Origin of the sequence: Virgibacillus senegalensis, assembly GCF_000821245.2 — a bacterium.
GTDB classification, from domain to species: Bacteria; Bacillota; Bacilli; order Bacillales; family Amphibacillaceae; genus Sediminibacillus; species Sediminibacillus senegalensis.
Genome location: NZ_LN611423.1, coordinates 381,583 through 437,053 on the forward strand (window position 1 = coordinate 381,583; position 55,471 = coordinate 437,053).

Annotated in this window: 68 protein-coding genes and 1 riboswitch (2 of these 69 running past the window's edge); of the genes, 28 read left to right on the forward strand and 40 right to left on the reverse strand. The window is 44.1% G+C overall.

Features of this window, described 5'->3' with window-relative positions:
• From thiM to lepB, 6 genes are all read right to left on the reverse strand, one after another.
• On the reverse strand, positions 1–561 hold the 5' portion of the coding sequence (gene thiM / locus BN1067_RS03340) for a hydroxyethylthiazole kinase (RefSeq protein ID WP_053217489.1). 237 nt of this gene lie to the left of the window's left edge; only the first 561 of its 798 coding nucleotides appear in the window; its start codon is at positions 559–561; its stop codon lies beyond the left edge, outside the window.
• Positions 554–1,387, reverse strand: a complete 834-nt coding sequence (gene thiD / locus BN1067_RS03345) for a bifunctional hydroxymethylpyrimidine kinase/phosphomethylpyrimidine kinase (protein ID WP_053217490.1) — start codon at positions 1,385–1,387, stop codon at positions 554–556. The genes thiM and thiD overlap by 8 nt, the downstream gene beginning before the upstream one ends.
• Before the next feature lie 22 nt (positions 1,388–1,409).
• Positions 1,410–2,114, reverse strand: a complete 705-nt coding sequence (gene tenA / locus BN1067_RS03350) for a thiaminase II (RefSeq protein WP_053217491.1) — start codon at positions 2,112–2,114, stop codon at positions 1,410–1,412.
• A 173-nt stretch (positions 2,115–2,287) separates the two neighbouring features.
• A riboswitch (TPP riboswitch) is annotated at positions 2,288–2,391 on the reverse strand.
• Between the two features lie 68 nt (positions 2,392–2,459).
• Positions 2,460–3,488, reverse strand: coding sequence for a spore photoproduct lyase (gene splB / locus BN1067_RS03355; RefSeq protein WP_053217492.1), 1,029 nt, complete (start codon positions 3,486–3,488; stop codon positions 2,460–2,462).
• A complete protein-coding gene (locus tag BN1067_RS03360) occupies positions 3,481–3,738 on the reverse strand; it encodes a transcriptional regulator SplA domain-containing protein (RefSeq protein WP_053217662.1) in 258 nt (85 codons plus the stop codon). Before BN1067_RS03360 ends, splB begins: the two co-directional genes overlap by 8 nt.
• Positions 3,739–4,157: 419 nt before the next feature.
• Positions 4,158–4,709: a signal peptidase I gene (gene lepB, locus BN1067_RS03365; RefSeq protein WP_053217493.1), complete on the reverse strand. Its 552-nt coding sequence runs from the start codon at positions 4,707–4,709 to the stop codon at positions 4,158–4,160.
• A gap of 356 nt (positions 4,710–5,065) precedes the next feature.
• On the opposite strand from lepB, the gene BN1067_RS03370 reads away from it, so the two are divergent.
• Entirely contained in the window at positions 5,066–5,902 is an 837-nt protein-coding gene (locus BN1067_RS03370; protein ID WP_053217494.1) for a D-alanyl-D-alanine carboxypeptidase family protein, read from the forward strand.
• A 132-nt stretch (positions 5,903–6,034) separates the two neighbouring features.
• The gene (locus BN1067_RS03375; protein ID WP_110943282.1) at positions 6,035–7,231 is read left to right on the forward strand and encodes a CynX/NimT family MFS transporter; all 1,197 of its coding nucleotides are present in this window, start codon (positions 6,035–6,037) and stop codon (positions 7,229–7,231) included.
• A 50-nt stretch (positions 7,232–7,281) separates the two neighbouring features.
• On the opposite strand, the gene BN1067_RS03380 is transcribed toward BN1067_RS03375, so the two are convergent.
• Entirely contained in the window at positions 7,282–7,707 is a 426-nt protein-coding gene (locus BN1067_RS03380; protein WP_053217495.1) for a hypothetical protein, read from the reverse strand.
• Between the two features lie 355 nt (positions 7,708–8,062).
• On the opposite strand from BN1067_RS03380, the gene BN1067_RS03385 reads away from it, so the two are divergent.
• Positions 8,063–8,488, forward strand: coding sequence for an NfeD family protein (locus BN1067_RS03385; RefSeq protein ID WP_053217496.1), 426 nt, complete (start codon positions 8,063–8,065; stop codon positions 8,486–8,488).
• 20 nt (positions 8,489–8,508) lie between these two features.
• Positions 8,509–9,954, forward strand: coding sequence for a flotillin family protein (locus BN1067_RS03390; protein WP_053217497.1), 1,446 nt, complete (start codon positions 8,509–8,511; stop codon positions 9,952–9,954).
• 184 nt (positions 9,955–10,138) lie between these two features.
• Here BN1067_RS03390 and proC read toward each other — a convergent pair whose 3' ends face one another.
• Both proC and BN1067_RS03400 read right to left on the reverse strand, forming a co-directional pair.
• Positions 10,139–10,939 (reverse strand): pyrroline-5-carboxylate reductase, encoded by an 801-nt coding sequence (gene proC, locus BN1067_RS03395; RefSeq protein ID WP_053217498.1) that lies wholly within the window; start codon positions 10,937–10,939, stop codon positions 10,139–10,141.
• A 1-nt stretch (position 10,940) separates the two neighbouring features.
• Positions 10,941–11,432, reverse strand: coding sequence for a GNAT family N-acetyltransferase (locus BN1067_RS03400; RefSeq protein WP_053217499.1), 492 nt, complete (start codon positions 11,430–11,432; stop codon positions 10,941–10,943).
• Between the two features lie 452 nt (positions 11,433–11,884).
• On the opposite strand from BN1067_RS03400, the gene BN1067_RS03405 reads away from it, so the two are divergent.
• Complete coding sequence (locus tag BN1067_RS03405; RefSeq protein WP_053217500.1) at positions 11,885–12,358, forward strand: spore coat protein; 474 nt, start codon at positions 11,885–11,887, stop codon at positions 12,356–12,358.
• A gap of 85 nt (positions 12,359–12,443) precedes the next feature.
• Here the strand turns inward: BN1067_RS03405 and BN1067_RS03410 are convergent, their stop codons facing one another.
• The gene (locus BN1067_RS03410) at positions 12,444–12,863 is read right to left on the reverse strand and encodes an organic hydroperoxide resistance protein (RefSeq protein WP_053217501.1); all 420 of its coding nucleotides are present in this window, start codon (positions 12,861–12,863) and stop codon (positions 12,444–12,446) included.
• Positions 12,864–12,997: 134 nt separating this feature from the next.
• Between BN1067_RS03410 and BN1067_RS03415 the strand changes: the two genes are divergently transcribed.
• Positions 12,998–13,258, forward strand: coding sequence for a hypothetical protein (locus BN1067_RS03415; protein ID WP_053217502.1), 261 nt, complete (start codon positions 12,998–13,000; stop codon positions 13,256–13,258).
• 19 nt (positions 13,259–13,277) lie between these two features.
• A complete protein-coding gene (locus BN1067_RS03420; RefSeq protein WP_053217503.1) occupies positions 13,278–13,529 on the forward strand; it encodes a hypothetical protein in 252 nt (83 codons plus the stop codon).
• A gap of 459 nt (positions 13,530–13,988) precedes the next feature.
• Here BN1067_RS03420 and eutH read toward each other — a convergent pair whose 3' ends face one another.
• A complete protein-coding gene (gene eutH / locus BN1067_RS03425) occupies positions 13,989–15,086 on the reverse strand; it encodes an ethanolamine utilization protein EutH (protein ID WP_053217664.1) in 1,098 nt (365 codons plus the stop codon).
• Between the two features lie 150 nt (positions 15,087–15,236).
• On the opposite strand from eutH, the gene BN1067_RS03430 reads away from it, so the two are divergent.
• The gene (locus BN1067_RS03430) at positions 15,237–15,866 is read left to right on the forward strand and encodes a LysE family transporter (protein ID WP_053217504.1); all 630 of its coding nucleotides are present in this window, start codon (positions 15,237–15,239) and stop codon (positions 15,864–15,866) included.
• A gap of 66 nt (positions 15,867–15,932) precedes the next feature.
• On the forward strand, positions 15,933–16,655 hold the full coding sequence (locus tag BN1067_RS03435; protein WP_053217505.1) for a YqcI/YcgG family protein: 723 nt from the start codon (positions 15,933–15,935) through the stop codon (positions 16,653–16,655).
• A gap of 66 nt (positions 16,656–16,721) precedes the next feature.
• On the opposite strand, the gene BN1067_RS03440 is transcribed toward BN1067_RS03435, so the two are convergent.
• Complete coding sequence (locus tag BN1067_RS03440; RefSeq protein WP_053217506.1) at positions 16,722–18,047, reverse strand: amino acid permease; 1,326 nt, start codon at positions 18,045–18,047, stop codon at positions 16,722–16,724.
• Positions 18,048–18,263: 216 nt separating this feature from the next.
• Between BN1067_RS03440 and BN1067_RS03445 the strand changes: the two genes are divergently transcribed.
• Together BN1067_RS03445 and BN1067_RS03450 are read left to right on the forward strand one after the other, a co-directional pair.
• Positions 18,264–19,160 (forward strand): SDR family oxidoreductase, encoded by an 897-nt coding sequence (locus tag BN1067_RS03445; RefSeq protein WP_053217507.1) that lies wholly within the window; start codon positions 18,264–18,266, stop codon positions 19,158–19,160.
• Positions 19,161–19,253: 93 nt separating this feature from the next.
• Positions 19,254–20,420 (forward strand): iron-containing alcohol dehydrogenase, encoded by a 1,167-nt coding sequence (locus BN1067_RS03450; RefSeq protein ID WP_053217508.1) that lies wholly within the window; start codon positions 19,254–19,256, stop codon positions 20,418–20,420.
• Positions 20,421–20,500: 80 nt separating this feature from the next.
• On the opposite strand, the gene BN1067_RS03455 is transcribed toward BN1067_RS03450, so the two are convergent.
• Positions 20,501–21,223: a YqjF family protein gene (locus BN1067_RS03455; protein ID WP_053217509.1), complete on the reverse strand. Its 723-nt coding sequence runs from the start codon at positions 21,221–21,223 to the stop codon at positions 20,501–20,503.
• A gap of 162 nt (positions 21,224–21,385) precedes the next feature.
• Positions 21,386–21,559, reverse strand: coding sequence for a YtzI protein (gene ytzI / locus BN1067_RS03460; protein WP_110943284.1), 174 nt, complete (start codon positions 21,557–21,559; stop codon positions 21,386–21,388).
• A gap of 162 nt (positions 21,560–21,721) precedes the next feature.
• Here ytzI and BN1067_RS03465 point away from each other — a divergent pair, with 162 nt between their 5' ends.
• Entirely contained in the window at positions 21,722–22,144 is a 423-nt protein-coding gene (locus tag BN1067_RS03465) for a pyridoxamine 5'-phosphate oxidase family protein (RefSeq protein WP_053217510.1), read from the forward strand.
• A gap of 84 nt (positions 22,145–22,228) precedes the next feature.
• Here the strand turns inward: BN1067_RS03465 and BN1067_RS03470 are convergent, their stop codons facing one another.
• Positions 22,229–23,362 (reverse strand): zinc-dependent alcohol dehydrogenase, encoded by a 1,134-nt coding sequence (locus BN1067_RS03470; protein ID WP_053217511.1) that lies wholly within the window; start codon positions 23,360–23,362, stop codon positions 22,229–22,231.
• A gap of 370 nt (positions 23,363–23,732) precedes the next feature.
• On the opposite strand from BN1067_RS03470, the gene BN1067_RS03475 reads away from it, so the two are divergent.
• Entirely contained in the window at positions 23,733–24,599 is an 867-nt protein-coding gene (locus BN1067_RS03475; protein WP_324777794.1) for an SDR family NAD(P)-dependent oxidoreductase, read from the forward strand.
• 287 nt (positions 24,600–24,886) lie between these two features.
• Here the strand turns inward: BN1067_RS03475 and BN1067_RS20085 are convergent, their stop codons facing one another.
• The 7 genes from BN1067_RS20085 to BN1067_RS03510 all read right to left on the reverse strand — a co-directional run bounded on the left by BN1067_RS20085 (position 24,887) and on the right by BN1067_RS03510 (position 29,339).
• Complete coding sequence (locus tag BN1067_RS20085; RefSeq protein ID WP_234400610.1) at positions 24,887–25,048, reverse strand: hypothetical protein; 162 nt, start codon at positions 25,046–25,048, stop codon at positions 24,887–24,889.
• Positions 25,049–25,304: 256 nt separating this feature from the next.
• A complete protein-coding gene (locus BN1067_RS03485; protein ID WP_053217513.1) occupies positions 25,305–26,240 on the reverse strand; it encodes a nucleoside hydrolase in 936 nt (311 codons plus the stop codon).
• Between the two features lie 71 nt (positions 26,241–26,311).
• On the reverse strand, positions 26,312–27,517 hold the full coding sequence (locus BN1067_RS03490) for an MFS transporter (protein WP_053217514.1): 1,206 nt from the start codon (positions 27,515–27,517) through the stop codon (positions 26,312–26,314).
• 8 nt (positions 27,518–27,525) lie between these two features.
• A complete protein-coding gene (locus tag BN1067_RS03495; RefSeq protein WP_053217515.1) occupies positions 27,526–27,942 on the reverse strand; it encodes a MarR family winged helix-turn-helix transcriptional regulator in 417 nt (138 codons plus the stop codon).
• Between the two features lie 91 nt (positions 27,943–28,033).
• Complete coding sequence (locus BN1067_RS03500) at positions 28,034–28,726, reverse strand: lysozyme family protein (RefSeq protein ID WP_053217516.1); 693 nt, start codon at positions 28,724–28,726, stop codon at positions 28,034–28,036.
• 117 nt (positions 28,727–28,843) lie between these two features.
• On the reverse strand, positions 28,844–29,083 hold the full coding sequence (locus BN1067_RS03505) for a hypothetical protein (RefSeq protein WP_053217517.1): 240 nt from the start codon (positions 29,081–29,083) through the stop codon (positions 28,844–28,846).
• A gap of 46 nt (positions 29,084–29,129) precedes the next feature.
• On the reverse strand, positions 29,130–29,339 hold the full coding sequence (locus tag BN1067_RS03510; RefSeq protein ID WP_053217518.1) for a hypothetical protein: 210 nt from the start codon (positions 29,337–29,339) through the stop codon (positions 29,130–29,132).
• Positions 29,340–29,874: 535 nt separating this feature from the next.
• Here BN1067_RS03510 and BN1067_RS03515 point away from each other — a divergent pair.
• A complete protein-coding gene (locus BN1067_RS03515; RefSeq protein ID WP_053217519.1) occupies positions 29,875–30,297 on the forward strand; it encodes a Mov34/MPN/PAD-1 family protein in 423 nt (140 codons plus the stop codon).
• Between the two features lie 35 nt (positions 30,298–30,332).
• Complete coding sequence (locus BN1067_RS19750; protein ID WP_199868457.1) at positions 30,333–30,470, forward strand: hypothetical protein; 138 nt, start codon at positions 30,333–30,335, stop codon at positions 30,468–30,470.
• 416 nt (positions 30,471–30,886) lie between these two features.
• On the opposite strand, the gene BN1067_RS03520 is transcribed toward BN1067_RS19750, so the two are convergent.
• The 3 genes from BN1067_RS03520 to BN1067_RS03530 form a co-directional block, all read right to left on the reverse strand.
• Complete coding sequence (locus BN1067_RS03520; RefSeq protein ID WP_053217665.1) at positions 30,887–31,249, reverse strand: DUF1360 domain-containing protein; 363 nt, start codon at positions 31,247–31,249, stop codon at positions 30,887–30,889.
• 90 nt (positions 31,250–31,339) lie between these two features.
• Positions 31,340–31,795: a GNAT family N-acetyltransferase gene (locus tag BN1067_RS03525; RefSeq protein ID WP_053217521.1), complete on the reverse strand. Its 456-nt coding sequence runs from the start codon at positions 31,793–31,795 to the stop codon at positions 31,340–31,342.
• A gap of 27 nt (positions 31,796–31,822) precedes the next feature.
• Positions 31,823–32,794: a sodium:calcium antiporter gene (locus BN1067_RS03530; RefSeq protein ID WP_234400622.1), complete on the reverse strand. Its 972-nt coding sequence runs from the start codon at positions 32,792–32,794 to the stop codon at positions 31,823–31,825.
• Between the two features lie 168 nt (positions 32,795–32,962).
• Between BN1067_RS03530 and BN1067_RS03535 the strand changes: the two genes are divergently transcribed.
• The 3 genes from BN1067_RS03535 (at position 32,963) to BN1067_RS03545 (ending at position 36,243) form a co-directional block, all read left to right on the forward strand.
• Positions 32,963–33,304 carry a hypothetical protein gene (locus tag BN1067_RS03535; protein ID WP_053217523.1) on the forward strand — a complete coding sequence of 114 codons (342 nt, stop codon included), beginning with the start codon at positions 32,963–32,965 and terminating at the stop codon, positions 33,302–33,304.
• Positions 33,305–34,001: 697 nt separating this feature from the next.
• A complete protein-coding gene (gene katA, locus BN1067_RS03540; RefSeq protein WP_053217524.1) occupies positions 34,002–35,459 on the forward strand; it encodes a catalase KatA in 1,458 nt (485 codons plus the stop codon).
• 175 nt (positions 35,460–35,634) lie between these two features.
• A complete protein-coding gene (locus BN1067_RS03545) occupies positions 35,635–36,243 on the forward strand; it encodes a DNA-3-methyladenine glycosylase (RefSeq protein ID WP_053217525.1) in 609 nt (202 codons plus the stop codon).
• Positions 36,244–36,553: 310 nt separating this feature from the next.
• Here BN1067_RS03545 and BN1067_RS03550 read toward each other — a convergent pair whose 3' ends face one another.
• Positions 36,554–37,006 carry a DUF2188 domain-containing protein gene (locus tag BN1067_RS03550; protein ID WP_053217526.1) on the reverse strand — a complete coding sequence of 151 codons (453 nt, stop codon included), beginning with the start codon at positions 37,004–37,006 and terminating at the stop codon, positions 36,554–36,556.
• 335 nt (positions 37,007–37,341) lie between these two features.
• Between BN1067_RS03550 and ectA the strand changes: the two genes are divergently transcribed.
• From ectA to BN1067_RS03565, 3 genes are all read left to right on the forward strand, one after another.
• On the forward strand, positions 37,342–37,863 hold the full coding sequence (gene ectA / locus BN1067_RS03555) for a diaminobutyrate acetyltransferase (RefSeq protein ID WP_053217666.1): 522 nt from the start codon (positions 37,342–37,344) through the stop codon (positions 37,861–37,863).
• Between the two features lie 59 nt (positions 37,864–37,922).
• Positions 37,923–39,191: a diaminobutyrate--2-oxoglutarate transaminase gene (gene ectB, locus BN1067_RS03560; protein WP_053217527.1), complete on the forward strand. Its 1,269-nt coding sequence runs from the start codon at positions 37,923–37,925 to the stop codon at positions 39,189–39,191.
• 62 nt (positions 39,192–39,253) lie between these two features.
• Complete coding sequence (locus BN1067_RS03565; protein WP_053217528.1) at positions 39,254–39,640, forward strand: ectoine synthase; 387 nt, start codon at positions 39,254–39,256, stop codon at positions 39,638–39,640.
• Positions 39,641–39,689: 49 nt separating this feature from the next.
• Here the strand turns inward: BN1067_RS03565 and BN1067_RS03570 are convergent, their stop codons facing one another.
• Positions 39,690–40,313, reverse strand: a complete 624-nt coding sequence (locus tag BN1067_RS03570) for a flavodoxin family protein (protein ID WP_324777795.1) — start codon at positions 40,311–40,313, stop codon at positions 39,690–39,692.
• A 157-nt stretch (positions 40,314–40,470) separates the two neighbouring features.
• Here BN1067_RS03570 and BN1067_RS03575 point away from each other — a divergent pair, with 157 nt between their 5' ends.
• From BN1067_RS03575 to BN1067_RS03580, 3 genes are all read left to right on the forward strand, one after another.
• Positions 40,471–40,893: a CBS domain-containing protein gene (locus BN1067_RS03575; protein ID WP_053217529.1), complete on the forward strand. Its 423-nt coding sequence runs from the start codon at positions 40,471–40,473 to the stop codon at positions 40,891–40,893.
• Positions 40,894–40,907: 14 nt separating this feature from the next.
• Positions 40,908–41,069, forward strand: coding sequence for a hypothetical protein (locus BN1067_RS19755; protein WP_199868458.1), 162 nt, complete (start codon positions 40,908–40,910; stop codon positions 41,067–41,069).
• Between the two features lie 132 nt (positions 41,070–41,201).
• On the forward strand, positions 41,202–41,360 hold the full coding sequence (locus BN1067_RS03580; RefSeq protein ID WP_110943286.1) for a YfhD family protein: 159 nt from the start codon (positions 41,202–41,204) through the stop codon (positions 41,358–41,360).
• Between the two features lie 18 nt (positions 41,361–41,378).
• On the opposite strand, the gene mscL is transcribed toward BN1067_RS03580, so the two are convergent.
• Positions 41,379–41,939: a large conductance mechanosensitive channel protein MscL gene (gene mscL, locus BN1067_RS03585; RefSeq protein ID WP_324777809.1), complete on the reverse strand. Its 561-nt coding sequence runs from the start codon at positions 41,937–41,939 to the stop codon at positions 41,379–41,381.
• Between the two features lie 116 nt (positions 41,940–42,055).
• Here mscL and BN1067_RS03590 point away from each other — a divergent pair, with 116 nt between their 5' ends.
• Both BN1067_RS03590 and BN1067_RS03595 read left to right on the forward strand, forming a co-directional pair.
• Positions 42,056–42,502: a YueI family protein gene (locus BN1067_RS03590; protein WP_053217531.1), complete on the forward strand. Its 447-nt coding sequence runs from the start codon at positions 42,056–42,058 to the stop codon at positions 42,500–42,502.
• A 122-nt stretch (positions 42,503–42,624) separates the two neighbouring features.
• Complete coding sequence (locus BN1067_RS03595; protein ID WP_053217532.1) at positions 42,625–42,810, forward strand: YjzC family protein; 186 nt, start codon at positions 42,625–42,627, stop codon at positions 42,808–42,810.
• A 77-nt stretch (positions 42,811–42,887) separates the two neighbouring features.
• Here BN1067_RS03595 and BN1067_RS03600 read toward each other — a convergent pair whose 3' ends face one another.
• The 7 genes from BN1067_RS03600 to BN1067_RS03630 all read right to left on the reverse strand — a co-directional run bounded on the left by BN1067_RS03600 (position 42,888) and on the right by BN1067_RS03630 (position 47,619).
• Positions 42,888–43,778, reverse strand: coding sequence for a TetR/AcrR family transcriptional regulator (locus BN1067_RS03600; protein ID WP_053217533.1), 891 nt, complete (start codon positions 43,776–43,778; stop codon positions 42,888–42,890).
• Between the two features lie 143 nt (positions 43,779–43,921).
• Complete coding sequence (locus BN1067_RS03605; RefSeq protein ID WP_053217534.1) at positions 43,922–44,668, reverse strand: amino acid ABC transporter ATP-binding protein; 747 nt, start codon at positions 44,666–44,668, stop codon at positions 43,922–43,924.
• Between the two features lie 14 nt (positions 44,669–44,682).
• Positions 44,683–45,387, reverse strand: a complete 705-nt coding sequence (locus BN1067_RS03610) for an amino acid ABC transporter permease (RefSeq protein WP_053217535.1) — start codon at positions 45,385–45,387, stop codon at positions 44,683–44,685.
• Positions 45,371–46,210, reverse strand: a complete 840-nt coding sequence (locus BN1067_RS03615) for an amino acid ABC transporter substrate-binding protein (protein WP_053217536.1) — start codon at positions 46,208–46,210, stop codon at positions 45,371–45,373. The genes BN1067_RS03610 and BN1067_RS03615 overlap by 17 nt, the downstream gene beginning before the upstream one ends.
• 324 nt (positions 46,211–46,534) lie before the next feature.
• A complete protein-coding gene (locus BN1067_RS03620) occupies positions 46,535–47,146 on the reverse strand; it encodes a sigma-70 family RNA polymerase sigma factor (protein ID WP_053217537.1) in 612 nt (203 codons plus the stop codon).
• Positions 47,147–47,191: 45 nt separating this feature from the next.
• On the reverse strand, positions 47,192–47,347 hold the full coding sequence (locus tag BN1067_RS03625) for a YvrJ family protein (protein ID WP_110943289.1): 156 nt from the start codon (positions 47,345–47,347) through the stop codon (positions 47,192–47,194).
• A gap of 26 nt (positions 47,348–47,373) precedes the next feature.
• On the reverse strand, positions 47,374–47,619 hold the full coding sequence (locus BN1067_RS03630) for a helix-turn-helix domain-containing protein (RefSeq protein WP_053217538.1): 246 nt from the start codon (positions 47,617–47,619) through the stop codon (positions 47,374–47,376).
• A gap of 351 nt (positions 47,620–47,970) precedes the next feature.
• Between BN1067_RS03630 and BN1067_RS03635 the strand changes: the two genes are divergently transcribed.
• The gene (locus tag BN1067_RS03635; RefSeq protein WP_053217539.1) at positions 47,971–49,086 is read left to right on the forward strand and encodes an NAD(P)/FAD-dependent oxidoreductase; all 1,116 of its coding nucleotides are present in this window, start codon (positions 47,971–47,973) and stop codon (positions 49,084–49,086) included.
• Between the two features lie 66 nt (positions 49,087–49,152).
• On the opposite strand, the gene BN1067_RS03640 is transcribed toward BN1067_RS03635, so the two are convergent.
• The 4 genes from BN1067_RS03640 to BN1067_RS03655 form a co-directional block, all read right to left on the reverse strand.
• Positions 49,153–50,328: an aminotransferase gene (locus BN1067_RS03640; protein ID WP_053217540.1), complete on the reverse strand. Its 1,176-nt coding sequence runs from the start codon at positions 50,326–50,328 to the stop codon at positions 49,153–49,155.
• Positions 50,325–50,825 (reverse strand): Lrp/AsnC family transcriptional regulator, encoded by a 501-nt coding sequence (locus BN1067_RS03645; RefSeq protein WP_053217541.1) that lies wholly within the window; start codon positions 50,823–50,825, stop codon positions 50,325–50,327. Before BN1067_RS03645 ends, BN1067_RS03640 begins: the two co-directional genes overlap by 4 nt.
• 500 nt (positions 50,826–51,325) lie before the next feature.
• Positions 51,326–53,008, reverse strand: a complete 1,683-nt coding sequence (gene ilvD, locus BN1067_RS03650; RefSeq protein ID WP_053217542.1) for a dihydroxy-acid dehydratase — start codon at positions 53,006–53,008, stop codon at positions 51,326–51,328.
• 364 nt (positions 53,009–53,372) lie between these two features.
• Positions 53,373–54,149: a glucose 1-dehydrogenase gene (locus tag BN1067_RS03655; protein ID WP_053217543.1), complete on the reverse strand. Its 777-nt coding sequence runs from the start codon at positions 54,147–54,149 to the stop codon at positions 53,373–53,375.
• A 203-nt stretch (positions 54,150–54,352) separates the two neighbouring features.
• On the opposite strand from BN1067_RS03655, the gene BN1067_RS03660 reads away from it, so the two are divergent.
• The gene (locus BN1067_RS03660; protein ID WP_053217544.1) at positions 54,353–54,922 is read left to right on the forward strand and encodes a M15 family metallopeptidase; all 570 of its coding nucleotides are present in this window, start codon (positions 54,353–54,355) and stop codon (positions 54,920–54,922) included.
• Positions 54,923–55,110: 188 nt separating this feature from the next.
• Here BN1067_RS03660 and BN1067_RS03665 read toward each other — a convergent pair whose 3' ends face one another.
• Positions 55,111–55,471: the 3' portion of an NAD(P)/FAD-dependent oxidoreductase gene (locus BN1067_RS03665; RefSeq protein ID WP_053217545.1), read on the reverse strand. It continues 647 nt past the right edge of the window; only the last 361 of its 1,008 coding nucleotides appear in the window; its start codon lies beyond the right edge, outside the window — the gene reads right to left on this strand; the stop codon is at positions 55,111–55,113.

The following is a 55,471-nucleotide window of genomic DNA, read 5'->3' on the forward strand; positions in this document are numbered from 1 at the left end:
CGTCTGCAGCTGATGGCCATTCCCGCTTAGATAAACAGTATTCCCATCTGTTATCACATCTTCTTGCCCGGTAAGAGCCACCGCTGTTTTTAATTGCTTTGCTGCTTTCACAGCTATCCTTTGTCCATCCCCTTGAAATGCGGAATCGACTCCTTTCATCTCCGCATCTGCTCCGGCAAGAAAGGCGATCTCCCCTGCATTGGCACGGATCAAGGTTACGTCGATTTCTTCGAGAATCTTCAAGGCAATCATGTTTCGAAAAGGGGTTGCACCGACTCCTACCGGATCCAACACGACAGGAATACCTTTTTGATTTGCTGCCTTTCCTGCCTTGATCATCGCATTCACCTGCGGGCTAGTAAGTGTACCGATATTCAATACGAGCGCATCAGCCACCGCTGCCATGTCAGCTGCTTCTTCTTCCGCATTGGCCATGACCGGCGAAGCTCCCAATGCCAGCAGTCCGTTTGCTGTAAAATTAATCACCACTTGGTTGGTGATATTGTGAATTAATGGCTGATTATTTCTTACACTCCTTAGTAGACTGGTAATCTCATTCAATAGATTCAGCTCCTTTCGCCTCACCAGGCAGACCTCGGAGACGCATGCCCCAATGATTGGTCGGTCCGTTCCCTTTGCCGATTCCCAGCGTATAACGGATAGCTGCTGTGATGAATTCTTTTCCCGTCGCAACGGCTTCTGGTATTGTTTTTCCTTTTGCCAGCTCGGCTGTAATCACAGCTGAAAAAGTGCATCCAGTTCCATGAGTATGCCTTGTCTCTGTTCTTTCGGATCGAAACAGATGGAAGTCCTGCTTATCGTATAAGACATCAACAGCCTCGCCGGACAAATGTCCGCCTTTTACAATTGCCGAGCGAGCTCCGAGCTCTTCGACCATCATTTTCGCTGCACGTTTGGCATCTGATAGATCTTTTATCGGAGAACCGATCAGTATTTCTGCCTCCGGAATATTCGGTGTAACAATGGTCGCCAACGGAATCAGCTTTTCCCTTAGCGTTTGTCGTGATTTTTCTTCCATAAGGGTGTGACCGCTCTTGGCGACCATTACCGGGTCCATAACATATGGTCTATTCATTCCTTCTAATTTACCGGCAAGCAGCTCCATCATCTCCCTGGTAGCGATCATCCCGGTTTTTACCGCATCAGGGACGATATCCTGATAGACGGTATCCAGTTGTTGTTCTATCAACTCAAGCGGAAGATGTTGGATAGCTTTCACTCCTGTCGTGTTCTGTGCGACCACTGAAGTGACAACGCTCATCCCATATACCTCTCTTTCCTGAAAACTTTTCAAGTCGGCCTGAATACCGGCTCCACCGGTAGGATCCGTTCCGGCAATGGTTAGTGAACTGGCTATCGCAGACACGCTGGTGTCCCCCTTTCTATTTTTAATGTAATGGCTGTGTCTGTTGGTCGGCAGGCAGTGGAAACGGCCATTCTTCCTGTGTATAGGCCATTTGCCAAAAGCTATATTCCAATTGACAGCTTTTCAAAAAGGCTTCCGTCGCTTTTTGTTTATCCAGGTCACTTGCGGAAGCAGCCCAACGGTTTATTTTTCTACAAAGCTCATTGGTAACTTCCGCCATTGCTCCTCCGGCATAGAATGAAATCCATTCATGAAATGGATGAGAAGCATCCGGCTGTTTTTCTTCTGCCAATGCCAACCCAATTTCCAGATAGGTCCACGGGCATGGAAGCAATGCAGCCAACGTTTCGCCAATACTTCCGCTGTATGCGGCTTTGCTCATGTGAGCGACATAATGGTTTGCAGTCGGCGGCAACGGATTTCCTTGCAGGTCGTCATAATCCACCCCTGCTACCCGGCAAAAATTTTCATGCGGATGGATTTCACTGTTGAGGACAAAACCGATTTGTTCCTGGAAGAAGGCCATGTCGGATCGGTCTTCGCACTTGGAAATGGCCAGGCCGTAGATACGGTTGAAAGCAGACAAATATTCATAATCCGCCTTTACATAATGGATCAGGGCCTGCCTTGGTACGCTTCCTTCAGCTATCCCTCTGATAAAAGGATGCCGTAGAATTCCTTGAAAGACTTCATCTGCCAGGGTTCTTAATTGTTCGGAAAATGTCATGGTAGAAACTCCTCCCTTTGTTTGGAGGAAGTCCAGAAACTTCGGGGAAATGGAGAGGTATTGGACAGGATAAAAAGGCTTAACAGCCGTTCCGTTTCCCGGAACGCAAAAAACCGCTCCAGGAAACTGGAGCGGTTTGACGCAATTTTGGCAATGGTTTATCCCAAGATATACGTATCCCGTCTCCACTTTCCTACGCTGGTGCTAACCAGTTCAGGTTCAAAGGGACCAAGGTTTATTCCTTATCTCAGCCATAAAGGCGCCCCTAGTGGACTTCCAAAATATTTAACTACTTTTACTAAAACATGATTATCCACTGATGTCAAACGAGCAAAGAAATACCGGTTAAGTGAAATATTCAATCGTTGCCTTGGGAAACAGCTTGTGAATGGTTGATTTCAATACATCTTTGATTTCTTCCTGTTCTTCATCTTTATAGACATACTTGCCTATACCGTACCTGCCCCATTTCCATTTTCGTTTCGATTCGTCCAACTCGAGTTTCGTCATTGGGTAATTTTTTTCGATGACACGCTTGGCAGGTTGTGTAAATCGATGCTGGATCAATTCAAATGTCAGATCCTTTTTTGCAGACGATGGCAGTGCATCGGCCAATCTTTCCAACATTTCCGGATAACCTTCCTGCCAGCCTTCATGTAAATAAATCGGCGCGACGATAAAACCGAGTGGATAGCCTGCTTCTGCCACTTTGACTGCTGCCTCTATCCGTTCGGCAAGCCTGGATGTTCCAGGCTCAAAATACTTGATCACATAGTCGTCGTTAATACTGAACCGGAATCGGGTCCTGCCATTATGCTCGGCATCAAGCAGATGATCCACGTGGGCGAACTTTGTTACAAAACGCAGTTTTCCGTAGGTAGATTTTCCAAAGTACTCGATGGCCCGTTTCAATGTATGGGTCAGGTGGTCGATTCCGACAATATCTGAAGTACACGAAGCCTCGAAACGAGTGAATTCGGGGGCACGGTCACGCATGTATTTTTCAGCGGCGTCAAAAATTTCCTCGGTGTTGACATATGTCCTGATATACGGCTTGCTTCCCATTGTCGTTTGTAAGTAACAATAGTGGCAGTGCCCCATGCACCCTGTCGCAAAAGGGATGGCATACTCGGCAGAAGGCTTGGATGTATCGAACTTGAGCGTCTTTCTAATACCTACAACGAGCGTCGATTTTGCATTGCGGTATTTTTGAAAATCATTTTCCCCTGGCAAATTACGGACCTGATTATGGGAAGTTGTTTCCCGAATTTCAATTCCCATGCCTTGAAATTTATCGACAAGCTCGCGACCAAGCGGGTACTCCAATGCCCTCGGTTCTACATAAACCAGCTGTGGCACGAATGGTTTAACCATGTAATCCCTCCGAATCCTCTGTACCGAACGCGGCCTGGTATGCATGCTCTGCCTCCTGCTCTGAGCGGTAAACTGCCACCTCATCCGTCAGCGGATAGTATGTATCATACAAAAACAACGCAAGCTCATTACCATTGTCCGGATCGGCCACCACTGCAGCTTCCTGCACATTGGCCACCCCCTGCACATGCGGATTCCGGATGATCACATAAACCACTTCTCCCGGTTGATAGCCCTGATTATATTCCATCATCACACCCAACTCTCTATCAAGATAACCTTATTATCCCAATTCCCCCACAAATTATTACACGAGATGAGGGGTCGAAATGGGGGGTCAGTCCCCCAAACAAAATCCCAGCCCCGCTCCTTCTTCGGAGGGGACTGACCCCATTTAAACGTCCTCTGCTCCAGAAAGCACCGTATGTAGATGTCTTCGATACCAGAATACCCATATATCGATTTTCACATAAACAGGGACTGTCCCCCAGCGTCACTATTTTTCATTATTTCAAGCTTGGGGGACTGTCCCCGGAAGCTGTCCCCGGAAGCTGCTGTCCCCAGAAGTGTACCTCGGAGTGGTCCCCCGAAGTCCCGGAAAGTGTCATCGATGTTGGCTAATTATAAAAAAAGTCCAACCATGTTCGGTTGGACTTTTTTTATTCGGGATCATTCGGGAATACCAATGGCTTCCAATGGCCATATTCTCAGTTTTACGTCGCCAATCACTGCGTCGTCTTTTATGAAACCAAAGTACCTGCTGTCCTTGCTTACCAGGCGATTATCACCCAGGACAAACAAGCAGCCTTCGGGAACAGTGCTTTTGCCGGCCACTTCTTTCAGTGTAAAATTATTTGTGAGATACTGGCTTTGCGACAAGTCTTTTTTATACTCTTCCAAGTAAGGCTCTGCCACTTGCTTGTCATTGATATAAAGGACGTCTTCCTTCATTTCAACTTTGTCACCGGGCAGACCGATCACTCTTTTCACGTAGGCATCATCAGAGTCAGGTGCCTGAAAGGCAATTTCGTCGAACCGTTCAATCTTTCCTACTTTGCTAAGGATAATGCGATCACCATCATGCAAGGTAGGCATCATCGATTCGCCTTCGACAATCGATGGTGTAATTAAATAATGCCGGCAGACGATGACGATGGTCAGAGCCACGAATATCGTTTTCAGCCAGGACCAAACTTCATGCTTTAAGCTATTGTTATTCATTCTTCTCCCCAACCTTTTCCAAAAGGAAGCGCATCGAGCAGAATATGGCGCAATGGCTCCCATTCTTTTACTTGAAACGACCATGCAATATATCCGTTTTCATGACTGACAACGAACTGATTTGAAATACGATTTTAAAAGTGATCACGTTTTTTGTCGACTAATCGCCTTTTGTATCGTCTTTATTATGGAGGTAATGCATATGAAAACATTTAAGTACACGTTCATATTTCTTTTTTTTTCTATTGATTTCCTTTGTCGCAGTCTCCTTTTACACAAGCAGTCCAGAGGAACCGGAAAAAGAAAAGTCGAAAAAAATCCTATACCGGGACTCCTCTCACAGCGAAGAGGAAATCTTGCTTCCTGACCTTACAATTCATGCAGACGCTGCCATTTTGATTAACGCCAATACCCGCCAAATTCTATACGAAAAACAAATCAACCAATCGCTTCCGGTAGCCAGCATGTCAAAAATGATGACGGAATTCCTTGTACTCGAAGCCATTGAAAAAGGCACACTCACCTGGGAGCAACAAGTTTCCATCAGTGATTATGCATATATCATTTCTCAGACTCCCGGCTACTCTTCCATCCTGTTAAGGAAGGAGTTCACCTATTCCGTAAAAGAACTTTTCCACGCCACTGCCATCCATTCTGCCAATGGAGCGGCAATCGCGCTAGCTGAGGCAGTAGCCGGCAGCGAGCAGGAATTTGTCAGCACCATGAACCACACTGCTAAGGCGTTAGGTATGGAAGATACCGTTTTCGTAAACAGTACCGGGTTGAATAACCAAGACCTCGGTCCCTACCGCTACGACAATCTGGAGTATTCCGATAATACAATGTCTGTTAAAGATGTAGCGACATTGGCCTTGGCGCTTCTTAATAAGCATCCGGAAATAGTGGAAGTGTCTTCTCTAGCCAATGATACGATTTCTCATGGCAATCATGACTCTGCAACTTATTATAACACCAATGCCATGCTTCCTGAAATGGATATCGAAAATATCAGCTACCCTGGTGTCGACGGGCTGAAAACAGGATACACCGATGCCGCAGGCTATTGCTTTACCGGTACCATCAAACGGGATAATGCCCGATATATATCCGTAGTTATGGGTACAGACAGTGAAAATGCCCGCTTTTTGGAAACAAAAAAGCTTTATGAAGCGATACCAAAAACAGAACTATAATTGAAGCAAGTCATTTTTACATTGATGCGTCGATTCCCTTCTTCTATACTTTATAGGGATAGGTATATGCTTAAAAAGAACTTTTGGCCTGGAAATGTGGATTAGATTTATAGAAGGAGATCGATCTTACATATGATGACAAAATCAACGCATATGGCAAAACCCGTGGGGCATTTCCTGTTGATAAGCGGAATTATCCTGATAGCCTTTAATTTAAGGCCGGCAATAACCTCTGTCGGACCATTGCTTGGAAGAATCCGTGATGACATCGGCCTTGCTAATTGGGGAGCGGGAATGATTACGAGCCTCCCGCTTCTCGCATTTGCAATCATGTCACCCATTGCTCCCCGGCTAAGCAATCGCATCGGCAGCGGCCGTGCTTTACGACTAGGACTGATTTTATTGATTATCGGGATTGTCAGTCGCTCCATTTCCTTTACGCCGACTCTTTACTTTGGCACTACCCTTGTCGGCTTAGGGATAGCCATCTGTAACGTACTGCTCCCGGGATTAATCAAAGAAAAATTCCCTGAAAAGGTAGGACTGATGACCAGTGTCTATTCCACTTGTATGTCTTCTTTTGCTGCGCTTGCCTCCGGGTTGAGCATCCCTTTGGCTGATGGTTTAAATCTTGGCTGGGAGCTGGGACTTGGAAGCTGGGTGATTTTGGCTGTCATCGGACTGATTGTTTGGTCGATTTACTTGCAATCCCAAAAAAGCAAGCAGCCAAAACAACTATATTTCGAGCCATCGGCAGCACGACTTACAAAATCAGCACTGGCATGGCAAGTGACCTTGTTCATGGGAATGCAATCCTTTCTTTTTTATGTGACCATCTCCTGGCTGCCCGAGATTCTTCATGACGTTGGATTGACCATCGGAACGGCAGGCTGGCTTTTATCTTACATGCAATTTATCAGTCTTCCCGCTACATTCGTTGCCCCGATTTTGGCAGAAAAGGTTCACAACCAGCAGGGAATCATTTTACTGATCGGTTTCTTTGCTGTCGCCGGATATGGTGGTTTATTGGCAGAGGGGCCCCTTTGGCTAATGATTATCTCGATCACTTCGATTGGCTTCGCGCTTGGCGCAAGCATTAGCCTCGCACTCGCCTTTTTGAGTATGCGGGCTGTTGATGCCAAACAGGCTGCAGAACTATCAGGCATGGCCCAATCGTTTGGTTATTTGCTGGCTGCAGCAGGTCCGTTTGTTATCGGGCTGCTGGTAGATGCTACAGGGCAGTGGAAACTTCCTATTGCCGCTATCCTGGCTGTTTCGATTTTGATGGTTATCGCAGGACTCGGAGCCGGGCGCAATAAACTTGTATAATAAAAGCGACAGTATGTTGGCAGCCACCAATGATACTGTCGCTTTTGCTTTTAATGATTCAGCTCGTTGTAGATGACGACCTTCATTGCATCCATTTCTTGTTGGGAAAGCTTCCCTTCTATTTTTTCAAGTAGAGCCGTTTGTTCTTCTTGCGTCATCCCTTTGTTGACTGTCTCCCTTATTTCCTGGATTTCCCCCACACTGAATTTCTTGACGAGATTTTTTACCGCTCCTTCTTTCGTGGTAAAAGGCAATTGACTTTGATCAATTTGCGGAGCATCTGCCAGAAATTCCTCTAATGCTGGGTTGCTGTCGATCGATTTTTTTATTTTCCCAGTATTCACATCAGCATACAGCTCCTGTTCGACTTGATCGATCACATTATCAGCGATTATCCCTGCGGCAAGATGGTACAGGCCATAACCGACTCCCGCTAAAATAACGGCAACGATAGTCACATTACGTAAAAATCTCATTCCCTTCCTCCTTCTCTATCAAATATATATCTTCCATATCAACACTTCATGACAGTGATTTATCTTGAGTAGCTGCTTCCGCTTTATTATAACAAATCCCCGTGCCGCTAACATTGCGCATTACTATTATCAGATAACGAAGGATAAACTTTTTGATAAATCAGTAAATAAATGAAACTTTCTACTTATAAAGTCGTAAAAATAAGTAATAGGGTTATTCACCAACCAAAGCCTTACGACATGAAATGGTAAGGGAGGTTATCTTATTGGAGTCTTAGACATCTACTGGTGGTTATTATCGGGAAGCCTGGCCGCTGCCATTATTTCATTATTTTTAGGAGATGTCCTGGATGGTTTGTTAGAAGGATTTGATGAGTTTTTAAATCCGCTTTTATTGTTCGGAACCTTGTCTGTAATTGGCGGGTCCGGAGTACTCTTCACTAAATATTCCTCGTTCAATCCTTTTGTGACGCTTCTGCTCAGTGTGTTAATAGGGGCAGCTGCATACTTTGTCATTTATCATTTTCTGGTAATTCCTTTGGCAAATGCCGAAACCTCTACATCGATTTCGATGGCTGATTTAGAAGGTCAAATCGGTGAGGTGATCACCACCGTTCCAGCAAATGGAATGGGCGAAGTATTCATCGAATCTCCTAGTGGAAGTAGAAATGAATCAGCGAAAAGTTTTGACGAAAAAGAGATCAAACAAGGTACGAGAATCGTCGTTGTACAGGTAAGCACAGATGCTGTTTACGTCTCTGCCTTGGATGATGAATTTTAATTAAGGGGGATTTATCTTTTATGGATTTTATCATTGTAATCGGGGTTATCATTGCTGTTATTTTAGCATTTGCCATTTTGTTTGCTGTCCGTTATAAAACAGTAGGTGCTGATGATGCCATGATTGTTACCGGAAGCTTTCTCGGAAGTAAAAATGTACATAAGGCAAATGACGGGAGTGGGATAAAAATTGTTCGGGGCGGCGGTGCCTTTATTCTGCCCATCTTCCAACAGCAAGAGCGGATCAGTCTTCGCTCCCATAGCTTGGATATTTCAACTCCGAATGTGTACACGGAAAATGGCGTGCCAGTAATGGCTGATGGTACAGCCATTATCAAAGTACAAAGCACGACAGAAGGGATTGCTACAGCTGGTGAGCAATTTTTGGGAAAAGACGATGCCGAACTGCGTAAAGAAGCGCAGGAAGTGTTGGAAGGACATCTGCGCGCCATCCTTGGAACCATGACAGTAGAAGAGATTTACAAAAATCGGGAGCGGTTTGCTCAGGAAGTGCAAACCCAGGCGGCAGTTGATTTAAAGAAAATGGGACTGCAGATTGTTTCATTCACCATAAAGGATGTTCAGGACGAAAACGGATATCTGGAGGCTTTGGGGAAACCACGAATTGCTGAGGTTAAAAGAGATGCTCAAATTGCCGAGGCAAATGCCATGCGTGACGCGCGTATCCAGAAAGCAAGTGCTGAACGGGAAAGTAAAAGCGCTGAGCTTCAGAGCGAAACGCAAATCGCAGAAGCAACAAAAGAAAAAGAATTGAAAATAGCTTCCTATAAACAAGAACAGGATACTGCCAAAGCTGCTGCCGACACGGCATATAAATTACAGGAAGCGAAGGCACAACAACAGGTTATGGAAGAAGAAATGCAAATCCAGCTGGTAGAGAAGAACAAACAAATCGACTTGGATGAACGTGAAGTACAGCGAAAGCAACGGCAATATGAAGCAAACATATCGAAAAAAGCGGAAGCAGAACGTTATGCTGCAGAACAAAAAGCCGAAGCAGACAAATGGACCCGCGTTAAAAATGCGGAAGCAGAAGCAGAGCAAATTCGCTTGGACGGTGAAGCAGAAGCGGATGCCATCCGTCAAAAAGGTCTGGCGGAAGCGGAAGCAAAAGAGAAACTCGCCGAAGCCATGGAGAAATATGGGGAAGCAGCCATCTTGGAAATGATTATCAAAATGCTTCCTGAATTTGCCGGTAAAATTGCGGATCCGGTTCGATCTATCGATAAAGTAACCGTAGTCGATAATGGAAATGGTGAAGGTGATGGCGCTGCCAGAATGAGTAACTATGTTACCAAATTAATGAGCCAGCTTCCAGAAACATTGAAGGATGTATCTGGCTTTGATCTTAAAGGAATGCTGGACAATGTCGCTTCCAGCAGTGAGACCAAAATAAAGGATCACCTTTCTCCTTCCCAGACGTCCTCTCCAACTAATGAAAACTGATAGAAAACCCAGGCGTGTAGTCGCCTGGGTTTCTTTAGGAAAGTTGCTAAATATATTAATATGCAAAAATAAATTACCCAGCAAGGGCATCTTCCATCCGGAAATATCGTGTTAAAAAGAGAACGCATCCTAATGCGTGGCCGAGAAAACCAGTGCACTTTCCTTTATCCTTTTTGCCAATCTCTTAGTGGTCCTGCCTGCTCTTCTCCCTGCAGGCTGTAACAGCCTGTTGCATGAGTTGATCGATACCCTTCTCGTCCAATACACGTAAGCCTGCTGCCGTCGAACCTCCAGGGGTCGCAACCTGGTCAGCCAATTCCGCAGGATCTTCCCCTGTTTGCAACATCGCCGCAGATCCCGCTATCATCTGTGCGACCAGTTTCCGTGCCTGCTGTTCAGAAATACCGACAGCAGCTGCCTGGTTTTTTAACGATTCAGCAATCCGGTAAATGAAAGCCGGAGCACTCCCGGTAATCGCCGTTAATTCATAAAGCTGCTCCTCTGTGACGTTTTCGAACGCTCCGATTCCCATTAAAATCTCCTCCAGAAGCTGCTTATGATGTAATTCGACATGTTTTCCGGCAGCATAAAGCGTACTTGATTCACTTAATCTGGCGGCTGTATTCGGCATGACCCAGGCTACAGGTGTACCTTCTGGCAATGCATCTTCCAAAAGAGATGGAGAGATGCCGGCAGCAACCGTTATGACGAGCTGATTGTCGATCAATCGTGCTAAATCTTCCAGCAATGGGGGATGAATTTCGGGCGGCATAGCCAGCAGAACGATATCGGAATTGGCAACTTCTTGCCGCCAATCGTTCGATACAGAAATTCCATAGGCGGCCTTAACATAGTGAAGCCGTTCCTCATTGTCATTGTTTGAAGCAGTAATGGAAAACCGCTCATTCCCTGCTAAACCGCCAATAATAGCTTGGGCCATTCTTCCTGCACCGATAAAAAGAATCTTTGTTCTCACTTTTGTCATACTATTCTCCCCCCTGGTCGCTGATAGAAAAAACCATTGTTCTCGTTTTCGGTATCAATTCCAGTCTTTCTTCATAATAATCAATCAATTCCTGATCATATTCCCAAAGCTCGAGTTCTATTTCCGTGGCTTGGATATTGGTAGCAAACTGCTTAATCTTTTCAAACAAATATTGATCGATCCCTTTGTATTTTTGATTTTGTTTAATGTACAGTTCTTCCACTTTGATAACCCGGCGTTCCTTATACAACGCTGTTTCTGCCTGCTTAATCCCTTTAAAAACCGTAAATGCCTGAATAGCTCCATCCTTCTCAACGACATATAACCGTTTTCGCTCATCTTCCAATATTTCCGACAGATCTTGCCGGTTGATCGGTTCCTGACTTTGTTTAAAATATTCCGGCTTCGCTTCGACTCTGCGCTGTTGCAGTTCTTTGTAAATTTCCAGAAGCTCTGGAAAATCATCCAGCCTTCCTTTCCTTATTTTGAACATTTACCTTCCCCCTGTATTATTTTCAATTCTACCAACATATCTCCAAGGAGGGGCACTACACGGTCAGATTGTCCTTGCCACTTCTCGTTTAAAAAGGCTGTCTATTCCTGACAGACTAGCATCCCCTTCCTTGTTGGCGGACATTTACTTTGACCAATTCCCTCCCTCTCCTTGCTTATTTCTGTTCATCTTCTATCTGTGATAGCATTCCATTTATATGATTATGGGGTTTATCCAACACCAGCTCCCTTTTCCAGAGATCTACTGTCATTTAGTTAACTACATTGCGGAGGGGACAGTCAAACATCCAATTGCCAAGCGAGCTGAAAACACAACGAAAACCTTCCGCATGAACCTGCATATCCTCCGATTAAATCGGCACGTGAACCAAAAAATCGGTATCTACATACAATGAAGAGACATTTTTAAACAGACAGGGGAGTTGTTTAGCATTGGATAAAAAGTTAGCTTGGCATGAATCACTTGAACTGCATGAACTTACTGCTTTTAACTCTATTGGGCTGATGAAATTAAAGACCACACTGCCCCATATTAAAAATTCCGAACTGAAAGGATTGTATCAGTTAGCAATCAAGGAAATCGAAGCCAGTTTGCACGAGTTGCTGGCATTTTATCCGCTTACGCCAAGAGAGGAAGACGAGGAAAGAAAACAAATGGACGAAACACTGTTCCAGGGCGATTTGCTCGTTTTGTCTAAAACAGCAGTACGCAATTATAGCATCGCCATTACCGAAACTGCTACACCTGCTTTGAAAAATGTACTAGTCAACCAATTAAATAAAATGATTCAACTGCATGATCGAGTTTTCCAATTCATGTATAAACAGGGGAATTACCCTGCTTATGATTTAAATAAGTTATTCAAGCATGACATGCTGCTGGCAAAAAAGGCACTAAGCATGTAATCACTTTAATGAAAACAAAAACCAGGATGGCCTGGCTCCTATAGAGCTGGGCCATCCTGGTTTTCCATCTTCCGTCCTGTTTCGTTTAAACAGCCTTGGTGTTCAGTTTAACGTTAATATTCCCTCGGGTTGCCTTCGAGTATGGACATACCTTGTGCGCTTCCTCTACCAGCTTTTCTGCTTCATCTTGGGATACACCTTTGATTTCAGCGTTTAGCGTAACACCAATTTTAAAGCCGTTATCTTCCGGATCCTTCAGAAAATCAACATCGGCAGTAATAGTGGAATCGATATCCTTCTTTTGCTTGCTGGCCACTAAATTTAACGCCCCGTCAAAACAAGCGGAATAACCGGCAGCAAATAACTGTTCAGGATTGGATCCTTTCGAAGTAGAATCGTCCGCCGGATTGACTAAATCCAAATCAATCATTCCATCATCGGATTTCACATGGCCATTCCTACCGCCTTTTGCTGTGGCATGGGATGTAAACAGTACATCACTCATTCGTAAACCCCTCCTCGAAATTTTGTATTCCGTTATAATTTTCCTTTTTTTTGATACTTTTAAACAGACTGATTCCATTTTCATCTGTGAATAAATTTAATAATGCAGTAAAACCTAATACAGAGGTGAGACAATTGAAGCAACCAGAAGAAAATCTTGAGACCATCTCCATAGAAGATGAAGCAGGGAACCAACAGGATTATGAAGTAGATGCGGTCATAGAAATGGATAACAAAGAGTACATCCTCTACTCATCCGGAAACGAACTTAAGATGAAACGAATTCTCCATGAAGATGACGATGAGTTTTTACTAGATGTTTCCGAGGAAGAAATGGCTAAATTAATTTCGGCTTACGATGAAGCCATCGCCGAAGAAACAAAAGAAGTTCATTAATAGCTGGGAGGTGGCAGGTATGAACACGGAATCTAATTTGGTGGAAGCAGCTGCAACAGCCGTCAAACGAGCACAACGATGGACAGCGCTTGCCCAGACGGATCCTGCCAAATTTACCGAATCGCAAAACCACCTCAATTATGCCCAGGAACAAGTGGCGCTCGCCCACCAACAGTTCAGTCTGTTAAAGGAAGAAGAGCAGCATAAACTGCAACAAGCAGATGATTTATTGCGACTCCTTAAACAAACGCAACAATCGCTTACCCATTAACGAGCAAAAAAAGCCGGCTGTCAAAGAGACCACTGAAAAACTGGAGTTTTATGAGAGGTAGAATTTTAAAAAAGCGGTCGGTGCGGAAATATTCCTTCATTAGTTTAACGATTCGTTTTACGTTTGCAAAAGAGTTGATTTTCTTTTTTAAATCAAAGAAAATCAACTCTTTTTAGATTGGCCCTTGGTAATTCCACGATGAGCAAGCGGTGGTGACGCCTGCGGGAACAGCGCGAGCCGAAGATCCACTTGGTCAAGTGATTTTCTTGACCAAGTTAGCTGAGGCCGTGCCCGCGGCAAGAATCCACCGACAAGCGATTCGCGGAATCAACAACGAGCGTTAACGGCCACTTTAGATTAAAAGGACTTTTTCAGTGGCCTCCTGTCAAAGCCGGTTTTTTTAGCAATTTTTTGTAACAAGTTAACCGAAAAGTTCTCCGAACCGCAATATTTCACTACTTACGCTTGCTCCTCCCCATGATCTGCCGGCTTTGGTGTGATAAAAAAAGCAAGTGCCACTGCGCTGGCTCCCCCAATCAGTTTTCCTGCTACCACAGCAAACACCATATCCTGATTGACCCCAGCGACAAATCCCAGATGACCTCCAAAAGCAAAGGCACCACTGACAGCAAAAGCCACGTTGACAACCTTTCCCCTCGGTTCCATCGACTTCAACATGGCCAGCATCGGGATAACATGCGCAAGCGATGCCAGCATGCCTGCGGTTGAAACCTTATCCATTCCCGCTTTTCTCCCTATATTCCGCAACGTTTTTCCGCCTATTTTCGTAATAAATGCCATCATGGGAAAAGCGCCGGCCAAGAATAAAGCGATGGCTCCGACAATCTGTATTCCTTCATTGATGGGGAGCATTCCCGGAATGATTACCAAACCGGTGAGCGTTTCAACTCCTATCAACGCGAGCCCTGTCACAGCAACCAACTGTACGGCTTTACCAAATAACGAAAAAACAACTAGCACTTTTTCTTTCCTTCTCCACAATCCGACTGCAATCAAAGCCGCAAGCAGAACGGGCACAACCAAATTTCGAATGATCATCGCAAAATCAAGACCGGCAATCAAACCACCGGCAAGGCATCCTACCGGAACGGTAACAATACCAAGCAATATCCCTTTGGCAAAATAGGGATAGTCCTGTTTTTCAATCATTCCTAAGGAAATCGGTATCGTAAAAGCAATAGTCGGTCCAAGCATTGTACCGAGAAACACCCAGGAAAAAAGCGCTGCCTGTTCTGTTTGTGACATCGCTTCAGCCAAAGCATATCCTCCCATATCCAAAGCCAAAATCGTATTGGCAAAAGAAGCAGGATCTGCACCTATCAGACTGTAAACAGGCAATACCAAAGGGGTAAGAATTTTGGCAAGTACTGGCGCCAATGAAATGATCCCCACCATCGCCAACGCTATCGATCCCATTGTCTGAAATCCCTCACCGAACTTTTCCCCAAGTCCCCATTTGTTGCCGATACACCTATCAATGGCTCCCAAAACAAAGAACACAGCCACTATGTAAATAATCAATTCGTTGATACCCATTTCTATCACCAGCTTTTGCATTTGTCCATTCATTTTATCAACAGTTAGTCCTTTGGTTCCAGCGATGAATGCCTAGCTTGCCATTTTCCAGTGATAAGTCTTCTTCCCGATGAATAAACTGTACAAGCGATCCATAAGGGAGAGATAAAAGTGGGCATTTTTTTTAGCTACGTATTTTTGGGGCTTTCATTAGCCGCTCCAATCGGACCAATCAATGCGGCGCAATTAGACAAGGGTATCAAAAGCGGTTTTTTCCACGCCTGGTTGATTGGACTCGGTTCTTTAGCAGCCGATGTCTTGTATATGTTAACCGTTTATTTCGGTATCGTTCATTTTTTGGAAACTCCATTCATGAAAACGTTCCTTTGGTCATTTGGGTGTTTTGTCTTGTTATATACTGGCTTTGAAAGCCTGCTAAGTGCCGGAAAGCTATCCAGTAAACAAGACCGTGGAGAAGCGAACGAAGCCTCGAAAACCTTTTTCACCGGATTTTTTTTGGCATTATCCAACCCGCTAACCATTTTGTTCTGGCTCGGTATATACGGTTCCGTGCTGGCGAAAACGGCGGCTCAATATGATACCACCCATCTTCTGCTTTACAGCAGTGCCGTGATACTTGGATTGATTATATGGGACATCTCCATGGCCCTCGTAGCCAGCAGTTTCCGCCGATTCCTGACCGACCGGCTTCTTATCATCATATCCGTCCTGTCCGGACTCTCCCTGATTGGCTTTGGTATCTACTTCGGCTGGCAGGCAGCTGCATTGCTATTCCTTTAAGCTAACAATGGACAGTCACCCATCTCCGCTCCTGGTAATAAATTAACAGGGAAAGGGTGACGATTCATGAAGCTTTATACAAGCAAGGATTTACTTAAACGACCGGAAGAAATAAGCGACTTCCACTATGCCAACTATCATGCCTTCCTTGAAAAGTTAGCTGACAAAAAACACCGTTTCCCTTGTATTCCGGCATTACAGGGGGCTGCTTTGCAACATTTTCGGTTTGGATTTCTGCCTGGGCTCACCAGCGACCATGCTGTCGATTTGGCGGCAAACCTGCTTGCACAGTATAGTCATTCCTATAAAGAATACGGCCGTTATACTTCTCTCATCCTATTCTTTGAAGACGATCAACACGATACCGTTCGCGGTTATGAACGCTTATTTTGGAAGCTGTTAACCGATCTCCATCAGCGTGATCCCCTTGATTGGCCTGATGAAATCCCTGTTCATCCAGCTGAATCCCTATGGGAATATTGTTTTTACGGTGAACGTTATTTTCTATATACGGCTACTCCAAGCCACCAAAAGCGAAAAAGCCGCAGTTTCCCTTGTTTTCTCCTCGCCTTTACTCCAAGATGGGCATTTGAGCAATTCAACCACCAGCCCTCCTCGCCGTCCATAAAGGAAAAAATCAGGGAAAGATTGACGGCCTATGATGAAGTACCTCCTCATCCGGACTTGAATACGTATGGCCAGGAGGATAACTTTGAAGCCAAACAATACTTTTTAAGGGATGATCAAACCTCCAGTCAAAGCTGTCCTTTCCACCAACGCCCACGTTAACCTAATTACATCTCATCCTTTTTACAGAAAACGTTATTAGGAACTCCATATAAAAACGGCCTGAAATCAGGCCGTTTTCTGTTTCCATTTCTTTTTCATCGATAAAGTGATCAATCCGATAAGCAGCAAAAAACCTAAACTGATGAAAAATCCTGGTCTGCTTGATTTATCAAACAATGTTCCGGAAACTGCCAATAAAATTAAGAGCAATCCGAAAAACCTTTTCACCAGCTGCATACCTGTTGGTTTCATTACCTTCTTATAAGAAAGAAGAATGAACAGCCAGGTGTAGAGCAGCATCAAACCTGCTGCCGTGGTGAAATACTCATAAATCTTGTCAGGCAATAACAACGAAACAACGATAGACAAAATTAATCCGCTGGTAGTCAGACAAAGAGCGCGTAGCGGCAGTTCCCTTTTACCAACTTTTTTAGTAAACAATTTAGGAGCATCGCCATCCTTTGCTAAGCTGACAAGAATAGTTGTAATTGCATATAAAGATGCCACCATTGTGGAAAAACCTGCAATGATCAGCGCCCCATTAAACACATGGGGAACAAAGGCAATATGATATTTATCCAGTGCCAAGATAAAGGGGCTTTCGTCCGTAGAAAATTTGTTCCAAGCCACAAGATGTAAGGCTAGCCACAGAGAGGCGATATAGATGACAGTGAGCGATAACAACATAATTTTCCCCGACTTCGGAGCATCCTTCGGTTCTTTTAATTCGTTGGCCATGATTCCCATTACTTCAATGCCACCGAACGCATAAAATGCAAAAATCAACGCCGTCCAAAACCCTACCAAACCATTCGGGAACAACTCTTGAAAGCCGAAGGAAAAGGAAGGATCCTCTTTTTGGCCATTTAGCACACCTGAAATCGCCAAAATGGCGATGATGATAAACATGAGAATGGCTGCCACCTTCACTACGGCGAAAATATTTTCAAAACGTTCAAAACCACTGACGCCAGTGAGAATGACAATCAGCCCCAGCACGCCGAACACCGATGCAAGCACCCACAACGGCACTTTGGGAAACCAAAACTGCGAAAAAATACCGAGTGCAGTTAACTGACTGCCCATGATCAGCATTTCTGATGACCAATATACCCAGCCATTACTGAATCCAGCCCAGTGACCGTAAGCTTTTTTGGCATAAGAACGAAAAGAGCCTTCAGCCGGGTGCTCTGCAGTCATTCTGGCAAGTGCATCAAATACGACATAGGTACCCACTGCCGCCAACATAAAGGCAAACAAAACAGATGGACCGGTCTGTCTGATGGCAATACTGGATCCCAAAAAATAACCGGTACCGATAATACAACCGATACCAATCATGGAAAGCTGCCACCATCGTATTTTTTTCTGGCTTGATCCCTCTTTTTTCATCTGTATCCCTCCAGCTTTATCTCGTTTATTGTTCGAGAGATACACCGAATTTATACAGAGAAATAGCTGGCTGGTTTGGCATAGCTCGAGACGACGGCTTTTCCAGTTAACAGGCCGTCAATTAAGGAAGCTGCATGCTTTGTCTATCAGTAACACTGTTGTAGTTCGCTGAATAATGTACGGAAGAATAGACTTTTGACCAGGAGGGTGGAACGAATGAAGAATGAACTCCATACTAAGCAAGAAGATGAAAAAGTGAAGGCTGGATTCCCGCCTCAACACCAAACAAAGCAACCCGGAATCGAAGGGCTGATGAACCCAAGACCGATTGTAGAAAACCCTGATTATTGCGGGTCAGGAAAGCTGACCGGAAAGGTTGCTGTCATAACCGGGGGGGACAGCGGTATCGGGGCAGCAGTTGCTATCGCTTTTGCCAAGGAAGGAGCAGACGTCGTCATCGCCTATTATTCTTCTTATGAAAATGAAGATGCCTATCGCACCAAACAACGCATCGAGAGTCTAGGTAAGCGTTGCCTGCTCATGGTCGCGGATTTGCGTGAAGAAAAAAACTGTGTGGCCGTAATAGCGAAAACCATCGAAACCTTCGGAAGGCTGGATGTGCTTGTCAATAACCATGGTGTGCAATTCCCTCAAAACAGTCTTCTCGACATATCCTCCGAGCAATTGGAGGATACGTTCAAAACCAATATATATGCTTTTTTCTTTTTAACCAAAGCAGCTCTTCCTTATTTACAAGCATCGAGCGCCATCATCAATACCGCTTCCGTCGTAGCTTATGAAGGAAATGAAAAACTGATCGATTACACAGCGACCAAAGGAGCAATTGTCGGGTTCACACGTGCCTTATCCCAAAATCTTGCAAACATACCGATCCGGGTAAATGCCGTAGCTCCCGGGCCAATATGGACGCCGTTAATTCCTTCCAGTTTTTCCGCAGAATTTGTAACGACCTTCGGACAGGACGTCCCCTTTCAACGGGCCGGCCAGCCCTATGAGCTTGCCCCGGCCTACGTGTACCTTGCTTCTGATGATGCATCTTACGTTTCCGGTCAGGTTATTCATGTGAATGGCGGCACGATGGTAAGTTCCTAATCTAAAGTGATTGAGCGACAGCCTCCTTGATTGTATATTTCTTTACAACGATTTGTGAATTCGTCATTATTGTAGAAAAGGAGGCTGATTAATATGCAAAACTTTACATATTACAATCCAACTAAATTGATTTTTGGTAAGGGACAGTTGGAAAAGCTTAAAGAAGAGGTACCACAATACGGTAAAAAAGTATTGATGGTCTATGGCGGCGGAAGTATTAAGCGAAACGGCCTTTATGACGATGTAAAAGACACATTGGCTGAGATCAACGCGGAAGTTTTCGAACTATCTGGTGTAGAGCCGAATCCAAGAGTATCTACTGCCCGTAAAGGAATTGAAATTTGTAAAAAGGAAGAGATCGACTTCCTTTTGGCAGTTGGTGGCGGAAGTACAATCGACTGCACCAAAGCGATTGCAGCCGGTGCTAAGTATGACGGCGACGTATGGGATATTGTCACCAAGCAAGCAGCTGCTACAGATGCCCTTCCATTTGGTACGGTTTTGACCTTGGCTGCTACAGGTTCAGAGATGAACTCCGGTTCGGTTATTACCAATTGGGAAACGAATGAAAAGTATGGATGGGGAAGCCCTTATACTTTCCCTAGATTTTCGATATTGGATCCTGTTAATACTTTTTCTGTACCGCGGGACCAAACCATCTACGGGATTGTCGATATGATGTCTCATGCTTTAGAGCATTACTTCCACAAGGAAAGCAATACCATACTACAGGATCGCATGGTTGAATCCTTGCTGCTCACCGTCATGGAGACAGCTCCAAAACTGCTTGACAACCTGGAAAGCTATGAGCACCGGGCAACAATTTTATACAATGGAACAATGGCATTAAACGGTGTCGTCAATATGGGTTACCGAGGTGACTGGGCAACGCATAACCTGGAGCACGCTGTTTCAGCCGTTCATGACATCCCTCACGGAGGAGGCCTTGCGATCATCTTCCCTAATTGGATGAAGCATACGATCGATGAAAATCCTGGTCGCTTTAAACAGTTGGCTGTCCGGGTATTTGACGTAGACCCAGAAGGAAAATCCGATCGTGAAGTCGGGCTGGAAGGGATTGAAAAACTGCGCGAATTCTGGAACAGTATCGGCGCACCTTCTCGCTTGTCAGATTACGATATCCAGGAAGACAGTATTGACTTAATGGCAGAGAAAACAGTAACTGCCAACAGTGAATACGGCAACTTCAAAAAACTCAACAAGCAGGATTCCCTCGAAATCCTGAAAGCAAGTTTGTAACAAATAGGATCGCCCTCCAACTGAAGGGGATGCGATTAACTGATAGTAATAGAAACCCCGGCCGTAGCGGCCGGGGTTTCCTATTTTTTCTCTCCAACGGTTTCAAATGGATAGAAGTGAACCTTCTTTGTTTTCGAATAATGGACTAAAGGAGCTGCAGAAAAGTGTTTCTGCGGAAGAAACGGAACCAAATCGTCCATCTCCACCTCTAATTCCGCTTCCTGTAGCTTCCAGGGAGAATGGTTAATCGGACCTTTCAATACTTTATCTCCTTTAATATTGAATAGACAATAACGTTCGGCCAACCAGTGCGTCAACGAGCCGAACTTAGCAAAAGAGGCTTGTGAGGTCGGCCGGTAACGAGCATAGAAGCGTGCGGAATGCGCATTTTTTTGTATACGCTGACTGCGAAATAAAACTTCTTGCATGGTTCTTTTTATGGACATCTTCGCTTTCATATAAGGAAGCGAAACCACTGTTCTTGCTCCTGCCACAGCCGCATTGCTGTCTGCATCGAAGGAAAAGAAATATACCCCGGGTTCTCCCTTATAACGAATATATGTCCTGACATTCAATTCCAAAAATGAAGACACAAATGGAATCGGTGTCGGCATTCCTCGAAAACGGTTTTTGTTTCCCTGGAAAGGTACAATGCTTATCCAGGCATCTCCATTAAATGTCTCCAACTCAAACTGCTCCGGAACATGGGGCCTTAAATCTTCGTATGGAATCGGCCAATGGATAAACAGCAAATCGTCCCATCGTTGCTCTGCTAACCATGGCCATTTTGGTTGGTCTGTCAAAAGCCACCCTCCTTTTCTTTACAAAACTTTAGCCCTTCCTGAGAGTTCTAAAACACAGTCTTCCTCCAATAAAACAAAAAAGACCGCCTGAGCGCTACTTCACTAAAAAAATTTAGTCGCTTCAGACAGTCCCAAAACTTTGGCTAATCTTTTTCATTTTGTCTAGTTTTTTTCTTCCTCTCGATGCTCTTCGTTTACCGTTTCCTGGCTCGGCGAGTCATCCGGATGCGGATCTACCGTATGTTTATAGGCGTATCCCTTTGAAGTTGTAAGAAGTGATAACCCGATAATAAGAGCGACTACGACAACACAAATAGCGGATACAATGATAATCATAGACAACTTTCTCCTAACTTTAAGTCCGTTCCGTTTCACAGTATACCATCGATTTACTTATCCGCCTACGGAGAAAGGCGCACGGATTTTCAAAAATTTGTTTTAGAAGCCGTAAATATAGGCAACCTAATCATACAATCCTAAAAAGAAGGAGCAAACAGTGTGGAGCAAAGTAAAATAAGAGACAAAGCAGTCAGTATTCTGGATAGTGACTTGATCGGAACATTGGCAACAGTAAAGGATGGAAAGCCCTTTTCACGCTATATGACGTTCTTCAACGAAAACTTTACCTTGTTCTCTGCCACGGATAAAGACACCCATAAAGTGGAAGACATCGAGGCAAACAATGATGTCCATATTTTGCTTGGTTACAAAGGAGAAGGACTCGAAGATGCTTATTTGGAAATAGAAGGAACAGCTGCAATCAAAGCATCACCTGACATCAAGGAAAAAATATGGAACGACAAACTGAAAGCATGGTTTGAAGGACCGGACGATCCCAATTTTGTCGTATTGGAAATAAAACCGAGTAAAATCCGGCTGATGAATACGGAAGAAGGCAGTCCGCAAGTTTTGGAACTGTAATGTTTCTTTATTTTTGTTTCGAACCATTTGGAAACCACCCCAAAGCACAATCGGGGTGGTCTTGTTAACTTTTAATGATTTTCCTTATGGTTTTAAAACGACTTTGATATTACCATCAGATTTTTCATCAAAAATTTTGTAGGCATTGGCAGCGTCCTTTAAATCCATTCGGTGGGTAATGATATCGGTTGGATCGATATAGCCATTCTCGACCATATTATATAATTCCGGCATTAAATGGATAACAGGGGCCTGTCCCATTTTCAGGGAAACATTGCGCGAGAAAAAGTCTGCAAGCGGAAAATCGTTCGCATTGCTTCCATACACACCTGTTAATTGTACCGTACCGAATTTACGGACCGCTTGGGATGCTGTCACAATCGGACGGATGGTCCCAACCTGATTATCCAGTTCGGAGCCAAACGATTCTCCTTCTGGAACCGTTCCATCCATGCCGACACAATCAATAACAACATCTGCTCCGCCCTGGGTTTTTTCCTTAAGCAGGGCACCAAGTTCACTGTTATCGCTGAAATCGTACGTTTCGACTTTATTGACCCGTTTGGCGTGCTCTAACCGGTGTGGAACCTGGTCCACAGCAATCACGCGATCTGCCCCTTTAAGCCAAGCGAACTTCTGGGTCATCAGTCCGATAGGTCCACAGCCTAACACAACTACCGTATCGCCGGATTTCACCCCACTGTGTTCCACGCTCCAATAGGAGGTTGGTATAACGTCTGACAGAAATAAGACACTTTCGTCATCCAATGGACTATTTTCGGGAACTTTGAAAGATGTAAAATCAGCATAAGGGACGCGTAAGTATTCCGCCTGGCCACCCGGGTAGTTTCCGAATTGCTCGGAGTATCCAAACAAAGCACCGGCATCGCCATGCGGGTTGGAGTTATCGCATTGGCTTTCCATTTGGTTTTTACAATAAAAACACTCGCCACAGCCGATATTGAATGGAATAACCACACGATCGCCTTTTTTCAAATTCTTGACTTCGGAGCCAACTTCCTCGACTATTCCCATCGGCTCATGGCCAATGACATAATCTTCTCCGAGAGGGATGGTACCTTTCGTCAAATGTAAATCAGAACCACAAATGCCTGTAGCCGTTATTTTGACAATTATATCCGAATTTTCTTGAATGGTCGGATCTTCTACCTGCTTAACCTGGATGTTATCCTTTCCCTGAAAAGTAACAGCTTGCATCGATCAAACACTCCCTTCTAGATTTATACTACTAATTGCCACCCAGCAGCAGATCTAAACTTAACCACCAAACAAGAACCCATCCAAGTCAATGCGGGGGTCAGTCCCCAAAAGGAGCAAAATCGAGTATTGAAAGGTGTGAGGGGACTGACCCTCCTAAGGTTGTTTTGATAAATCCGAGCCTTCGGGGGACTGACCCCCATTAGCCTTCAACCCCGCCGTATCAATAATTACAGAGAACATCGCTTTAATTTATAGCCATTTGGGGACTGTCCCCGCTGGAGGGGAAACTGAGTGATTTTCTGTGTATGGGGACTGACCCCGAAAACCGAAAAGCGACCCCGAAAAGCCCTGATAAGGACTTCTTCTCATGATTAGTTACAATCCGGGCGGGGTAATGATTGGTATTAGTGATTTACGAAAGGGTGGTTTACAGATGAGTGTTTTTGCTTCGAATGCATTGCAAGGAGAGCATGCTTTAATAACCGGTGCTACGGGAGGAATCGGTTATGAGACGGCTTTGGCTGTTGCTGAAATGGGCGCCAACCTGACGATAACTGGTCGGAATGAAGAAAAGCTCGATAAGTTAAAACAAACAATCATCGATAACTATCCAAACACAAAGGTACTAGCACACCGGGCCGATATCAGCGATGACCACGAGCGTACCAGCCTTGTAACATCCGCACAACAAGCAATCGGGAATGTCACATTGCTTGTAAACAGTGCCGGTATTGGTGGTGGCGGACTCGTAGAAGAGCTTGAGCAAGACGAAATAGAAAAAATCATGCACCTCAATTATACGGTGCCCGTCCTGCTTTCTCAGCAGGTTTACAAACAAATGAAAGCTAAGGGCAAAGGGGCGATTGTCAATGTATCATCTTTGTCAGGTCTAAGAGGTACTCATGGAAACACCGCTTATTCGGCCTCCAAGTTTGCCCTGATTGGGTTCACCCATTCTTTTTCTCTAGAGGCAATTGAACACGGAGTAAGAGTGAACGCAGTCTGCCCTGGCTACGTGGATACAAGTATGGGACGGAACGCGATCAAGAATAAAGGGGAAAAACAAAATCGCTCGTTTGAAGAACAGCTGAAAATCGTGGAAGAAGGACTTCCCTCCGGCAGTATTACGAAACCGGAAGAGGTTGCCAACACGATTTGCTATTTGCTGACGGATGCAGCCCAAAACATTGTCGGGGAATCCGTTAAAATTTCCGCCGGAAGTGTAAGGCGCTGATATTCACAGTAAAAAAGACATCCCTAGATCTATTACTGTGAAGAAGATGGTATATAAACGTTGGGTGATCCTACCAAACCGCAGTAGATGATTGACTGCACCATCAGTAAGAGTAAAAAAACTATATAAAATACGCTTTATGCTACTACGGCTGCACATCAGGAGTTAGTCAAGTAATTTTCGATTGATATACAAATACACATTTGCCAATAAAATTAACATCGCAATTACAAGAACGGTATTTTCATAGGGATACTCAATAATGCTACTTATCACTACTAACAAGCCTAACGGAAGGAAAAAAATCCTCCCACCACTTTCCCTAATAACTCTTTATTTTTTATCGCTTTTTCATTGAACCCAGCTAATAAGCCTGTTTGTTTTTTCACCGCTACTAAATAGGATACCAGTAAAAGCGCTATACCAATAAGTAATAAACCGTAATCCATCATTACACCCCTAGTTTTGAATTTATTTCCAATACTAAAATTACGGTAAGCAACTAAAAAAGGTTTCTTTTATTTTACAGCCCTGCCAATTACTTAAAATAACTCTCCCAAACTCCACATCCTTAACTAAACAAATCCCCCTTTTCAATTACCATCCAAGATTTGCAAAGAAAAAACAGTCCAGACTTTGAAAAATCTGGACTAGTACGTTATTTATAGGTTATTCCGTTAACAAGACAAGAACTCTTTTTCGACCTCACTTTTTCGCTAACTCGGCAATATAAGCAAAAAATTGCTCAGCGGCCACATCGTAAACCAATTGGACGGGACGACCACTTTCAACCATTGATATTCTGCCTTGCTTCGGAAACTCGGTGTGGACTTTACTGTATACGGTCTTTGCTTTGACCAAATCGGGATTTCCGATACAAGCAGTAGTCAAAACATCCCATAAGTAATAGGTCGAATTTGTTTCATCATAGACCAGCGCTGGAACAGCCGCATATGCCTGGCCGAGAAAATCCATCCCTTCATGGCTACGAAGTGCCGCCCAATCCTTTCTTACCTGAGGGGTTAATGGCACCTGCTTCGTACTTTCCAGCGCGACCATGTCGATGGTCAAACTACTTTCCCAAACTCTGGCCACTGCATCCGGATCCCAGAAAGCATTCCATTCCGCTGTGCCGTCATGTTCAGGATCTTCTACATTGCCTTTGGATTGAAAAGTTCCACCCATCCATACCAGCTTTTCAATTTTGTTTTCAATATCCGGCGCTTCATCAAGAGCTCTTGCCAAATCAGTAAGTGGACCTGTGAACAACAGCGTCGTTTTTTCCGGATTGGAGCGAACCTTCTCGATCATATGCTCATGAGACGGTAAGTAGCTGACAGGTGCCTTCATTACACTTCCTTCATTTAAAATCGGCAGTGCGTCGACATGGAAGGTATGCATCCGCCATTCCTTCGGAAAAGGATTAACGCCGCGCGAATTAGATTTGGCAACCTGAATAAAGCCACCTTTACCAAACCGGTCGATTATTTTTCGGCTGGCACTCACCCCTGCTTCCAAATAGCCGTCGGCCGGTATCACGGAAACACCGAGCAATTCGACCTCTTCCATTTTCAACAATAAATATAAGGACACGAGGTCGTCGATCCCAGCATCGTGATTGAAATAGATTTTTTTGGACATTCCGCACACCCCTCTATCTTCCTGAAAGATATATTCGTTTCCATCCTATCATACCACCAGGCCAGGTCCAGCTATTCTACTTGTTGAAGAGCTGCCTGTTTATTTCGCTGCCTTGCTTTTTGTTGATAGAGGAGAAACAGGCCGATTACTGCTACGGGAACAATCGCACAGAGCAGATAAATGGTTGGAAAATCCATATAAGCTGCAAGCAGACCCAGAACATAGGAACCAAGGGCAATCCCGGAATCATACAAAGTGAAGAATGTTGCTGTTGCATGGCCGCTGCGGTGAGCAGGTGCAGTTTGGACTGCCATCGTCTGGAAGCTCGGCAGCAGAGATCCATACCCCAAACCGATCAAAGCAGCTGATACTAGCAGCATCCACGCTGACTGCGTCATACTCAATACTGCCAGTCCGATCCCAAACATCAACAAGCATGGCAAAATGACATATCCCGGGCCTTTCATGTCAAACGCTCTTCCCAAATAAGGCCTCGAGAGAATCATGACCAGGGCAAAAACAACGAAAAAGTAACTGGAAACAGCAGACAGTCCCAGAGAGTTGGAGTAGACAGATATAAACGAAATAATACTGGAGTAAGCGAAAGCCACGAGACAGCTGATCAAGGCTACCGGCAATGCCTTCACCTCGAATAAATCATGTACACTCCATTTCTGCTTCCCAGCAGGCTTTATCTTGTTCAGCTCCTTAGGCACGTGTACCATAAAAGCGATTACCGTACCGGCTGCCATAATCAGACTCAATGTGAGAAACAAATTTTGAAAGGAAGTATAGTGAAGCATAGTCAATCCAATAAAAGGCCCAACTACTATCGCAATGTTCATCGACATAGCGAAATACCCGAGCCCTTCTCCTCTCCGGGCAGGGGGGATGACATCAGCTGCTATCGCACCGGTTGCCGTCGTTGCAACACCAAATGAAAGCCCATGAAAAAAGCGGAGTACTAGTAAGCCAGTAAACTGGTCCATCCACATATACAAGCAGGTAGTCACTGCAAACAACAGGACACTGACAACCAGTATTCGTTTTTTACCTGCCGCTTCCAATAATTTGCCGGAGAACGGGCGGACGATGATGGCCGAAACCAACATAATCGTCACCAACAATCCCCCTTCTGCTTCATTACCGCCAAGTTCCTCCATTACATACATCGGCAATGTCGTCAATAATGTATAAAACGCGACAAATACCATAAAGTGGGTCAAAGACACACTAATAAAACTCCTGGTCCAAATCGGTTGTCCTTTATTTGTCATTTCATCGTTCACTCCTTGTTTCCAACCACCATCAGTAGCTGTATTAGCTCATGCTGCTGTTCTTTTGACAATCCGATCAACATTTCCTCTTCAAAAGCTTCTACTATTGCCGCAACTTCCACCACCCTTTCATATACGCTATCGGCAATTCCGATTATTTTCTCCCTTTTATCGTCACCCTGTTTTCGATACACCCAGCCTTTGCTTTCCAGCCGTTTAATCGTCCTGGTTACTGTCGGTGCTTCCACATGCAAGTATTGCCAAATCGCCGTCAACGTCATAGGACCATTATGATAAAGACAGAAAAGAATCGACCATTGGGAATGGTAGAGTCCGTATTCTCTCAATCTTTCATCCATCTGTTTATTCAAATAACGCACCTTTTGTTTTAACAAGTGAATAGGTTTGCCGTTCGCCTCCAACATGTCACCCCTTTTATTTACCTAGGTAAATAAATCAATAACCCCTACCATACTCCCTTTATTCAAAAAAGTAAAGCCACCCGGTTTGGGTAGCTTATTTATTCAACGCTGTCAGTCTCACATCGTCGGTATCTGTTTTGTCTTTGGCATCCTCGTAATAAACGAGTACAGCATTTACATAGTAAATATCGCCGTAGCACGCATTCAGCTCCTCGGATTCCTCTCGAATACAACGGAACTCAATGGTCGATTTCAATTTTTCGTACATCTTTTTTGAGTAGTTAACTGCCAGGTCTTCCGAATATTCTCCACCGCGATCTTTCACATAACCGATAAATCCTCTGCCGAAATTATATGATTGCAGAGCTAGTTTTACGTCACCATCGGCTTCATCCAGAGTAGCCGCAAAATACGCAACACCCTGTTTTATCGAGGTTTCGGGATCTTCGATACAACCTCTTTCTCCACAATAGCTTTCCGAAGCCTGCATTGGATCTGTTCCTCTGCCTCCTGACTCCTGCATCATCAACGCTAAAATTACTCCCGTATATTCTTCCAATTCATACTGTTTCAGATACTTTTGTACAAGCGGCTTATATTCAATGACTTCCTCTGACAACTGCTTATCCGATTCAGTCGTGTCCTGACGGTCTTGATGGTTTTCATAAAGCAAAAACAATCCAGCAAAACAAATAAACATTCCGGCAACCACAGCAAGCGTCTTCAAGCAGCTCCGTGTAAACCGGTATGCCAGCGAACTTTTTCGAAATAATTTACGTTTCGGCATTATCTCTCATCCTATTACATTCATTTAAAAAAGATTATCAATCTCATTTATTATATCAAAAACAGGATGTTGTTTCGCTGTTAAAACATACCGGCAATATATGTTGTGAGTCCCCCCCTATTGCAAGGAATCTATCAATCGAATAAACTGGCTTCGATTTGCTTCGATCGCATTTTCTACTTCCTTTACCATTTCGGCAGGCAGCGATTGAGGACCGGACGTCTTTTTTTCGCTTGTCCACAGGTCCCTCCCGCTCTTCATTTCGATAAGAAGCTGCAGAATGGACAAGTCAATGATTTCTGTGTCCGACAATTCTGTTTCATTTTCCGCAACATACCGGCTGATTGTTCCGGCCAAGACCGGTCATATTTCTTTGTTTGCCAAGCCAATATCCTCTCCTTGATTAAATTTCGCCGCTAATATTTATTTGATTTAAGGCTGTCGTTCCTTTCTTCACCAGGTCGCAATAAACAAATCCTTCTATTACCGTGGTGTAATTGTCGTCAGCCTTCCATTTCAATTGAAAATTGGAGAAGGATACGGTTTCTCCAGGAAGCAGCTCGCTATCTCCCATTCTTTTAAACCAAAAGTCTTCCTCGCTTTCCTGTTCCACTCGTTCCCACTCACTCAACAGGGGACGCGTAGAGACATTGGAATTGGGAAGGTGGTACTTGCCCGAAAAATCATAAGGAACAGTAGTCCGTATCCGGAGACACATACTAAGCTCACGAACCGGCTGGGTCCCCGTATTTTTTATATGAAAATCACCGAAAAGGATGTTTTCCTTTTTCTTGTGATGGGCTGCATGCATGGATGAAGTGAAATAGCTGGTGAGCTGCGGCAATACCGGTTTATGGTGGTGTTCTTCTATTAGCTGGCTGATTTGCGTTAAATACGCAGCCGTCTCTTGATTCCATGCTGTCAGCTTCTCCTTTAATTCTTCATATCCAGCGATTGGACTCCACCCCCAAGCGGATGTGATTTTTGCCTGTCTTTTTCATCCTATGCGGGTAATCAATAGAATATTAACAAGAATGCGGATTTTGAAGAGAATTTAAGAAAGGCAAACTTCAGCCCGTTCAAAACGTCATGAAGCTTCATATATAAAAGATATAGGGTCTATTTCAGCAAAAAAAGGAGTATGGCAGATGAATTGGAATACTAGCAGGATAGGAACTATCTATCTGCCAGCAAGATTAAAGGAAAAAATGATCCAGCATACCCGTGAATGCCTGCCTTATGAAACATGCGGACTGCTGAGTGGAACAACGAACCGCGTATCCTCCATTTGGAAACTGGAAAGTGAAATCAAACATCGCTACAGGTACTTTGTAAGTAAGGACACCGTGGATAAAACGATGAAGGATATTCAGTCAAAGCAAGAACAGGTCTTGGCCATCTACCATTCCCACCCTACTGCACCACCGGTTCCTTCAAAGGAAGACATTTTACATCATCCTGAACCACACATCTGTATGCTGATCGTCTCTCTGCAAGCAAAGTCGACTACCTGGAAGGGATATACGATTGCCCACGGACATTATTATCACCGGCCAATTGTCATTGTGTAAAACACCTGAATATTACCAGTCAAGGAGTGATGAACATGAAGATCGCATATGCCAATACGAAAAAAAAGGTCAAAGCTGTTCCGGTGAATCAACCGGCAACCGGAAATTACGTTGCCAAAAAAAGCGGAGGCTGCGGTTGTAAAAATTTTGGAACGAAAAAGGTTTATCGCTAACCAGGGCTTTCCCTTCAATATTTTCGAGATGTTTTTTTGCGCCCTTCCTAAAACTGAAAAGCGGCATATAAAGTAGTGAAGAATTATTTATTTAATCGGAACAGTTGAAGCTAAAACCGACATAGCTAAGCCTCCTCTCAGCATCTTCATAAATTTGCATGAACCACCATTGGAAAAAAGGTTTGGAATTGCATTTTTCAAGATTACCATTAAGAAGGAGTGGTCACTAATGACCCAGGAAACGGAAAGAAATACAAGGAACAGAAGAAAATTAAGATCAAAAAGAATCCGTGCAGCTGGAAGCAAAAAAGGGTGCGGCTGCGGAAAAAGAACCCGGAGTTTAGAAAATAATAAATAAGAACATACTAAAGGAACCCTAGCCGGTTTAATGGCTAGGGTTCCTTTCTCCATTCGCATCATCGGTCAGTTTGGCTCAGAAAAAAGCTGACGATCACTTCCAATATCGAAGAGATGGCAGCCACGGACAAAATGATGATAATCGGCAGGAAGTAAAATGGCCAAAATACATATCCTGCATACAAACAGGCTGCCGACCAGATGCCAGTACACCACTGGCAGCTTAATAGTTCGCCAATAAACCTGCGCACGCCTTTTCCTTTTATATAGATAACCACCTCGGTTGTACCATCAGCCAACGTTTCTTCTTTTTCTTCATGGAAAGGAGCACGTATAAAACTCGTTATCTCATCGTATACAAGCAATCTTGTCAATCGGAATGCGGCCAGTCCAAGCAGACCCAGGGTAAACCATGAAATCATCCGCTTCACCTCTGATCAATGTTCTCCTCTATCCTATTCAATGATCAGAAACAAATATACTGTTTAAGTGAAAAACAGGCTGTTGTCCCTTTACGGGGACATTTTCAACATGGTGAGTGAGACACCTTCCTGGACGATCACTTCTTTCATTTTGAAAAATCCCGATTTTTCGTAAAAATTAATTGCCGGTGCATTTTCTGTACCGCTGGTAACCGTCACCGGCTTTGAGTTCCGGACTATTTCTTTCATAAAAAAACCGAGAAGTGCTTTGGCGATCCCCTTTCGAAAATGCTCCGGATCTACGAATAATCTGGAGATAACATAGTCCTCATCTGTCTGTTCATACGCAAGAACGCCAACCAGTGTTTGCTCCTCCTTAAATCCAATAAATGACTCCTTACTGCTTTGAATCGATTTCACTGTATCATGCAAATAAGGAATCCCGTCAAACTTTATCCGTTCAGCTTCCTTCCTGTAAGCTGGTATTTGTACTTGTAACAGCTCTTCAGCCGTTTCCTTATTGCCGGGGTCCAAAAAGACAATCATCCTGTCGCTTCCTTTCATTGTATTCTATTAGTAATATAGAATAAAACCGATAAAAAGGATATAACAGGCAACAGCGAACAGGGAAGGAAGCGAATAGGTGAATGTGTTTCTTGTTCTCTTGCGCTTCAACAGCAGCAAAACGACAAACGTAAGCGCACTGCCAACCGCCGCTGTCCACATGTTCACCACATCACCTGCCGACCAAAGACTGCCTGATCGGTAAAAAGCGTCAGATACCGTAACCACAAACACATTAAATAAATTACTACCCAATATCGCTCCTATTGCCAGATTGATATTTGCTTTCTTTAATGCCACATAGACGCCGACAGCGTCAGGAAGCGAAGTTGTCATCGCAATGAGTAAAGTTCCTACAGCCGTTTCCGAAATCCCGGTTGTACTTGCCATCCAATCACCAGAGATACTTAATCCACTGCCTGAGAAAAATATAATGCCAGCGTAAGCAATAAACAAAGCTACTACTTTTCGCATGGCCATCGATTCTTCCGATTCTGGCGTATCGGCTTGTTTCTTTTTATCGTTTCGCTGTTTCATTGAAATAAGACCGATGCCAATCAAGTAAACAGAGGCAATGATCAAACTGGTTAGTCCTATTCCCATGTAGGAAGGATCAGGCCGGAAGTAAATCGCCAAACCCGCAATCCCGCCTAATATCAAGGAAAGCAGCCCTGTATGAAAGTGATTGTTCGAGACACGTAAAAATAATTTATGTTTGCGAAAATAAAGGTCGAGTACAAACAAAACCAGAAAATTGAAGATAATGCTCCCTAATCCGTTACCGATCGCTATATCAGCGTTTCCGATGGCAGCTGCCGAAACGGTGGCCGTCAATTCAGGAAGAGACGTGGCCACTGCCAGTAGCAATGTACCCGCAAGCATGCCGCCAAGTTTCGTTTGCTTACTTATTATGTCAGCGTAGGTTGATAGTTTGATAGCTGAGAAAACAGATATTGCAGCTGTCACAAAGAAGATAATCATAGATAGCAAAACAAACTGCCCCTTTTCAACATGAACTGATTTTCTAAGATACCCTTCGAGCTACAGTCGCAAACTACTGTCTTTTTTAGCGAATGGTTTTTGTTTACAATTGGGATTCCTTGTATTATCATTTGTTGTTACATACGACAGTGAAGGAGGTGAGGGAAAATGATGAAAAGAGCACATTTCATACTCGGTTTTGTCATCTTTTTATCTACCTTGTCCATCTCCCTTTCCCCTCAAAGCAATATCCACCCCTCCAAAGGGCTTATCGATGAAAGCACTATTTTGTTGCTAGATGTCCACATGACACCAGACAACGAAAAAAACTCCAAGGATTCTAAACTTTTTGCGCTGTCCATTTTGGCTTTTATAGCGGCAGCAATCCGAACATCTAATCAATTTAGCAGAAAACACACAGCCATCAGGCAATGGTATCCGCATTATGTTACTGTCTTTTATCAATCGTCCTATTTCGGCCAACACCGCTTCGACCTTAGAACCGTTTAAATAAAGGAGGTTGAACAGCGATGTTCGCATTGGTGCGCTTTTTGTTGATTGGAGCTTTTTCACTCTCAGCTATTTGCCTTTTCACCTATCAGGGAATTGAAATCTTCCAATCCATTCGAACGTTTTTTAAATAAGCTAGTTTCCTAGCCCGGATATTTGCTGTCAAATCAGGCTCTTCCACCATGATTTTCCAGCAGTAAGGAAAATAAAAAGCAGAGGTCATTCAAACAACGGCCTCTGCTTTTTTTGGTACGAAAAGCCTATTTCTGTACCAAGGAAGAGAAATTCTCTCTTCGCTATTGCAAATGATTCTCATTATCATTTATAATAACTTATGTAATACACTTTCCTATGCTTACTTTTGCAGAAGATAAAGGTACTCCTATCTTACGTGATGGCTTTTGTTACCCCCCAAAAATAATAAATGTTTCATCCCCCGGAGTTCCTTGATCTTCCTTTAAGACTGTCATTAGACAGTCTTTTTTTTTTGAACCTACTCGCCAGACAATCTTATTTATCATTCATGTTCCTTTAATCGATAATCCGCCTTATTTCAGACATAAGGAACGCTTGTAAATCATACGATCCACTAAATAGAAACATCGTTTTGTTTAAAATCATTATAATTAAACATTGATTTTTAGTAAATTTATATTATAATTGAACATGTACTAAGTTAAGGAGAGGTGTTAAATAGATGGCAAATGAAAAAAGATACTTAACAAATGCTGCCGGTGCCCCAGTCGGTGATAACCAAAATTCCATGACTGCCGGCCACCGTGGTCCGACGTTGATTCAAGACGTACACCTGCTTGAAAAGCTGGCTCATTTCAACCGAGAAAGAGTACCAGAACGCGTCGTTCACGCAAAAGGTGCCGGAGCTCATGGCTACTTTGAAGTTACAAACGACTTATCTAAATATACAAAAGCTGCTTTCCTACAAGAAGTCGGTAAAAAAACTCCAATGTTCATCCGTTTTTCTACTGTTGCCGGTGAATTGGGTTCAGCCGACACAGTCCGTGACCCACGAGGATTTGCGGTGAAGTTTTATACAGAAGAAGGAAACTATGACTTAGTGGGTAACAACACCCCTGTCTTTTTCATCCGTGATGCAATTAAGTTTCCGGACTTCATTCACACACAAAAACGCAATCCGGCAACACACTTAAAAGATCCGAATGCTGTATGGGATTTCTGGTCTCTATCACCTGAATCACTTCATCAGGTGACTATTCTGCATTCCGATCGTGGTATTCCTGCAACTTATCGCCATATGGACGGATTTGGAAGCCATACATTCAAATGGACCAATGCGGACGGCGAATCTGTTTGGGTGAAATACCACTTCAAAACAAATCAAGGCATTAAAAACCTTGATCCAGCATTGGCAACAAAAATTGCTGGCGAAAATCCGGATTACCATACAGAAGATCTATATAACGCTATCGATTCCGGCGACTTCCCTGAGTGGACAGTATATGTCCAAATCATGCCGATCGAGGATGCCAATACTTACCGTTTCGATCCTTTCGATGTCACCAAAGTATGGTCCCATAAGGACTATCCATTGATCGAGCTAGGAAAAATGGTATTGAACAAAAATCCAGAAAACTACTTCGCTGAAGTAGAACAGGCTACGTTCTCTCCAGGAACACTTGTACCTGGCATTGAACCATCTCCTGACAAAATGTTGCAAGGTCGTCTATTTGCCTATGCGGACGCACATCGTTATCGCGTCGGTGCCAACCACCAGGCATTGCCGATCAACCGTGCTCATGTTGAAGTAAACAACTATCAGCGCGACGGTCAAATGCGTTTTGACGGAAATGGCGGCGGTTCCCTTAACTATGAGCCAAACAGCTTTGGCGGACCGCAAGAAGCTTCTGAAACCAAGCCGGCAGCTTATGAAGTAACCGGAATGGCTGACAGTGTAGCTTATGATCATAACGATCACTATACTCAAGCCGGTGACCTATACCGCTTGATGAGCGAAGAAGAGCGTACTCGTCTTGTTGAAAATATCGTAGAAGGCATGAAGCCTGTCGAAAAAGACGAAATCAAATTACGTCAAATCGAGCACTTTTTCAAAGCTGACCCTGAGTATGGAACTCGTGTAGCTGAAGGTCTTGGTTTGTCAGTACCTGTGAAAGCATAAGCAACAATTAACATCTAATCCATTCCAAATAACTTGCCGCCCATCTTTTGGGTGGCTTTTTTTTGCACACTGTACAAACTCCCATTAAGGCACTGTTATTGCTCATTGCAACCATACTGTGTATCATGCAATTAAAGAAATTTGTAAGCCAACTACTAGTTAGGAGTTTTAGTGAATGAAATCGGAACAGGATACCTTTGCTCCCTTGCCACTAGAATTTTATGACCAGCCAACCCTGCAACTTGCCCCTGCCCTATTAGGATGTTTGCTCATCAAAGAAACACCGGAAGGCAGCGCGTCCGGTATCATCGTAGAAACGGAAGCTTATAAAGGGCCGGTTGATCAGGCCGCCCATAGCTTCAAAAACCGGCGGACAAAACGTACCGAAGTCATGTTTGGCGACTCCGGCTATGCCTACACCTATGTGATGCATACGCATTGCCTTGTTAATGTTGTCAGTGGCGGAAACGATGTTCCGGAAGCAATCCTGATTCGTGCTGTCGAACCATACTCCGGCTTACCCTTGATTCGCTCCCGTCGCCCGAAAATAAAAAAGGAACGTGAGCTGACCAATGGGCCAGGAAAGCTCTGCAAAGCGTTAGGGATTACCATGGAGGATTACGGTCATCTTCTTACCCAGCCTCCCCTTTGGATTGCCTCCGGTCCGGAAAATGTCCCATTCATCACGGAAACAGGACCGAGAATCGGCATCGACAACGCAGGAGAAGCAAGATTTTATCCATGGCGTTTCTGGATTAAAGACAACCCCTTCGTATCGAAATAAGAAAAGCGCAAGCGCCTTGCTCACCCCCGACAAGCTTAAGTCTAACCCCGCTGTGGCGGCTTTTTTGCCACAAAGAGGTTAGCCTTAAGACCTCGAGGGGGTAGGCGCTGAAGCTAGACAATGAAAAGCGCAAGCGCCTTGCTCACCCCCGACAAGCTTAAGTCTAACCTCGCTGTGGCGGCTTTTTTGCCACAAAGAGGTTAGACTTAAGACCTCGAGGGGGGCTCCTTATTAGGAACAGATTGTTATTTGAATTCGTTCAGCAGTAGTTCACTTTTCCATTTATTTGGAACTTCAGGTTACAACTCTTTTAAGAGAATGAGTGCCTCTTTTCGACATCTCCGTTTTGCTTATGAATGACTGCTTCCGTTCCCTTGTTTTCAGCAATTTCTTTCGCCCGTTCGACGGCATCCGATTTCTTTTCGAAAACCTTTGAAGGTTTTTTGGCGTCTTTGGCTTGTACAGCCCAGCCATTTTCATGCGGTACGACATGTTCCCCTTCATCCATTAATTCAGGACGTTTATCATACTGCTCGTCTTTTTTGGAACGAGTTCGAGGATCACCTTCGTCCATGTACTCCTCTATTTCTTTTTTGGAAGCATTATCGAACCATTCCTTTGCCTGATCTGTAGCAATCGGAATCGCTCTTCCTTCCTCATATCCTTCATCAAGCATGGCATTGGCTATATCAATGGCTTTTTTTCTGATAACCGGTTCGAAATTCTTTAACGAAGCAGGATAATCATTCATCGTCCAAGGCACTTTCACCACTCCTTTTAACGATTATATATAATTGTTTTCCCCCTTCCAGTACCCCTAAACCTTTAAACAGTCCGTTTTACCATGCTTGTCTGCTTTCCACGCGGCATATTATCTCCTGTGTTCCCAAATTGTCCTGATAAATTAAAATTGTTAGAAAAATTAACAATGCCAGAGCATTCTTTTGTTTTTGACTAGCTGTTTGCTCCTCAACATGTTTAAGCATTGATAATCCCTGCTAATCAAGTTTATTGTGATTTGAGTAAAATTACCAACTCTCCTATTATTGTTAATGTGTTTTGAAAAAACTGAAAATAACGCAAAAGGAGGCACAAACTATTAACAGTTCAAGCGTAACTGCGACCGTAGAAGCAGCTGGCAAACTGACTTTCAGCAAACCAGCTGTTGAAGATGGCGCAGCAATGTGGGAATTGGTAAACAATTCGACGCTCGATCAAAACTCTGTATATAAATATATAATGATGAGTGAGTTTTTTGCTGAGACTTGCGTAGTTGCCAAAGAGAATGATAAATTAGTTGGCTTCGTTACTGCATTTATTCCTCCAGAGCGTCAAGACGTCGTGTTCGTATGGCAGATCGGTGTTTCTTCTGATCAAAGAGGAAAGGGAGTCGCTTCTCGACTGCTCCAAGAATTAATCAGCCGTGATGCCTGCCGGGATGTACACTTTATCGAGGCAACTGTAACCCCTTCCAATGAGGCGTCTCAATCCTTATTCCGCGGCCTGGCCAGGAAGTACGATACAGACTGCCAAGTGGAGGAGTTGTTTCCAGAAGAGCTGTTTCCTGAAGACGATCATGAAGAAGAGTTAAACTTCCGAATCGGACCAATCAATAAGTAAAGACAGCTAGTGCCCGGAACACTCGTGACGAATTTACTAAAACCAAGGAGGAAATGTAAATGAGCCAAACGGATTTATCAATTTTCGACAAACTGGAATCAGAGGTAAGAAGCTATGTGCGAAGCTTCCCAGCTGTTTTTAATAAGGCAAAGGGTGAAAAAATCTGGGATGAAGACGGAAACGAATACTTAGACTTTTTCTCAGGAGCCGGCGCCCTCAATTACGGCCATAATGACAACAAAATGAAAGCAAAGTTGATTGATTATATTATGGAAGATGGTATCACCCATTCCTTAGATAAAGCTTCTTCAGCCAAAGCCTCATTTCTTACTAAGTTTCACGATGTCATCTTGAAACCGCGTAACCTGGACTACAAAGTAATGTTCCCCGGACCAACAGGAACGAACACAGTCGAAAGTGCGCTGAAGCTGGCAAGAAAAGTTACCGGCCGTACGGATGTAATCAGCTTTACAAATGGCTTTCACGGAATGACGATAGGATCGCTGTCCGTTACAGGAAATTCCTTTAAACGGAAAGGTGCAGGGGTACCACTGCAAAATGTGGTTACCATGCCATATGATAATTTTGTAAACGATGACTTGGATTATCTTGAGCGATTCCTGGAGGAAGCTGGCAGTGGTGTTGCCATTCCAGCAGCGATGATTTTGGAAACAGTTCAAGGCGAGGGCGGAATCAACACGGCCCGTTTTGAATGGTTAAAACGTGTGGAAGATATTTGTAAGCGCTGGGACATCCTGCTGATTATTGACGATGTGCAAGCAGGGGTAGGCAGAACCGGAACGTTCTTCAGTTTTGAACCAGCAGGCATCAAACCGGATATCGTTTGTCTTTCTAAGTCGCTAAGCGGCTACGGACTTCCGTTTGCCGTCACCCTTATCCGCCCTGATTTGGATATTTGGGAGCCGGGGGAGCATAACGGAACTTTTCGCGGAAACAACCATGCTTTTGTCACCGCAACAGCTGCATTGGAGTACTGGGAAGATGCAGACTTTGAAAAGAACGTCCAGGTGAAGGCCAAAATGGTGCGGAACTTCCTGGATAACATGGTTGAGAAATACCCGGAATTAAAAGGAGAAGTACGCGGAAGAGGACTGATGATAGGCATTGCGTCAGAAGTGGATGGACTCGCAAATAAAGTTGCGGCAAAAGCTTTTGAAAACGGCTTGATCATGGAAACTTCCGGTCCAAAGGATGAAGTTTTCAAGCTCTTCCCACCGCTGACAATTAAAGAAGAAAACTTGGAAAAAGGTTTTGCCATCATTGAAGAAAGCATTAAAAACCTGGTAAAAGAACCAGTTGCCAACTAACCGCTAAACGCCACAAAAGGGATCTATGAATCGAACAATTAAAATCTGGGAGGAAAGTAAAAATGAAGGTTGTCGCTTTAAAAGATGTAATAGGAACGGAACATGACGTAGACGGAGGCAATTGGGTCAGCAGACGCCTGATCAAAAAGGACGATGGCATGGGATACTCTGTCAACGATACGATAATCAAGGCTGGTACAGAAACACACATTTGGTACAAAAACCATTTAGAAGCTGTTTACTGCATTGAAGGAGAAGGCGAAGTCGTTACCCTGAAGGATAATAAAGTATGGCCAATTAAGAAAGATGAACTATATGCACTTGATGAACACGATGAACATCTGCTTCGCGCCCGGACAGATATGCGAATGGTATGTGTGTTCAATCCGCCGCTTTCCGGAAAAGAAGTCCATGATGAAAATGGAGTTTACCCTGTAGATGAGGATTAATCATTCACAAAAAACAGCAGGCCGCTAAAAGGCCTGCTGTTTTCCATTATCAAGAAGCGTTCCCTTCGGGTGGAATGGGTTGTTGTTGAAAGATACGGGCCAGGTGGACAAGGTTATGGGCAGCCATCTGAACATTTGATTTGGTAAATTCATTGTTGTACCCTTCAGCTTCTATGAAGGATGGTCCCGGACCGGCTTCTCCTACCCAATAGGCGATAGGATTTGGCGGGATCGCATAACCGATTTGAGATAATCCGAAAATCAGGTCTCCCGCTGCATTTTTAGCCCCGTCTTCATTCCCTGTAACCACTGCTCCTGCCACCTTGTTATAAAATACAGGTTGTCCTTTTTCATTTTTCACCGTAGAGGATCCATTAAAGCGTTCCAGCACTTTTTTGGATACACTGCTTTTCTCGCCAAGCCATACCGGTGTTCCCATCAACAAGATGTCTGCTTCTTTGATTTTCTCAAATAACTGCGGCCATTCATCTCCATCCCCCATATCCTCTGCTATTCCGTATGCAATATCGTAATCGACTACCCGAACCAGTTCAGATTCTACTTGTTCGCCATCAAATACTTTTACAAATTGATTCAATAACGCATCTGTGTTCGAAGTTTCGTCTGAATTTTTCAATGAGCAGTTCAACATCAGTGCTTTCAATGAAGCCACCTTATCCCTCCTCGAATTCTATTCTTCTAATGCTCTACCCTTTCAAAGGAAAAGATATGCAGCATTGCCTGAATTCCAGGAATACGTTTTACGAGGCTGAATAAAGGATACTTAATAAATATAAGTCAGTTCTTAAACCCAAAAGGAGGATTAGCTTATGACAGCTGTTCAACAAGTGATGACAGAGAATGTAGCTGCAGCTAAGCCCGGTGACAGCTTAGAAACATTAGCACAGGAAATGGATGCTCATGATGTCGGCTTCCTTCCGGTCGTCGATGAAGATAAGCTTGTCGGTGTGGTAACCGACCGTGATATTGTTCGAAGAGGACTGGCGAAAGACTTTAAATCAAATGGCGTCTCAGCAGAACAAATCATGACCGAAAAAGTCATTACCGTACTGCCTGATATGCAAGTGGAAGAAGCTACCCGCTTGATGCAGGATCACCAGATCAAGCGATTGATTGTTGCAGAAGACAGAGCAATAAAAGGCGTTGTTTCTCTAGGTGATTTAGCAGTCTCCAATCAAGAACAATCTGCCGAAAATGCCTTAGGTGAAATCAAAAAATCGAGCAATGGATAAGCGAGGTGTTCTAAATGGCTGAAAACAAAAAAGAAGAACTCTTTGATAATCATGAAAACAATTCCCCGGAACAGGAAAAGAAGCGGAAGGATCCAAATAAGGATCCAGACCCGCAACGCGAAGTAGAAGGAAACACCAATAAGAAACCGGAGAAAAACCCGGATGATTTTGAGTAATGGAGATAAACAAGAGACCGGAAAACTTCCGGTCTCTTGTTCTTATGCATAGTTATCAGTCGTCTATTCCATATTAAAAAGGAATAAGCAGCTGATCTTATTCCTCAGACCTGTGTGGAAAGGATGAAAGAAATGGACGACAACAAACAAGCCGAGAAAGCCTTGAAAAACATTGAAAAAACAGAAGAAGTAGAGTTTTCCTATGAATTGGCTGATTCGGAAGATAAAGAAGCAATGGAACGGATGAAGCAGGCGAATCAGCGGCAGCGCAATCACCAATCGAGAGAGTAAGGAAAAACGAGTGCTGTCTCATGGCACTCGTTTTTTTACGTTAACCAACATCCTCCTGCTATCTTCTCCATTTTTACTGTCCTCCATTAAGGTAGAGCCGCAGTGGGCACACCGGACTGCATGGACCGGGATGGACATGCGACAATAGGGACATTCTTTCTTCTGCATGGCAACGCCGGGATGCTGATCAGGTTTTTTCCATCGATTCATTTGCCTGATGATTAGAAACAGGGCAAAAAAAATAATCAGGAACCGTATAAGTGCTGTAAGAAACAAGCCATAATTAATCGTCACAGCACCTGCAGCCTGGGCTTCTGCCAGTGTTTCAAATCGACCGCTCCCTAATACCACATACATGTTGGAAAAATTCATTTGGGAAAGCAGCAATCCGACCGGGGGCAGGAGCACGTCCGTTACAAGCGAATCAACAATACTGCTGAAAGCAGCGCCCAGAACCATCCCAATCCCCATATCGGCCGCATTTCCCCGCAAGATAAATTGGCGAAACTCATTAAGTATTGCCGATTGTTTCCCTCCTCCCTTTTTGGGATATCTATATGCTTGTTTGGGACAGCCTATGAAGAGAAAGAGAGGATCCGTTAATTTACCCCCATCCTTTCTAAACCATTACGTCCAATTTATAATAGACAGGCAACCGACAATGGCAAGAACGATTGTTGAAAAGGAGCATCAAGATGAGCAAACGAAATATGGAAGACTATTTAGAAGAGGGCCTATATGGGGCAAAGCAGACAAAACCCGCTGAGCGAAAAAAATACTTAGGCACTTTAAGGGAGAGGATTCTGCTTGCTTTGAAAAAATCCCAGGTAATGCAGCAGCAAGGATTCGCGGAATTAGAGGCAGAGATGAAAGCACATCCGAACGCAAAGTTATTGCTGAACGGTAAGATCAATTCCCGTTTTTTCAAGGCTTATAAGAAGCTGGCCAAGCAACATAACATCGCCTATACTTCGGTCACTAATAACGAGGCAGACACCGATATCGGGGCTGTCTTAACAAGTAATTCAGCAGTGGACCGTGAATCGATTTTTGTGGAAGAAAAGGAACAACAATCTGCTTCTCAACAGAAAGACACGCCTCAAGGAGTAAAAGCTCGGTTTAAGAAATGGTTTGGATTGTAAGACAATCCTATAATCTTTCATTACAATTGGATAACATCTATCAGAAAAAGTTTACCACCTCGTGAATGGTGAAATAGATAAGTGTGATAGAAAAGTTCAAAAATTTACCGGAGGTGTTAAATATGGCTGAAAACCGTTTGAAAACCGGAGAGAACGTACCAGAATCAGGCAAGTATAAGGTAGACGGATTTGTCCACGAAGAAGACGCTTCCCAACAAGATGATACAGAAATCAGTGTGGAGGAAGGAGAACAGTTTCCGCCGTCCCCAACCTCCCACAAAGCAGTATACTGGAAGAAAACTTCTTAAAACAAACTATTAAAGACAAACATTACAGAAAAATACTGTGCAAGGTGACAAGCACTTGCACAGTATTTTTTACATCGTTATAAAAGCCTGATTTTCAGGCGTTCAGCCACACGCTGCCGCAGCTTATCTAATTCGCTGATTCCTTTGAAATTAGCCAGCAAGCCTTGGATCAAAAACTTTTTAGGATCTGGCTTGTTAATCTCAGCAAATAAATAATCGATCGCTCCCTGTAATTCATCCGTCTTGGCCGGAGGGATATCCAGTTGTTGAACCACATCGAGCATTTCAGTCAGCATTTTTTCTACTTCCTGCCTAACCAAGTTTGGAGCGAGATCGACCTGATCCGCTGATTCGAGCAGCTGTTTGGTTATCACGGGTTCTTCACCGCTGCCTGCCATGCCTTCAACCATATCATCCATACGTCGGACAAGAAATACAGCCATTTTATGAAGATCAAGTTCAACATTATACTTGATGCTCAATTGCATATAATTCGACAGCATCCCCTCCGCCATGATACCTAAGTCGGTAACATATCCTTCTACTTTATCTCCATATATGTTGAATAAATTTTCCTCATACCAACGTTTTATTTCCATATCTTTTTGTTTAATAAATTCGAATAATTCCTCATTGAGAGAAATCGTCTGTTCTCGAAACTGAGTAATGATAAAGTCTTTATGTTTTAACACCTCTTCCAACTGGACATGAATCTGTTTAATAAAGCTTTCTCTCGCCGACAAATTCTCCTGTTGTACTTCTTCCATTTTTCTGTTCATCAAATCATAATAATATTCGAAGATACGAAACATTAATTCGTCTTTGGAACGGAAATGGAGATAAAAGGATCCTTTAGACAAATTGCTCTTATCGACAATTTCCTGAATCGAAGTAGCATAGAACCCCTTTTCAGCAAAAAGCGCAATGGAAGCTTCGATTATCTTTTTCTTCTTTTCGTTCAATACCATCACTTCCCTGGCTCCATCATTCTTTTCCTATGTTCATCTCTCTTTTATTTTGTCTTTTTACTAACTATCAGTCAAGCCGAAGTCCTCCCTTTCGATTGGAAAAAAGCAGCATCCAGTCGATAGGAAGGACTGGATGCTGCTTTTTACGGGTTGAGGATCCTCTGCAAGAATTGCTGTGTTCTTTTTTCTTTAGGTGCTTTTAATACCTTTTCTGGCGGTCCCTGTTCAATGATATATCCGCCATCCATGAAAATTACTTCATCGGAAACCTGTTCAGCGAACTGCACCTCATGAGTAACGATCACCATGGTCCAGCCTTCATTGGCCAGCTCCTTGATCACTCCGAGTACTTCCCCGATTAATTCCGGGTCTAGAGCGGAAGTAGGTTCATCGAACAGCATGAGCTCCGGCTCGATGGCAAGCGCACGTGCTATTCCCACCCGCTGTTGCTGCCCACCGGAAAGCTGATGCGGATATAAGTGCATTTTCTCCCGCAAACCAACCTTGGAAAGCAGCTGTTCCGCCATTTCACGGACCTCATTTTTGTCACGCTTTTGGACAATGATCGGCCCCTCCGTCACATTTTCCAGAGCTGTTTTATGAGGAAATAAGTTGTAGGATTGAAAAACCATGCCTGATTTTCGTCTAAGCCGCAACCAATCCTGCTTACTTACCTTCTTGTCAAAATCGAGTCCAAACCCATCCTCAAAGGTGAACGTACCACCGCTTGGTTCCTCAAGGGCGTTCAAGCAGCGAAGCAGCGTCGTTTTCCCGGATCCTGACGGCCCCATGATCGTCAAAACCTTCCCCTTTTCCACGTGAACATCTATATCTTTCAATACCTTCAATTCACCGAAGGATTTCGATAATCCTTTTATTGATAAATACATTGCTACCTTCCTCTCTACCTTGCCGTGTATCGCGAAAGACGTCTTTCGATTACTTCCTGTACAAGTGACAGGATGAAACATATTATCCAATACAGGATGGCAGCTTCAACGTATATAAGCATGAAATCATACGTCCTCGCAGCTATTTCCTGTGCCCGCCGAAACAGCTCTGTAACGAGAATCAAAGAAGCCAGCGATGTATCTTTGACCAGGCTGATAAACGTATTGGACAGCGGGGGAATGGATACTCTTGCTGCCTGCGGAAGAATGATCCGCTTCAAGGTAGTAGTATGAGACATCCCGACGGTATAGCCGGCCTCCCATTGGCCTTTTGGAATCGATAAAATAGATGCACGGATAATTTCGGAAGCATAGGCCCCTACATTTAAGGAAAAAGCGATAATTGCACTTGGAAACGGATCGATCGTTATATTCAGACTGGGCATGCCATAAAACACGATAAATAGCTGTACCAGCATCGGCGTCCCTCTGATTGCCGAGACATAAGCGACAGCAGGCGCCCTTAAAATCCTGGAATTGGACAACCGCATCATTGCCGTCAACAACGCCAGTGCCAATCCTACCGCAAAGGAAATCAGCGTCAGTGGGATGGTGTATTTAATCCCTCCAGTGATCATCGGGAGCAGGGAGTTTTTAAACAGCTCCCAGCCCCCCATGTCCGCTGTGATGGTAAACAACACATTATTGAGAAGAGACATCTTCACCAAACCATTCTTTGGAGATTTCCGCTAAGCTTCCATCTTCTCTCATGGCTTCCAGTTGCTCGTTGACAGCGTCTACTAATTCTTCGTTCCCTTTATTGAAAGTAAAGGCTGTTTCGGAAACATCATCCTGTTCCGCTGCTATTTTGATGCTTGCATCACCCTGTTGGTTGATATAATCAAGAACTGCAAGTTTATCGTTAACGGTGACATCGGCTCTGCCTTGCTTGATCAATTCGATGGACTGTGCCAAACCTTCAACACTGACCAATTCCGCACCACTTTCCTCTGCGATTTCTCCATAGTTACTGGTTAACGACTGTGCAGATTGCTTGCCTTCTAAATCTTCAAAAGAATTGATGTCTGTATTGTCTTTTGGTACTACCACAACCGCGGAAGAATACGTATATGGATTGGAAAAGTCGTAGTTCTCCAGACGGTCTTCATTAATGCCTACCTGATTGGCAATGACGTCAAAACGTTCGGCATTCAATCCCGCAAACATCGAATCCCATTGCGTTTCTTCGAATTCCACTTCAATTCCCATGCGGTCTGCCACTTCTCGAATTACTTCCACATCATAACCGGTCAGTTCTCCTTCATCATTGTGAAAAGTGAATGGTGCATAGGTGCCTTCTGTTCCTACTGTCATAACCCCTTCCTCAACGATCTGATCATAAAGGGAAGCGGACTCTTCAGAGCCATTATCTGAACTGCCGTTGTTCTCGTCAGCGCCGGACTCCCCCTCTTGGTTATTTCCACATGCTGCCAAAACAGCGATCAGGCTGATTAAGACCAGCCAAGCACTAAATTTTTTCATATTTTAAACCCCCAGTGATTTTATCGGAATTATTGTCCAGACGTGATTATACCCCAGTGAAGATTGGTTGTAAAACAATTAATCTTTGGATGAACCTTTCGTGTAAAGTATTCCCGAACCACACTAAAATATTGGCGGGACACAAAAGAAGAAGACTCGTCCTGTGTGATGTACACAAAGTAACTCGTCCCCTTTTAAGGATCCGTATATCTTTTCCCCTCCAGGCAGATATCCAATCGCTTACTTTTTCGACTGGAGTCCAAAGAGGGGAAGCCAATATTGTGATACAGCAAAACTTCTCCACTTCCTTTTCCACATCCAGAATCAACCGGTTTCGTTCAAAGACCTTCTCAGTCTTTTAAGTGCTTTTTTATGACTCTTGGAAACAGCTTGTTGTGATTTTTTCAGAATTCCAGCTATTTCTGTGTCGCTAAGTTCATGCACGTATGCCAAGTTTAAAATTTTCTTCTGGTTCTCTGTCAATTTGGTAATGGCGTGATACAGCTTTTCATCTACCACCATATCCTCAAGGGAATAATTCCTTCCCTGCGAAAGTACGACCTCCAGACTCGTATTCTGCTGTTTATCTTCGATAAGATCTTTTAGCGTGTACTCGGAATCATCTGTTAAAGGGGAGTCAAGGATGAGCTGATTTCTCATTTTCAGGTTCTTATATTTTTTATCATAATTTATGGCATTGAAATGTAGGGTATTAGAGAGAAATGTGGTCAGCCTGATATTAAAGTAGTAAGCGCGGAATTTATCATCAAGCTTTTTGGTGTTGGCATGGGATGGGTAACAAATAGTCTGGACGAACAACTGGTAATTATCTTTCTCTTTCAAAAAAGCGGACACTATATTATTTTTGAAAAACTCCTGGTGCTCTTCTAGATACTTCTTCACTTCAGAGGTACAAGGATCTTCTTTTTCTTCCACCAACTAACCCTCCCCTTCTGTTCCCCGGAGATGAGGTGAGCCTCTCTACTTCTGGGAAAGCTTCACCGAGAGCTCGTTGATAACAGTCTCCAGATTTTCAATTTTTCGTTCAAAGCGAAAGAACAAATAAACAGTGACTGCGATAGGAAAACCGAAATTCCCCAACAACGTGACCCAAAGCGGAAAGTCAAAAGTATTCATTTGATCGCCTCCCTGTTATAATGTAATCAAATCATGTTGCTCTCTACCTGAACTTGAAAGTCGAAAAATCCGGGAACTTTGGATATATCATAACTGGTAATGGCTTCTACCATTTTCAACTGTAAATCCTGGTACATATCTTCCCTGTTTTTTTCTTCGGTCTGGTAAAGGGATTTTTTGACTTTTGGCTCGAACGAATCGAGAATGGCTACCAAGGCGGACGGGTTACTCTTAGACTCAGTCGTTAATTGATACAATGACTTTTCCTCCATACAGATAACCCCCCTAAATGATATTGACTTGCTTACTTTATAAAGAAGCCCTCCTCTCCCATCTAACAACCTATGTCTATAAAATTTCCCATTTACTTTATTTTACAAAAAGAACGAACGTTTGGGTATTGGGACTTTCTCTCGTTAATCCCGGCAGTTAGCGGCTTGATGGCATTCCATCTTTCCTCTAAGAAAGCATAATTAGTTAAATAGTCTGTGAAAGCTATGACAAACTTTGATGATAATTGGCTATTGGTCAATAGACACCAGGGCTTGTAGCATGTTCCTTTTGTAGCAGGGTTTTGTCTGATATATTTTAAATGACACACAATAAACGGTAAGGATGATAGAATGAAAAAATTCATTATAGTCGGTGCCGGAATACTGGGAGCTTCCACCGCTTATCGCCTAGTAAAGGCAGGTGCGGAAGTAGTGATTGTCGATCGGAATGATTCCGGCCAGGCTACAGATGCAGCTGCAGGAATTATCTGCCCCTGGCTCTCCCAGCGGCGAAATAAGGCCTGGTATCAGCTGGCCAAAGGTGGAGCTCGTTATTACCCGGATTTAATAAATGAACTAAAATCAGATGGAGAGACAAACACGGGATACACACAATCAGGTGCCATCAGCCTCCACCATGAATCAAAAAAGCTAGATGCTATGGAAGAACGTGCCTTTAAGCGGCGTGAAAGCGCTCCGGAGATGGGGGAAATCAGCCGACTGTCAGCAGATCAAGCGAAAGATTTATTCCCTCCGCTATCCGGGGAAATGGGAGCCGTCCATGTCAGCGGAGCTGCTCGTGTCGATGGACGTTTGCTGCTTAACGCTTTATTGCGTGCATCTGAAAAACACGGGGCCAAGCGAATAAACGGAAGTGCCTCTTTGCTAGTCAAAAATCAAAAAGCATATGGTGTAAGCGTGGAGAAGGAAGTCATCACTGGGGACAAAGTAATCGTAACAGCAGGTGCCTGGGCTCGTAAACTACTTGAGCCATTGGGGATTTCGTTCCAGGTCAGCTTCCAAAAGGCCCAAATCCTGCATTTGGAACTTCCTGATGTCGAGACAGGCAATTGGCCGGTCGTAATGCCACCGAAAAGCCATTACCTGCTTGCATTCGAACGTAACCGGGTAGTTGCCGGTACTACCCACGAAGATACAGCCCGTTACGATACAAGGGTTACTGCCGGAGGGATACAGGAGATACTCGAAAAAACCTTGCAGACAGCACCTGGTTTATCTGACAGTACATTGCTGGAAACAAGAGTTGGCTTTCGACCGTTTACTCCCGGATTTCTCCCGGTCATCGGTACAGTCCCTGGATTTGAAGGTCTTTTGACAGCGAATGGACTTGGGGCATCCGGCCTAACAATGGGGCCGTATATCGGCTCTCAACTTGCTAAATTGGCATTAGAGGAAGCTACCGAAATTGATCTAAGTCTTTATGATGTATCGGGTGCATTGGCATAATGCAGCCAAACCAGCCAATTTTCAATTACAAAAAGAGCCTTTGCCTGGCTGGCAAGGCTCTTTTCTTTATAAACGCTTTTCTACAAACCGACCGATCCGTTCGACCGCTGTCTGCAAGGCTTCCATAGATGCTGCATAAGAGCAGCGTACGTGCCCTTCCCCGCCTGCACCAAATACGGATCCAGGAACGACTGCTACTTTTTCTTCCTGCAGTAATTGTTCAGCAAACTGCTCGGAGGTCAAGCCTGTTTCCCTGATGGACGGAAACGCGTAAAAGGCTCCCCCCGGCATATGGCAAGGCAAACCGATACGGTTGCTTGCCTTTACAAAATAGTTTCGACGCCTGCGATAGCTTGCCACCATCTTATCGACATCCTCACGGCCATTCCGTAAAGCTTCCAATGCTCCATGCTGTGCAATCGTCGGGGCGCACATCATCGTGTACTGATGGATTTTCAGCATCGCCTGCAACAACGGCTCTGGTCCTGCTAAGTAGCCAAGCCTCCATCCAGTCATGGCAAACGCCTTGGAAAACCCAGAAATAACAACGGTCCGTTCTGCCATATCCGGCAGTGCCGCTATACTATAATGCGGCCGGTCATAGCTTAGCTCCGCATAAATTTCATCAGAAAGCACCAATAAATCATGGCGGCTTACAACTGCTGCCAGTTTCTCAAGCTCTTCTCTTTCCAATGTTGCACCTGTAGGATTATTAGGAAAACAAAGCAAAACCAATTTTGTTTTTTCACTGATACAGCTATTCAGCTGTTCCGCCGTCAATTTAAATTGGTTTTCTGCAGAAGTCGGTACTGGTACAGGGACGCCGCCTGCGAGCTGAACAATCGGGGCATAGGCTACAAAGCCCGGTTCTACAATCAACACTTCATCACCTGGATCAACCAATGCCCGGAACGCAAGGTCGATCGCCTGGCTTGCACCGGTTGTGACAATGATTTCTTTCTCCGCCTGATACATAAGTTGAAAGTGTTTTTGTAAATAAGCAGAAATTTCCTGACGTAACTCTAATAGACCGGCATTGGCTGAATAGGAAGTATAACCGCTCTCCATAGAAGCATACGCCGCCTCACAAATGTTCCAGCTGGTCACAAAGTCAGGTTCTCCTACACCGAGGGAAATCACTCCTTCCATTTCGTTTGCCAAATCAAAAAATTTTCGGATTCCCGATGGTTTTATGCTTCTTGCTGTTTCCGAAAGATATCTTTTTTTAGAAAGCTGTGTCATGGTGACACCACAACCCGTTTATCTTTATGCTCCGGCTCAAAAATAACCCCATCATGTTTATACTTTTTCAAGAGAAAATGGGTAGTAGTAGAAAGGACAGAATCGAGTGTCGACAGTTTCTTTGAAACAAAGAAAGCGACCTCCTTCATGGTTTTCCCTTCAATTTGAACCGACAAATCATAGGCGCCGGACATCAAATAGACCGCTTTCACTTCCGGAAAGCGATAAATCCGTTCTGCGACACCGTCGAAGCCGATTTCCCGTTTTGGCGCTACTTTTACATCTATCATAGCTGTTACCCCATCATTCGACGGAACCTGGTCCCAATTGATCACAGCTTGATAATTGAGAATGATATCCCGCTCTTCCAAGGATTTGATCATCCCTTCTATTTCCTGCTTCTCCATTTCCATCATATCCGCGATGGTTTCCAATGGAGTCCGCGCATTTCCCTCGAGAATCTCCAAAAGCTCCAATTCTTTTTCATTCATCTTTATGCCCCCAATTTTAGTCGATATGAATCAAAGGTTGGTATATACTGCACACTAATTTTTCATTTACCCTGATTGCCAGTTAAGTAAAAGCAAACAAAAATAGTTAAAACGATTTGGCTGTTTTACAGCTCAGAATACTCGCGAAGCATTCTGCCAGATCGAGTTCAAGTTCCAAGTTCTCCTCCTTATAAATTAGAGGGGCACTGGCTCGCCGTTTCTTTCCAACTATCCCGTTTAAGATTTAAGCTAAATTATATCACAATCACAAGCTGTTCATGCAGGGATTTTTTGCGAAAACCGGACCAACGATTTACAGAAAACCACCAATGGATTGTGATCGGATACCAAGCGATTTGCCCTTAATTAATATTTGTAACTACACCGATAATAAGAAGCTTCGTAAAGCCCTGACGCATTTTTAGGGGGAGGTGTATTTAAGATGATCCTAAAACAAAAAACACCTGATTCCTCTAAGGAACCGGTGCTTTTTGCCATATCCCTGTTTATTCAAAATGATCCGTTACTGCTCCTTTCGACGAACAAGAAACGGTGTGTGCATACTTGCCAAGCACCCCTTTGTTATAAAGAGGCGGCGCAGTCCATTGCTTCCTGCGATTTTCGAGCTCTTCCTCTGGAACGTCCATGACGATTTCCTGTTTATCCGAGTCAATCGTGACGGTATCGCCTTCCTTCAATAAAGCGATTGGTCCGCCTGCCTGGGCCTCCGGAGCAATATGACCAACAACCAGGCCGTGCGTCCCGCCAGAGAAACGACCGTCTGTCAGCAGTGCCACCTTTTCGCCGAGCCCTTTCCCGACTAAAATTGCAGAAATCGAAAGCATTTCCGGCATACCTGGACCGCCTTTCGGTCCTTCATATCGGATAACCAGCACATCGCCTTCGTTTATCTCGTTGTTGATAACAGCTTCTGTCGCCTCTTCTTCCGTGTCGAAAACACGAGCAGGGCCGGTATGCCGTTTCACTTTCACCCCTGAAACTTTGGCTACTGCGCCGCTCGGTGCCAAATTCCCTTTCAAGATAACCAATGGTCCGTTTTTCCGTAAAGGCTTGTCTAGCGGCAGGATAATTTCTTGTCCTTCCGACAAGTCTGGAGCTTCCGCTGCATTTTCAGCTACTGTTTTTCCGGTGACAGTAATACAGTCGCCGTGCAGGTAACCAGCTTCATAGAGAAACTTCATTACTGCTGGCACTCCACCAACCCTGTGTAAATCCTCCATCACATACTTACCGCTTGGCCGCAGATCAGCGAGATGTGGTACCTTCTTCTGAATCCGGTCAAAATCGTCGATGGTGACATCGACTTTGATTGAATGGGCAATTGCCAGTAAATGAAGGACAGCGTTAGTAGATCCGCCAAGCGCCATAACAACAGTGATGGCATTCTCAAAAGCTTCTTTGGTCATAATATCTTTTGGGTAAATTCCCATTTCCAGCATCTTGTAGGCCGCTTCACCGGCTTCCATACAATCATTCCGCTTCTCTTCCGATTCAGCAGGATTCGACGAGCTGCCCGGGAGACTCATTCCCAATGCCTCGACCGCAGAAGCCATCGTGTTCGCCGTGTACATCCCACCGCAGGACCCGGCACCTGGGCAGGCATGGCACTCAATTCCATGCAACTGTTCATCACTGATATCGCCATTGTTATGTTGGCCGACTCCCTCAAAAACGGAAACGATATCCAGTTTCTTCCCTTTATGGAAACCCGGGGAGATCGTACCGCCATAAACAAAAACAGCGGGAACTTCTGAGCGTGCGATGGCAATCATACAGCCTGGGATATTCTTATCACAACCTCCAATTGCTACATATGCATCAAGGTTTTCTGCTCCCACTACTGTTTCGATGGAATCTGCGATAACGTCCCGGCTCGGAAGGGAGTATCGCATTCCCTGCGTCCCCATGGAGATACCGTCCGACACTGTAATCGAATTAAATATCAGCGGTACGCCTCCTGCTTCCCGGGCTCCTTCTTTAGCTTTTACGGCTAAATCATGAAGATGGATATTACAAGGCGTCACTTCACTCCAAGTACTTGCCACGCCGATCATCGGCTTCTTAAAGTCTTCATCCGTAACCCCTACCGCACGAAGCATAGCCCGGTTGGGTGCCCGCTTAGGGTCGTCACTGAACACTTTACTTTTAATTCGTAAGTCTTTTTCCATTATGTATGCCTCCCTCTTTCTTTCTAACAACTATAATAGCTTTTTCGGGAGGTTTCAATATATTTATTCTATTCTGAAAAATTTATCTATTCCTGTTGCTTTTTTTGGATTTTCATCGAAATAGCAACTCCACGGAAAAAACGGGCCTGTCCCATAAGTGGAACAGGCCCGTTTTTAAGCTATTAAAGCAGGGAGATAATAAAACTAATTACAACAATGGCCCCTATAATCATCAAGATTGTTCGTAGCATTCCATTCACCCTTTCTTCTTTAGCAACTTTCTTTAGCAACTAGTTATCTTTTCCTTATTTAGATAGCGAGCAAACGACTTTCCTGCATATGGTTATGATTACCACCGGACAGGCTACTCCAATTGAGAAGGATACAGGGTCATACCACCATCAACAAACAGAGTAGTCCCTGTTACATATCCCGCTTCTTCAGACACCAGCCAGGCAGCTGCTGCCGCAATCTGATCCGGCTTTCCTATTTTGTTCATAGGGATTTTCTGCAGCGTCGCTTCTTTCTCTTTCCCTTGTTTTTCTTCTGCAGGGTTGGCAGGCGTTTCAATGGTTCCTGGAGCGATTGCATTTACACGGATTCCGCGACCGGCATATTCCAATGCCAATGTTTCTGTCATCATCTTCAATCCGCCTTTAGTCGTGGAGTAATGCACATTATGGACCTTCGGTATTTGTGGGTGGACACTGGAAATATTGATGATGCTTCCATTGATATCATGGTCAAGCATGTACTTGATTGCTTCCCTGGAACCGAGAAACGCTCCGGTTAAGTTCACTTCGAGCACCCTCCGCCAATCCTGGAGGCTTAATTCGTGGGAAGGGCACCCGTTGCTAAACCCGGCATTGTTCACCATTACCTGAATAGAACCAAACCGTTGGATTGCGGCATCGATCAATTGGCGCATTCCTTCTTCCCGGGAGACATCTGCTTCCACAGCAATCGCATCTCCGCCGTGTTCTTTAATCAAACGGACTGTTTCCTCTGCACCATTTGGATCGCTATGGTAATCGACGACCACATTCATCTTTTCCTTTCCAAACCGTACAGCGATTCCCTGACCGATTCCTTTCGAAGACCCTGTAACAATAGCTGTTTTTCCCGACAGATCCGGATACATGTTTATCTCTCCTTCACGTGATGGTTGATAATGTATAAGTACCCGTGAAAGACACGAAAGAAACAATCCCTTCAGATCGCTGCTACCTGAGATCAACAAATGCAATTGTTGTCGGTATTCTTTGAATTGTGATAATCTTTCAAGTGTGTGCATGAAAGCATCTGCATCTTAAGACAATTTAGACAACGAAGGGAATCGGATAGGTGAAAGTCAATATACTAGTATGGCTGATCATACTGACGGCTTGCGTCCTGTTTATTGTGTTCTATATAGAAAAAGAAAATACAGCGTTAGACCCCTTGAATGAAGAGATAAAGGAAAACGGCGAGTTGCCCGAAGAACTGCACCCAATCGTAGAAGAAAAAAAGAACCAATTAGTTGAACAAGCAGAAGAACAAGGCATCCCGATTATCATTACCGAAGGCTTCCGCACCGTAGCGCGCCAGGATGAGTTATACCAGCAGGGCCGTTCAGAGGATGGGGATATCGTCACCTATGCTGAAGGTGGAGAATCCTATCATAACTACGGATTGGCAATAGACTTTGCCTTACAGAATGAAAACGGACGTGCTGTTTGGGACATGAGCTATGATGGAAATGGCAATGGGGAATCGGATTGGATGGAAATTGTCGACATTGCGAAGGAGTTAGGTTTCGAGTGGGGTGGTGACTGGGCACGCTTCAAGGACTATCCTCATTTACAGATGGATTTCGGACTGAGCATCTATGAATTAAAAAGAGGAAAACGACCGGAGGACCCTGTTTCTGATTAATCCTGCTATTCTTTTAGAATGGCAGCTCCATGCTCGAAAGCCCTTCAAGTGGTAAAGAAGTAGAAATAAGCAACGAACTAATCATTTTCTACCATACAAAAAGGCTGACTCCGTATTTGGTAGTCAGCCTTTTTTCTGCCATTCTGTTAAATATGGAGCGCCTTAGCTTTACAGCTGGCGCTTCGATTTCACTCTTTATACTTGTATTCTACTGTGCTGTAAACCTGTGCACTTGCTTTCGGATTAAGATAAAGCGCGGCACTGTTTACCGCAGTACTTGCTTCCGTATAACCAGATGCAATCAACATCGATTTTCTTGGATAATGAACCGCATCCCCAGCTGCAAAAATCCCTTCTACACTCGCCGCCATTCCAGGATCGACGGTGATCTTGCTTTTTTCAACCGCAAGTTCCCACTGTTTAAACGGTGCTGCTTTGAACTCAATCCCCTGATAGACGAGTACTTCATCGATTGCCAGCAGCTCTTCATCCCCGGATTCCCGATTCATGAGCCTTGCCTGTTGCAGACTGCCGTCTTGATCAATCAGT

Excerpts from the sequence above, each read along its gene's own strand:
- BN1067_RS03500 (WP_053217516.1), bottom strand. The coding sequence starts at position 28,726 with ATGCCGAAACGTAAATTATTTCGAAAAAGTTCGCTGGCATACCGGTTT.
- BN1067_RS03375 (WP_110943282.1), top strand. The coding sequence starts at position 6,035 with ATGATGACAAAATCAACGCATATGGCAAAACCCGTGGGGCATTTCCTG.
- katA (WP_053217524.1), top strand. The coding sequence starts at position 34,002 with ATGGCAAATGAAAAAAGATACTTAACAAATGCTGCCGGTGCCCCAGTC.
- BN1067_RS03485 (WP_053217513.1), bottom strand. The coding sequence starts at position 26,240 with ATGTCCAAAAAAATCTATTTCAATCACGATGCTGGGATCGACGACCTC.
- BN1067_RS03655 (WP_053217543.1), bottom strand. The coding sequence starts at position 54,149 with ATGTATCCGGATCTGTCGGGAAAAACAGCTATTGTTACAGGGTCTTCG.
- BN1067_RS03595 (WP_053217532.1), top strand. The coding sequence starts at position 42,625 with ATGGCTGAAAACCGTTTGAAAACCGGAGAGAACGTACCAGAATCAGGC.
- BN1067_RS03580 (WP_110943286.1), top strand. The coding sequence starts at position 41,202 with ATGGACGACAACAAACAAGCCGAGAAAGCCTTGAAAAACATTGAAAAA.
- BN1067_RS03610 (WP_053217535.1), bottom strand. The coding sequence starts at position 45,387 with ATGTCTCTTCTCAATAATGTGTTGTTTACCATCACAGCGGACATGGGG.
- BN1067_RS19750 (WP_199868457.1), top strand. The coding sequence starts at position 30,333 with ATGAAGATCGCATATGCCAATACGAAAAAAAAGGTCAAAGCTGTTCCG.
- BN1067_RS03575 (WP_053217529.1), top strand. The coding sequence starts at position 40,471 with ATGACAGCTGTTCAACAAGTGATGACAGAGAATGTAGCTGCAGCTAAG.
- BN1067_RS03605 (WP_053217534.1), bottom strand. The coding sequence starts at position 44,668 with ATGTATTTATCAATAAAAGGATTATCGAAATCCTTCGGTGAATTGAAG.
- BN1067_RS03410 (WP_053217501.1), bottom strand. The coding sequence starts at position 12,863 with ATGAGTGATGTACTGTTTACATCCCATGCCACAGCAAAAGGCGGTAGG.
- BN1067_RS03625 (WP_110943289.1), bottom strand. The coding sequence starts at position 47,347 with ATGAATACTTTTGACTTTCCGCTTTGGGTCACGTTGTTGGGGAATTTC.
- BN1067_RS03590 (WP_053217531.1), top strand. The coding sequence starts at position 42,056 with ATGAGCAAACGAAATATGGAAGACTATTTAGAAGAGGGCCTATATGGG.
- BN1067_RS03470 (WP_053217511.1), bottom strand. The coding sequence starts at position 23,362 with ATGCAAGCTGTTACTTTTCAGGGAAAGGATAACATCCAGGTTAAGCAG.
- BN1067_RS03535 (WP_053217523.1), top strand. The coding sequence starts at position 32,963 with ATGATGAAAAGAGCACATTTCATACTCGGTTTTGTCATCTTTTTATCT.
- BN1067_RS03475 (WP_324777794.1), top strand. The coding sequence starts at position 23,733 with ATGATTAGTTACAATCCGGGCGGGGTAATGATTGGTATTAGTGATTTA.
- BN1067_RS03615 (WP_053217536.1), bottom strand. The coding sequence starts at position 46,210 with ATGAAAAAATTTAGTGCTTGGCTGGTCTTAATCAGCCTGATCGCTGTT.
- BN1067_RS03390 (WP_053217497.1), top strand. The coding sequence starts at position 8,509 with ATGGATTTTATCATTGTAATCGGGGTTATCATTGCTGTTATTTTAGCA.
- BN1067_RS20085 (WP_234400610.1), bottom strand. The coding sequence starts at position 25,048 with ATGGATTACGGTTTATTACTTATTGGTATAGCGCTTTTACTGGTATCC.
- BN1067_RS03490 (WP_053217514.1), bottom strand. The coding sequence starts at position 27,517 with ATGACAAATAAAGGACAACCGATTTGGACCAGGAGTTTTATTAGTGTG.
- BN1067_RS03495 (WP_053217515.1), bottom strand. The coding sequence starts at position 27,942 with ATGTTGGAGGCGAACGGCAAACCTATTCACTTGTTAAAACAAAAGGTG.
- BN1067_RS03445 (WP_053217507.1), top strand. The coding sequence starts at position 18,264 with ATGAAGAATGAACTCCATACTAAGCAAGAAGATGAAAAAGTGAAGGCT.
- BN1067_RS03515 (WP_053217519.1), top strand. The coding sequence starts at position 29,875 with ATGAATTGGAATACTAGCAGGATAGGAACTATCTATCTGCCAGCAAGA.
- BN1067_RS03640 (WP_053217540.1), bottom strand. The coding sequence starts at position 50,328 with ATGACACAGCTTTCTAAAAAAAGATATCTTTCGGAAACAGCAAGAAGC.
- BN1067_RS03435 (WP_053217505.1), top strand. The coding sequence starts at position 15,933 with ATGAAGCTTTATACAAGCAAGGATTTACTTAAACGACCGGAAGAAATA.
- BN1067_RS03600 (WP_053217533.1), bottom strand. The coding sequence starts at position 43,778 with ATGGTATTGAACGAAAAGAAGAAAAAGATAATCGAAGCTTCCATTGCG.
- BN1067_RS03440 (WP_053217506.1), bottom strand. The coding sequence starts at position 18,047 with ATGAAAAAAGAGGGATCAAGCCAGAAAAAAATACGATGGTGGCAGCTT.
- splB (WP_053217492.1), bottom strand. The coding sequence starts at position 3,488 with ATGGTTAAACCATTCGTGCCACAGCTGGTTTATGTAGAACCGAGGGCA.
- lepB (WP_053217493.1), bottom strand. The coding sequence starts at position 4,709 with ATGAATAACAATAGCTTAAAGCATGAAGTTTGGTCCTGGCTGAAAACG.
- BN1067_RS03360 (WP_053217662.1), bottom strand. The coding sequence starts at position 3,738 with ATGGAATATAATCAGGGCTATCAACCGGGAGAAGTGGTTTATGTGATC.
- BN1067_RS03400 (WP_053217499.1), bottom strand. The coding sequence starts at position 11,432 with ATGTTCAAAATAAGGAAAGGAAGGCTGGATGATTTTCCAGAGCTTCTG.
- eutH (WP_053217664.1), bottom strand. The coding sequence starts at position 15,086 with ATGGGTATCAACGAATTGATTATTTACATAGTGGCTGTGTTCTTTGTT.
- BN1067_RS03520 (WP_053217665.1), bottom strand. The coding sequence starts at position 31,249 with ATGATTTCATGGTTTACCCTGGGTCTGCTTGGACTGGCCGCATTCCGA.
- BN1067_RS03450 (WP_053217508.1), top strand. The coding sequence starts at position 19,254 with ATGCAAAACTTTACATATTACAATCCAACTAAATTGATTTTTGGTAAG.
- ectB (WP_053217527.1), top strand. The coding sequence starts at position 37,923 with ATGAGCCAAACGGATTTATCAATTTTCGACAAACTGGAATCAGAGGTA.
- proC (WP_053217498.1), bottom strand. The coding sequence starts at position 10,939 with ATGACAAAAGTGAGAACAAAGATTCTTTTTATCGGTGCAGGAAGAATG.
- BN1067_RS03630 (WP_053217538.1), bottom strand. The coding sequence starts at position 47,619 with ATGGAGGAAAAGTCATTGTATCAATTAACGACTGAGTCTAAGAGTAAC.
- BN1067_RS03525 (WP_053217521.1), bottom strand. The coding sequence starts at position 31,795 with ATGATTGTCTTTTTGGACCCCGGCAATAAGGAAACGGCTGAAGAGCTG.
- BN1067_RS03635 (WP_053217539.1), top strand. The coding sequence starts at position 47,971 with ATGAAAAAATTCATTATAGTCGGTGCCGGAATACTGGGAGCTTCCACC.
- BN1067_RS03530 (WP_234400622.1), bottom strand. The coding sequence starts at position 32,794 with ATGATTATCTTCTTTGTGACAGCTGCAATATCTGTTTTCTCAGCTATC.
- tenA (WP_053217491.1), bottom strand. The coding sequence starts at position 2,114 with ATGACATTTTCCGAACAATTAAGAACCCTGGCAGATGAAGTCTTTCAA.
- BN1067_RS03565 (WP_053217528.1), top strand. The coding sequence starts at position 39,254 with ATGAAGGTTGTCGCTTTAAAAGATGTAATAGGAACGGAACATGACGTA.
- ytzI (WP_110943284.1), bottom strand. The coding sequence starts at position 21,559 with ATGATTATCATTGTATCCGCTATTTGTGTTGTCGTAGTCGCTCTTATT.
- BN1067_RS03380 (WP_053217495.1), bottom strand. The coding sequence starts at position 7,707 with ATGAGATTTTTACGTAATGTGACTATCGTTGCCGTTATTTTAGCGGGA.
- BN1067_RS03545 (WP_053217525.1), top strand. The coding sequence starts at position 35,635 with ATGAAATCGGAACAGGATACCTTTGCTCCCTTGCCACTAGAATTTTAT.
- BN1067_RS03420 (WP_053217503.1), top strand. The coding sequence starts at position 13,278 with ATGAACACGGAATCTAATTTGGTGGAAGCAGCTGCAACAGCCGTCAAA.
- BN1067_RS19755 (WP_199868458.1), top strand. The coding sequence starts at position 40,908 with ATGGCTGAAAACAAAAAAGAAGAACTCTTTGATAATCATGAAAACAAT.
- ilvD (WP_053217542.1), bottom strand. The coding sequence starts at position 53,008 with ATGGAAAAAGACTTACGAATTAAAAGTAAAGTGTTCAGTGACGACCCT.